We start from the raw sequence: 56,199 nt of genomic DNA, 5'->3' as shown, positions 1-56,199 counted from the left end.
TTCTTCGGGGTTGGTGACCATGGGCAACATGATCGAGAGTTGGTGGTTCCGACCAGCACGCAGCATGGCGCGCAGCTGCAGGGCAAAAATATCGGGAAAGGCGAGCAGTGCTCTGAGGCCGCGCCGCCCGAGGGCGGGGTTGGCTTCGTCACCCAGGGGCATAAATCCTAGAGGTTTGTCGGCACCGGCATCGAGCGCCCGGACAATGATGGGTCGGCCCTGCATGGGAGCCATAATCTGGCTCAAGGCCCGGGTCTGATTTTCTTCATCGGGCAGGGTTTGTTGATCGAGAAAAAAGAATTCCGTGCGGAGCAGGCCGATACCCGTGGCTCCGAGGCGTCTGGCGGTATCGGCTTCGGCGGCGCTGGCAACATTGGCCCAGAGTTCCAGACGACTGCCATCGCTAAGACTGATCTGACCATAATTTCCCTGTTCCGGCAACGCGAATCTAGTGGCATCGTGTTCAAGCAGCTTTTTCAGCGTCACAGGGTCAGGGTCCAGCCAGAACTCTCCGGTGCTGCCGTCCATGGCCACCGAGCGGGCGCTGGACAGGGCGGGATTGTCGGCGTTGATGATATAGGGAATCCCCGCGCCCCGAAGGAGGATGGCCGCGTGGGAATGTGCGCTGCCATGACGATCAATGACGCCAAGCACTTGCCGGGGATCGAGGTGGAGTGCGACGGAAGGCAGTAGTTCGTCTACCAGCAAAATGGCCGGGGCACCAGGAGAAATTGTACTTTCCACAGCGATGCCCAGGGCCTGGAGGACACGCTGCCCCAGGTCGCGCAAATCTGCAGCACGGGCGCGAACGATCGGATCGCTGAGAGTGTCCATGCGTGCTGCTGCCTCGGTGATGGCTTGTGCCCAGGCTGGAGCCGCCGCCAGATGATCTTCCTGGATGCGTTTGCGGGTTTGTTCCAGCAGGACCGGATCCTGCAGGAGCAGTGCCTGGGCGGCCACTATGGGGTGGCTACTGAGTTGCTGCTGGACCTGTTCCAGCGCCGCCTGAAATTGCTGGAGAGATTTTGTGCTGTCGGGATCGTGGGTTTCGGGAACACGAGCCAGTAGGGCCTTCGGGATAAGGAGAGGCCCTTGGGCAAAACCGGCAACGGCACCCCCTGGACGCGACGGGACTCTTGGCACGACCTGGTCTGCCGGATTTTGTGCTGACGGTGTTGCCAGGATCTGTGCTGCGGCGTCGAAAAAGGCGGCGGCATCGGCACCTGAAGTCTCCATAATAAGCTCGTCCCCCTGACGCAGATCCAGGCCGAGCATGGCCGTGAGGCTGGTAGCAGAAACTGCCTGTTCGGGGTGCCGGGCGGCGCGGATGCGGCTGGGGGTGGTTCGGGCCAGGGCGAGCTTGGCCAATGCGGCAGCCGGACGCAAATGTAAACCCGCTGGATCGGACAAGCGCAAGCGACGCTGTTGTTCCGGGGTTACTGGGATTACCGGGGTTCCCGGAGGAGGAGGCTGTTCAGTGCTGGTGCGGTCAGAGGCGAGTTGCTGTTGCTTCATGCCCAGACCATTTTCGGCTTCCTGCCGCACGGCCGACAAAGGCGCCCCGCCGCTGGCGGCGAGAGCCGCAGCCATGGCTCCTTCCACAAAGGGGCCACTGCTCAGCTGCACCCGTTCTCTCAGGGAATCAGTCAGTAAGTTCAGGGCCATTTCCGTGCTCAGCAACGCACTCCCCATATCCATCAGGATCAAGGTTCCGGCGGGGCTGTCCAGCGCCTCAATGGCGGCCTGTATCGCCAGGACATCGGTGCCCAGTTCAGCGCCCTCCTCACCACTGCCCGCCGCAAGTGCCAGACGCAGATCAGCGCCGGTAACCTGACGGATGAGTGCTGCGGTGGCCTCCGCCAGGGCCCGGCTATGGGAGACCAAGAGGATGGCTACGCCAGGCATGCGCTCGCCAGACAATCGAGAAGCAGACTGGCAGAGGTAGCACCTGGATCGGCGTGCCCTATGGCGCGTTCGCCCAGATAGCTGGCCCGACCTTTGCGGGCAATCAGGGGAATGGTCGCATCCCGGCCCTCCCGGGCTTTTTGCGTGGCCACGCCCATTTCGGCTTTGTTGGTCAAGGCGCGGATGGCGGGCTCCAAGGCATCGATCATGGTTTTGTCTCCCGCTTCAGCCTTGCCCAGCCGCTGGATGCCGGTCAGCCCCGCCTGCAGGCATCGGGCCAGGGTGGCGTCGTCCAGTTCTCTCTGCTCCCCGGCTATTTTACCGGCCTCCAGAAAAAAGCTGCCATACAGCGGTCCGGAAGCCCCACCCACCGTACTGATCAGGGTCATACCCACCAGTTTGAAGAGGCTGGCAGGTGTTTCCGGGGGATTGGCCTGGAGTTTTTCGCGGACCTTGGCAAAGCCCCGGGCCAGATTGCTGCCATGATCGCCATCGCCAATGGCTGCATCCAGAGCGTTCAGCTCAGCCAGATGGGATTGGAATTGTTCTTCGGCACAGGTTATCCACTGCATCAGAGTGGCCACAGCATAGCCCATAACACGGCTCCTGTTTTAGCAACCCCAGCGCAGAGCGGGGGTACAGACCGGGGCATCCCAGTAGGAACGCATGGATTCATCCAGGCGCAGGAGCGTGATGGAGACTCCCGCCATATCCAGACTGGTCATGTAGGCGCCGACCAGTCTTCTCGACACCTTGAGGCCATGCTGACTGGCCAGCCTTGCGGCGGCGCGGTAAACAATATTCAGCTCCAGCAGAGGAGTGGCGCCCAGTCCATTGACAAACAGCAGAACCTCGTCGCCTTTTTTGAAGGGCAGATCCTCGATAATGGGCAGCATCAACTTTTCCGTCAAGGTATCCGCCGGTTGCCAGGGAATGCGTTGCCGGCCCGGTTCGCCATGAATGCCAATACCATATTCGATTTCATTCTCCCCCAGGGTAAAGCTGGCTTGTCCGGTTTCCGGATTAGTACAGGGACTGAGTGCCAGCCCCATGGAGCGGGCAGAATCATTGATGGATGTACACAGTGCGGTGATCGCATTCAGGTTGGCTCCGGCATCGGCGGCGGCACCGCAAATTTTTTCGGCCAGAACGGTGGCGCCCACACCCCGTCTTCCCGCCGTGTACAAGGAGTCCTTGACGGCCATATCATCGTCGATGACCACGCTGTGGACTTCAATGCCGTCGTTCTGTAACAGCTCCGCAGCCATTTGAAAGTTGAGGACATCGCCGGTGTAATTTTTGACAATAAACAATATCCCCTGGCCACCATGCACGGCAGTCGAGGCTTCCTGAATCTGGTCCGGGGTCGGGCTGGTAAATATCGCACCGGGACAGGCGGCGTCCAGCATTCCCCGGCCCACAAAACCGGCATGCATGGGCTCATGTCCGGAGCCGCCGCCAGAAACCAGGGCCACTTTGCCAGTTTTGGGAGCATCGGTACGCAGCACATAATGGGGATTTTCGTGGAGGCGAATCAGGTCGGGATAGGCCATGGCCATGCCTTGCAGAGCCTCAGTCACTACTTGGTCGGGTTGGTTGATCAATGCTTTCATGATTTATCTCTCCTCGGAATTTTCGGCGGCATCAATCTGAGATTTGACTTCATCCAGCGCCTTTTGCAGTTTTTCCAGTTTGAAACCCAGGCCTTTCTGTTCCACCTGTGGCTGCCGTTCTTTTAACAGTTTAGCGCGGACACAGAGGGTTTTGCTGATGCACCAGTCGTAAAAAAATACGGCAATGCTGGCGCCGATAAGGGGGCCGACAATGGGTACCCACCAGTAACCATGAGGACCCGGAAAGGCATTGGGCCCCCATCCCTGTAACCAGCAGAACAGGCGGGGTCCAAAATCCCGGGCGGGATTAATGGCATAGCCCGTTCCTACCCCGAAAGAGAGGCCGATAGCCGCCACCGCAAAGCCGATCATCAGGGGAGCCAGATTGGAGCCTGGTCCGACGTTCATGTTGTCGATGATGGCAAATACAAAAAGCACCAGAAAAAAAGTGGCAATGACCTGGTCCATCAGCATGAGTCCCAGGTGGCTTCCATAGTAAGCGGCGGGAAAAGTCGCAAAAATACTGAAGGTGGTCATTCCACCCGGATCAGCCCGGGACAGCACATGGTTGGCCAGATTCCAGGCGTTGATGGCGCGGAAATAGTCGTAATAGACGATGGCCGCCCCGGCAAAGCAGCCTACCACTTGGGCAATCCAGTAGGGGATGACTTTGCGCCAGGGAAAATTGCCCTTGATGGCAAAAGCCAGGGTAACGGCCGGGTTGATGTGTGCCCCGGAAACCCCGCCTGCTACGTAAACTGCCATGGTTACCGCAAATGCCCATCCCCAGACGATGACCATCCAGCCCCCGGCCCCCTGAAAAATGACCATGGTGCGATGGGATTCCGTGAGCCCCACGACCGCGACCGCGACGCAACCGGCGCCAAAGGCCAGCAGGACAAAGCAACCGACAAATTCTGCCAGCATTTCTGACCAGACCGACTGGGCCCGCCAGCCTGTTTTCACCCCGAATTTTACTGCTGTGTTTTCAGCCATTTTATGGTCTCCTTATTATGTGCTCAGTCCACCCAGGCAAATGAGCGGGTGACGGCTTTTTTCCAGGACTGGTAATAATGATCCCGGTCGGCGTCAGCCATTTTCGGTTCCCAGGTTTTATCAATACCCCAGTTGGCGCGCAGGTCTTCAATATTGCGCCAGTAGCCAACGGCAAGACCGGCGGCATAAGCTGAACCCAGTGCCGTGGTTTCAATCATTTTGGGGCGCAACACCGGTACTTTCAGCATATCGGACTGGAACTGCATCAGCAGTTCATTGACCACCATGCCGCCATCGGTACGCAGGCTGCTGAGGGGAATGCCGCTGTCTATTTCCATGGCCTCGACCACATCGCGCACCTGATAGGCGGTGGATTCCAGGGCTGCCCGGGCAATATGGGCCTTGTTGGCAAAACGGGTCAGCCCGGCAATGACCCCTCGGGCATCATCTTTCCAATAGGGCGCGTACAAACCGGAAAAAGCCGGTACCACATACACATCGCCGTTATTCTCGACGCTACGGGCCAGGGGTTCGATTTGCCCTGCCACATCAAAAAAATGGAGATTATCCCGTAACCATTGCACCAGTGCCCCGGTGATGGCAATGGCCCCTTCCAGTGCGTAGCGGGGTTTTTCGTCACCAAATTGATAGGCCAGCGTGGTCAATAGCCCGGCCTTGGATTGTACCGGCTCGGTGCCCGTATTCATGAGCAGAAAAGAACCGGTACCATAGGTGTTTTTGGCTTCTCCCGGGGCGAAGCAGGTTTGTCCGACCAGGGCGGCCTGCTGATCGCCAAGCATTCCGGCAAGCTGCGTACCGCGGAGTGGCGCCGTGCTGATTTCTCCATAAGGAGAAGAGGAGGGTACGATTTTGGGCAGGCAAGCTTCCGGAATCTTGAATTGCTCCAGCATTTCCTTGTCCCAGGTACAGGTTTGCAGGTCCATGAGCATGGTGCGGCTGGCGTTACTGACATCGGTCACATGGACGCCGCCATCAGGACCGCCGGTCAGGTTCCAGGCCATCCAGGTGTTGATATTGCCAAAAAGGGCATCGCCCTTTTCCGCCAGGCGCCGGGCACCTTCCACATTTTCCAGGATCCACAGGAGTTTCAGCCCGGAAAAATAGGTGGCCAGGGGGAGGCCGGTTTTCTCGCGGAATCTCTCCTGCCCGCCATCTCGCGCAAAGCGCTGGACCAGCTGGTCGGTGCGGGTATCCATCCACACCAAGGCGTTGCAGAGCGGGCGGCCGCTGTGACGATCCCAGAGGACGGTGGTTTCCCGTTGATTGGTGATGCCGACGGCAGCGAGATCGTTGGCGCTGAGATTGGCCCTGGCAAGGGCGGCCCCGATGACTTCATTGCTGTTGGTCAGAATTTCCAGGGGGTTATGTTCTACCCAGCCGGGTTTGGGATAAATTTGTTCGTGTTCTTTTTGCGCTACGGAAACTATATGAGCTTGTTTGTCAAAGACAATAAAACGAGTACTGGTGGTACCTTGATCAATGGCCCCTACATATTTTGACATTGGAATATCCTCCTCAATAAAAAACTCCATCAAGACAAAGTGGTGGCACCTCCCTGCCGGATTTTCTCCGTGCCTTCCAGTGAGTGCAGATAGGTTTCCAGTTTTTGCACGGTATCCTCAGGAACATGCAAAGCCATTTTTGAACGTCGCCACAAAATATCCTCCGGCTGCCGCGCCCACTCCTGGGTGACCAGATAATCCACTTCGGCCTGGGTCAAGCCGCCACCAAAATCCTTACCCAAATCAATCATCTGCCGGGCATTGCCGAGGATTTTTCGGGTGCGGGTGCCATAGGCACGGGCCAACCGATAAGCCAGATGTTCCGGTAAGAAGGCGTACTCTTCCGAGAGGGTGCGTACAAATCCGGAAAAGTCGCCAGCGGGGATGTCTCCCCCGGGCAAGGGGGCGTTGGCCGTCCAGCTCTGGTCCTTGGGATGGCCCAGAGCCGGTTGCAACAGGGACAGCGCATGCTCGGCAAGGCGCCGGTAGGTAGTGATTTTGCCGCCAAATACCGAGAGCAGCGGAGGAGTCTCTCCGCCCCCTTCCATATCCAGCACATAATCCCGGGTGACCGCAGAGGCGTTGGCCGCATGATCATCATAGAGGGGGCGGACGCCGGCATAACTGCGGACGACGTCATCGGGTTCTACAGGCTTTTGGAAGTAACGGGACACGCTCTCGCACAGATAGGCGGTTTCCTCTGCTGTGATATGCACCTCGGCAGGGTCGCCATCATAGGGAATGTCCGTTGTTCCGATCAGGGTGTAGGCATATTCATAGGGGATGGTAAAAATGATGCGACGGTCGGGATTTTGCAGAATGAAGGCGTAATCCCCCTCGTAAAGACGGGGCACAATGATGTGGCTGCCTTTGACCTTGCGCACCGTTTTCTGGGTTTTGATGCCCAGCTCCTGGCTCAGGACGCTACCTACCCAGGGCCCTGCGGCATTGATCAGCGCCCGGGCATGAACGGTTTCCTGCTGTCCCGTGTTTTTATCCAGCAGCTGTGCAGCCCATAGCTGATTCTCCGGGTGGGCTGAGAGCAGTTGCGTCCGGGTCAAAATTTTTGCACCGCGTTCAGCAGCATCCAATGCATTGAGGGCGACCAGTCGGCTGTCTTCCACCCAGCAGTCGGCGTAGGTGAAGCCTTGGGTATAAGCAGGTTTGAGAACTTTGACGGCCGGGTGCGGTCCGAAATGCACGGCGCGGGATGCTGGTAAGTGACTGCGGGGAGCGAGGTGGTCATAAAGAAAGAGACCCGCCCGGATGCGCCAGGAGGAGCGACTGTCGGGACCTTGGGGTAATACAAACTCCAAAGGCCAGATGATATGGGGAGCGATACCCAGCAACCTTTCTCTTTCCATGAGGGCTTCACGCACCAGCCGAAATTCATAGTATTCCAGATAGCGCAACCCGCCATGGATGAGTTTGGTGCTGGCGGAAGAAGTATGGGCAGCCAGGTCATCCTGCTCTACCAGGAGTACCGAGAGCTTCCTGCCGCTGGCATCACGGGCAATGCCGACACCGTTGATTCCACCACCTATAATCAGTAAGTCAAAGGGTTCGGACATCGCTCCACCTCGCTATCTATGTGTTATGCATATGACGCAGTTTTGTTAATAGTCGTTGACCAACGCGAAAGCATCCATATAGAAATAGTGCATAATAGCCATTAAGACAAGGTAAAAAAGGCGAAGACCGTCTCTTTTGCCGTGTGAAATGAGGGTATTTAATTGAAAAAACTAAACTTGCTTTTTCCTGATGAAGCTCTGATCGCAGCAGAAAAAATGCCTGAGCCAGAATATTTTCGGGATCTGCATCTGGACCAGGTCATAAATAAAATAACAGAAGGCAGGGAAGATTATAAGCTGAGCCCATACTTTTATTGGCTTCCGCAAGATCTGGAATCAATCCGATTTCGTCAGGATATCATGCATGACCTGGAAAATACAGCCGTATATAACAATATATTACTATTTTCTAAAGATCTTTCTGGAATACGTAACTCCTTAGCGCATATAGAAAAACTATATTATCCGCTGCAACGGCAGCGTAACTATCTGGAAACAGCTATACGCTATCAGCAGTTGCTCAAAGGTCTGCTAAATCGTTTAAGCCAGATTACGATTGAATCATCAGGCCTTAAAGCATTCGTAATAAAAATGCAGGAAATAGTGGATACCGAATTTTTTATGGAGTTTGAAAATAAATCTGCCGCTCTGCTGGAGAAAATGAATAGTATTCGCTATGCCGTAATTGTCAAAGATAACCGGGTGACGGTACAGCGTTGTCTGGATGAAAATGATTATGCCTTGGACGTAGCACGACTTTGGTATTTGGATATGACCGGGACAAGCGCAGATGAAAGCAAACCAGGAGTGAATTCTGGTTATGATATGAATCACGTAGAAGCGCAGATACTGGAAGGCGTCGCCCGGTTGTTTCCTGAGCCCTTTCATGAACTGGCCAGCTACTCTCAGCAATATATGCTTCCCGGAGAATTACCTGACGCAAAATCGGACGCAGAGTGCCTGAAAGCTGGACGTTTTCCGTTCATGTCCGGAGATGTTCTGAACTGGGAGCGGGAACTCCAGTTTTATCTGGCCTATCTGGATTATATTGCCCCATTGAAACATCAGGGCTTGTCATTTTCCATTCCAGAGATGCTGGTGCAGAGCAAGTGCATTCAGGCGGAACAAACCTTTGATCTGGCTCTGGCTATCAGGCTACAGGAAGAAACGGGACAGCAGGTTGTCGTCAATGATCTGCGCTTATCTGAAGGAGAACAGATCTTCGTTGTCACCGGACCCAATCAGGGTGGTAAAACCACCTTCGCCAGAACGCTCGGGCAACTTCATCATCTGGCCGGATTAGGTTGCCCTGTACCCGGATTAAATACCCGCTTGTGCCTCTGTGATGGCATTTATACGCATTTTTCCTATCGTGAAGATATGGGCGCCGGACATGGAAAACTGGAAGAAGATCTCCTCCGTCTCCACAAGAATCTCGACAGGGCGACTGCCGCCAGTATTTTTGTGCTGAACGAATTATTCGACTCTACTACCTATGATGATGCGCTGTATTTAAGTGCACAGATTATGCCGCAATTACTGGAAAAGAAATCACTAACGGTTTGGGTGACTTTTATGGATGCACTGGCTTCTTTCGGCCCGCAAATTGTGAGTCTGATGAGTATGGTTGACCCCGATGATTTAAGTAAAAGAACCTTCAAGATTCGTCGGAAACCCGCTGATGGCTTGGCGTATGCTTTATCTCTCGCCAAAAAATATGGTCTGACCTATGAAACGCTTATGGAGACAATAGCATGATCAACATCAGCTTGCTTTATCCCGATGACCGGAAATACGACCTGGACCATGTTCCTGGCCATGCGGATCGCTTGGCGCTGGACCTGGAACTCCCGTTATTATTTAAGGCGATGGCCAGGGATGATAAAACAGTGGATACCGCTGTGCGGCAAATCATCCTGGGCCAGCGCAGTACAGAAATATCCGTCATTATATTTCGTCAGCAGATTCAAAAAGATTTTATACGCTACACGGAATTACTTGCCAAGCTCTATCAGCTCAGTATGGATACACTGGGTGCCTATCGGGAATCCCTGAGATTCTGGCTGTCGGCCAAGTCGGCGAGCAGACGTTTGCGCAGCAATCTGGATATTCTGGATATGTTGCTCACTCAATTAAGCAGTGTGCGTGATCTGGGCGAAAGTTATCCTGCGCTTGAATCCAGTGGACTAAAAAAATTTTTTCGGTTTTTGCAGAGGTATTATGACGATGAGACGTTGCACAGTTTGCGCGCGCAAATTACTACCCTGCGGATGGATAATGGTTTTTCGGTGAGTGCAAAACTGGATCATAATAATCGCAGTCAGGAATTTTTTCTGAACAGGGATCAGCCTTCGACACATTGGTTAAAAAACTGGTTCCCGTTGGTCGCTGCTGAGGAAGGTTACTCTTTTACCATTGCCCAGCGTGACGAAAGCGGTTTGACGGCACTGGCCGAGTTTCGTGATGCCGCCCTGGAACCCGTAGCCGGGTTAATGGACAGCGCCGTTCATCAACTCCTCGATTTTTTTACCCGGTTGCGCGATGAAGCGGCCTTTTATCGGGGTGCTCTGAATCTGCGCGCGGCACTGGAGGCGCGGGAGTATCCCCTGTGTTGGCCCGTTCCGCTGAGCAGTCAGCCAGCGAGCTGTGTAGCCAGCCGAATTTATGATCCTTGTCTGGCGCTTGCTCAGGAGAAGCAGGTCATCACCAATGATTTGCAGGCCAGCAACAAGTCACTACTGATCATTACCGGTGCCAATAGTGGCGGCAAAAGTACCTTTTTGCGCGCCTTGGGTGTAAATCAATTGTTGATGCAATGCGGTTTAGCGACGACCGCCCAGGAGTTTTCGGCGAGTATTTGTGATGAAGTGTATACTCACTTCAAGCTGGAAGAAGATGCCAGCATGCATAGCGGAAAGTTCGAGGAAGAATTGTTGCGCATGGCGGATTTGGTTCCCCAACTGAAAGCTACCGCTATGCTCTTGTTTAATGAATCATTTGCCGCCACCAATGAACGCGAAGGCGCGGAAATTGCCTGGCAGATTTGTACAGCCCTGCTTGAAAAAGGCATAAAAATAATTTTTGTGACACATTTATATACCTTTGCGCAGCGCTGTTATGCACAGCAAAGCGGCAATATTTTAGCCTTGCGCGCACCTTCAGATGAAAATTTATCCATGAAATACAAGCTGTCAGAAGCAGAACCGCTGAACACCAGCTTCGCAAAGGATGTGTATAACAGGATATTTGAATATAAAAATAAGTAATGATCATATCTTTATCAGTATCGGGCCATAAGCTGGCTATAAAAGTTCCCGATAAAATTATAATTTATCAATTTCATTAATGAATCGAATTGCCTTGCGCTTCCTGATATCCGTGACTATAACTAGTAAATCACAACAAGCATTCTCAAATATAAGCCCGTAATATGGTTTCGGGTGAGGGGGTAGGAATGTACCTGAGTTTTGCCAGAATCTTTCCTGAGTATGACTGCTGGTCACATAGGAATGGATGCCACGGGGTCCGGACACTTCCGCGATGATCGTGATGGGAAGTAGCAATATGGATATTGTGCTGCGTGTACCACGCGCACCCCAGGCCGGAGAAACGGTGCTTGGTTCTGCCTATGCCCTGCATCCCGGAGGTAAAGGAGCCAATCAAGCGGTGGCGGCACAAAGGGCGGGAGCTTCCGTTCGCTATATTTCTTCTTTGGGGAAAGATGCATACGGTGATCTTCTGCACGAAAAACTCTCTCGGGAAAATATCGACTTAACAGCACTAAGCCGTTCTGATACGCCCACTGGCCTCGCTTTCATTTTAGTCGAGGAGGGGGGGCAAAATCGTATTGTCATTATCCCTGGTGCCAATGAAGATCTGCAGCCAGAGCTGCTCTCATCCATCATCTTCGCGGACGACATCCTTTTGTTGCAACTGGAGATACCTCTCGAAACGGTCAAGGCCGCCGCTTTGAAGGTCCACGCAATGGGTGGGAGAGTCATTCTCAATGCTTCGCCGGTCCGGGAGGATCTGACAGAGATTCTTGCCCTCACGGATATGCTGCTGGTCAATGAAATAGAAGCCATGCAGTTACTTGGCTTGTCCCATCCGCTTTGTCCTCAGGACGGCGTCGCTGTTGCTGAACAGCTGGCTTCAGGGCGGCAGGCGGCAGTCATCACCTTGGGTAAAAGCGGCGCCGCATGGGCGACCGGGCAAGGAAAATCAGGCTTGTTACCGGGGTTTCCCGTTGCAGTTGTGGATACTACGGGTTGCGGTGATGCCTTTGCTGGTGCTTTCAGCGCTAGCATCGCCGCCGCTGATCCCATGGAATATGCCATCACTTATGCCAATGCCGCTGGTGCATTGGCTGCCATGCACGAAGGTGCACAAGCTGCGCTGCCCCTGCGCCCGGCGATTGAAAGTTTTATGGCGCAGCACATTCCCGCTGATTCTATCAAAATGTTGAGGGCCAAATCATGAAACGCAAAGCACTTTCCATTTGTATGACTGTCATGTCGCTATCGTGGGGTTTTTCGGGGGTGGCCATTGCCCAAGATGCGGCACACCACTATACCTTTGGCTTGATGTTATCGGCCATGACGCCCTATTTTGCCACTATCAAAAGCGGTGCAGAGGCAGAAGCCAAAAAGCTCGGCGTACAGCTACTGGTTGAGGATGGCAACAATAATTCCATCACTCAAAGCAATCAAATAGATACCTTGATCGCCCGGAAGGTGAACTTATTACTCATTAATCCTACAGATGCCAAAGCCTTGGTTCCGGCCGTTGAAAAAGCCAATGCCGCACATATTCCAGTCATATATATTGACCGCAAGGCCGATGGCGGGCATGCCATTGCCTATTTTGCCTCGGATAACAAACAGGCCGGTGCACAAGCCTGCCAATATCTTGCCCAGAAACTGCATGGTCACGGTAATTTGTTCATGCTGCTGGGTATTTCCGGCGCCTCTGCAACTAATGAGAGAACCGCCGGTTGCGAGTCGGTACTGAAAAGTTACCCCCATATCAAGGTGGTGGCGAGGCAGTCGGGCGGGTTCAGTCGTGAAGGCGGTCTCACCGTCATGCGTGACGTACTGATTGCCAATCCTCATTTAAATGCCGTGTATTCAGAAAATGGGGAAATGGCCATTGGGGCCATGCGCGCAGCGGAAGCAGCTGGTCGCTTGAAGGGGCTGACTATGGCCATGATCGGTAGTGGCAGCGTGGGCGAAACACAGTTGGTGAAGGAAGGCAAAATTGCCTTGAGTGTTGCCCAGCAGCCGGCCGTCATGGGAGCGTTGGGTGTGCAGGCCGGATATAGTTATCTGTCTACGGGCACGGTGTTTGTGCCGGTACCCCTGCATATGGATCTGGCGCCGGGTCATTGATGAACATTGCAGCAGAAAGCGCTTCTGAAAGAAAGGATCAGCCGCCTTTGTTGCGTTTGCGCGGTATCGGCAAACGTTTCGGTGCCGTACAGGCATTGCGCGATATTGATCTGGATGTCTGGCCAGGAGAAGTGCTGGCCCTGCTGGGCGATAATGGCGCCGGTAAATCTACCCTGGTGAAAATCATCGCCGGCGCCCAGGCCCCGACTTCGGGGAGCATGCAATTCCATGACCAGACGCTGCGGCAGTTTGATCCGCGCGTGGCCCGGGATCTGGGTATAGAAACCCTGTATCAGGACCTGGCGGTGGCTGAAAACCTTGACGTGTCCGCCAATATTTTTCTGGGCCGCGAGCGCAAAAAACGCTTGTTAGGTATTTTGCCTTTCCTGGCGCGACGGGAAATGCGGAAAGAGTCCGTTCTGGCGCTGCAGAAACTCGCCATTCAACTACCGCTGCGGCAACCCGTCGGTGAGCTCTCCGGTGGACAAAGGCAGGCCGTAGCCATTGCCCGGGCCGCTTATTGGCAGGCAAAGCTGGTGATCATGGATGAGCCGACGGCGGCCATCGGAGTAGGTGAGCATGCGGCTATTCTTCATCTGATCCAAACCTTGGCCGCATCAGGGGTGGCGGTGATTTTGATTACCCATACCATGCCGGACGTTTGGCAGGTGGCGTCACGCATTACGGTCCTGACACGGGGTGAAAAAGCCCTGGATGGCAGGCCGGATGATCTCGACGAAGATCTGGTCGTCAAGGCGATGTTGGTGGGCAAGGGAGTAGCCGCTTGAACGCCACGGTGTTAAAGGGGCACTCCCTGCGCCAGTTTCTGATGGATCAGGGGGTACTATTCGCGTTTATCGCCTTACTGATTTTTCTGGCATTTGTGGCCCCCCATTTTGTTTCGGTCAACAATTTCTTCAGTGTCCTCACCGATGCCGCTCCTCTGGTATTGCTGGCTCTGAGTGAGCTGGTGGTGATGCTGGTCGCAGGTATTGATCTGTCTGTGGGGGCGGTGGCCGGACTGACGGGTGCCCTTGCCGCTACCATGATGCTGTCGGGCTTTCCCTGGCCGCTAGCCCTGTTTCTGGCACTTTTGGCTGCCACCCTGGCAGGGTTGCTCCAAGGGGTAGTGATTAACTATCTCCATATCACGGATTTTATTGCCACGCTGGCCGGACTTTCGATTTTTTCGAGCTTGACCCTGATTGTCACTAACGGCGAACCCCTGAACATCAATGACAATGGCTTTAATGCCATTGGTGAAAGTCACATTCTGGGGATTCCTGATCAGGTCTGGATAGCCGGGCTCATGGTCATTCTGCTCGCGATTTTTCTCAGTCTCACGGCTTCCGGATTGTATTTGTACGCTATTGGCGGAAATCGCGTCGCCGCCTATCGAGCAGGCATCCGGGTACGGCGTCTGCGCAGTCTGGCTTACGCCTTTTCGGGATTCTCGGCGGGTCTAGCCGGCGTTATTTTCGCGGCACAACTGGCTACGGCAGATCCCAATGCCGGACGTGGCGACGAGTTACCCGCCATTGCGGCGGTAGTCATTGGCGGGGTTTATCTGTTCGGAGGGCGCGGAACCGTCTGGGGCGCGCTGATTGGCGCCCTGCTGCTGAGTACGATTCTGGATGGTTTGGTTTTACTCAATATTTCACCCTTCTATACCGAGCTGGTGGAAGGCGTCGTTATTTTACTGGCGGTCATGCTCGGTTATTTGAAGAAACGCGGTACGGTTTGATGATGCCCGAATGATCGGGGAGGAAAAAGGAGTTGCTCACGTAAATACCCTGCATAAGGGCGCTGATAAATACTGAAAATAAGGAGAGTGCCATGACCAACAACTACAAAAATCGTAAATCCGGGCCTGGAAAGAGCTTGTCCAGGCATCTATTGACCGGCAGTCTGGCAATGGCCTGTACCATTGCTCTCGGTGCCCCGGGATTATCCCTGGCCGCTACCCCTGCCAATTCGTTGATTCCGTCCAATACCATTCTCGACAAGGCCATTGCCAATACCAAAATATCGGCGATGCTCGGGCTGATTAACTTCAGTTATCTGAATCATGCCCACAGCCGCCAGGATACCCATTCCCTGGCCCTGGGTGGACATTTGTATGTGCACAGTCCGCAACTGGCAGGTTTCAGTCTGGGGGTCGGCGGAGATTTTGCCACCTGGACCGGCTTTTATCAGCACGAAGATCCGGAATTGACCGGACCCTATCCCAGTCATGGGATTGCCATCGTGCGCCAGGCCTATCTGCAATATCACTATGGACCGTTTGTGATTCGCGGCGGGCGGCAGTTTATCAACACGCCTTACGCCAACTGGGATTATTATACCTATAATCCCCGGTCTTTTACCGGGGTAAGCGCCGTGGTGGACATCATCGGCCATCCTAAGGCGGGGCAGTGGTCCGGCAATAGCCCGCTGGCTCTGGGAGGTTCTCCAGCGACCCTGAGTTTCATGGCCGCGCGCATGTACAGTTATGCCAGCCGTTACAGTGCGACCTTTACTACCGGTAATCGTTATACCAGTGACCATACCAATGGTTTTTATGTCATTGGTGCCCGTTACCAAACCCCGTTTTTGGGCAGCCACATCGATCTCCAAGCCTGGTATTACGACTTTTATGGTTTTGCCAACATGTTTTACGGCCAAGCCGGAATCAGTCATCCACTGACCAACAATGTGGCCTTATTTGGCAATTTTCAGGTGGTTTCTGAAGGCAATTCCGGGGCTGGCACCAGCTATCTGCATGCCCTCAACGCGAATTCTGTGGATGCCCAGGTGTATGGCGGACGTATTGGTGTGAAATTTGGCACCCATCATGAGGATAATGTAGCTCTGGTGGCGAACTACAGTCCGATCAATTATGACTCCTTTCGTCATGGCGGCATGATTCATCCGTACAATGATCTCAGTGGCACCAGCTACACCACAACCATGCAAACCGGTATTTCCGATTATGGTCCCGGATATGCGTATGGCATTGCCTCGAACTTTGGCTTTCTGGCCAATCAACTCCGGCTGAATGCCAGTTTCATTCGTTATCTGGTCCGCTATGGTTTTGGTGGCAGTGCTTACTCTTATAGTGGTGCTTATGGTTTTCCAAGCGACGAGGCCATTCCCAACCAGAAGCTCTGGTCCATGGATGTGGGCTTGTCCTATAACTTGTCGAGCATTCTCAAGGGCTTGTATGTCGCCGACTATACGGATATTTCCATGGCGCAAAACGAGGCGGGTTACCCACATTATCAGAACCCGTATTTCAGCAACCGCTTTTATTTCAAGTATCGCTTCTGAAAAAGTCGCATTCGACAGCTTCAGCACTTGATGATGAGGAGAATAAAATGAAATCCATGCATAAAAAAATGCTTGCAGTGTGTATTGGTGTAGCTATTGGCAGTGGTTTTTCCGTAACGGCAATGGCCGATTCTGCTCCCAGTTTGAGTGTCATCAACTGGTGGACGGCCGGGTCGGAGGCCAAGGCCATGCATGTTCTGGTACAAATGATGAAAGCCAAGGGCGTGAATATCCAGAATGATGCGATTGCCGGCGGTGGTGGTGCCCAGGCGCGCACGATTCTGAAAACCCGACTCATGGAGGGGCAGATACCCGGTGCAGCACAAATAAAAGGCGTAGAGATTCAACAGTGGGGACACACCGGACTGCTTGCGAATATTGATGCCGCTGCCCAGGCCGGTAACTGGGATAAAAATGTTCCGGCTGTAGTGAATGATTACATGAAATACAAGGGCAATTATGTGGCTGCGCCCATGGACCTGCATCGCCTGAACTGGCTCTGGTACAATCGTGCCATTCTGAAAAAATCTGGAATCAGTGCGGCGCCGCAGAGCTGGCCCGAACTCATGGCCGATCTTGCCAAGGTCAAGAAGGCGGGATACATCCCCATGGCAGGCGGGGGCAATGGCTGGATGATTGCCACCGAATTTGATCCCATTGCTCTGGAGACCGGCGGGCCGACCTGGTACAAGGACGTGTTTGTCAAACTGGACCCCAAAGCCATAGATAGTCCGACCATGGTCAAGGCCCTGGAAAGGCTGCGCGCCATCGAGGCCTACACGCCCAAGTCTCTGGCAGGGCGTACCTGGAATTTCGACACGGCGCTGGTGGCCCATGGAAAAGCGGCTTTTCAGATCATGGGGGACTGGGCCAATGGTCAGTTTGAGTTCCTGCATGTGACACCCGGTGGACCACAGGTGGGATGCGTGGCTTTTCCCGGAACGGCTAAAGAGTTTATTTATAACGTCGATAGCTTTATTTTCTTCCGCCAGAATACGCCGGCAAAACGGGCCGCTGAAATCAAACTGGCAGAAACCATGGTCAGCCCGAAATTCCAGTTACTCTTCAATAAGTACAAAGGTTCTATCCCGGATTTGATGAATGTGTCCCTGAATGGTTATAACGCCTGTCAGAAAAAATCCCGGGCGCAGTTTCTGGTGGCGCGCAAGGAGAATGGTCTGGTACCCAGTTTTTCCCAGAACATGTCCACCTACGGACCGCCCACTGGTGCCTTCATAGACTCCCTGGATAAATTTTATACCTCCAACGAAACGCCGCAGGCTGCTGCCGCAGCTATGGCCAAGCGGGTTGAGGTGGCCAAGAGTCAGGATTGATGGCTGCATTCATGCCCGGCACTGCTCTTGGCAGGCCGGGCTTTTGCCTTTGAGACGTGCTGCAAAAGGATATTTCCATGCCATTCATGAATGCAGAATTCAGTGGACGCGATCGATGGATGGCCAAACTGGTGCTTTCACCGACCATTTTGGCCGCAACTTTTTTTATTTATGGATTCATTTTGTGGACAATTTGGTTGTCATTAACCCGCTCGACGATTTTGCCGAGTAATCATTTTGTCGGTCTTGCCAATTATTATGATCTTTTTGGAAGTTCACGCTGGTGGCGCTCATTAAGCAATCTCGGCATTTTCGGCGGGCTTTATGTGGTGATTTCCGTGGGACTTGGTTTGGGGCTGGCCATTTTGTTGGATCAGCGAGTCAAAGCGGAAAGGTTGTATCAGGTGGTTTTTCTGTATCCCATGGCGCTCTCGGCGGTTGTCACCGGGGTAGCCTGGCGCTGGCTGCTGGATCCCGGTTTTGGTATTCAGGCGATTGTCCGTTCTATGGGCTTTCCCCATTTTGCCTTTGCCTGGATTGATGACCCGGACATGGCGATTTACACCGTCGTGATTGCAGCCGTATGGCAGACCACGGGTTTCATGATGGCCATTTTTCTGGCGGGACTGCGGGGTGTCAGCCCGGAAATCGTCAAGGCGGCCCAGATTGATGGCGCCAGTACCGGACGGATTTATTTGCGAGTGATTCTGCCCAGTCTTGCCCCCACTTTTTTTGTGGCACTGGTTTTATCGGTGGGGCTCGCCATCAAAAGCTTCGGATTGATTATTGCTCTGACCGGTGGCGGACCGGGATACAGCACCAATGTCCCCTCTATTTTTATGTATGTTTTTTCGTTTCAACGCGGTGAAATGGGAGTGGGTGCCGCCAGTGCCCTGATGATGCTGGTGATCATGATGATCTTTGTGTTGCCCTTTTTGTATCTGGACTCAAGGAGGCAAGCCTGATGCGTACTTCATCTGCTTTTGGCCCCCGAAGGTGGCTGATTTATGGGCTTTTGACCGTGGCGGCGGTGTTTTTTCTACTGCCTTTTTACGTCATGCTGGTCACCGCCTTCAAGACGATGCCGGAGATTTATTCAACCGGTATCCTGGCCTTGCCCGACAGTCTGAATTTTTCAGCCTGGATCCACGCCTGGAGTGCTGCCACCATTGGTGCCGCCAGTGAGGGCATTCACGGTTATTTTCTGAATTCTTTTATTCTGGTGATTCCTGCGGTGATTATTTCCACCGCTATCGGCGCTTTTAATGGCTATATTCTGACCCACTGGCGTTTTCGTGGCTCGAATATATTTTTCTATGCGCTGTTGCTCGGCACTATCATCCCCTTTCAGATTGTGTTGCTGCCCATGGCCTGGGTGGAAGGCCGTATCGGTATAGCCGGGACCCTGGTTCCCGGTTTGATGATGGTGCATGTGATTTACGGACTGGCCTTTACGACCCTGTTCTTTCGCAATTATTACGTCGGTATTCCCCATGATTTGATCAAGGCTGCGCGCGTGGACGGAGCCGGGTTTTTCAGTATTTTTTTTCGGGTCATGTTACCGGTGAGTACGCCCATCATCATGGTCACAGCAATCTGGCAATTCACCATGATCTGGAACAATTTTCTTTTCGGTGTGGTATTTACCCAGGGGGGACAGCAACCGGTTACAGTGGCCATCAATGATCTGGTGGATACGGTCACCAGCGTCCATATGTGGAATGTGGATATGGCCGCCGCTATTTTTGCCGCATTACCCACTTTGTTGGTGTATTTGATAGCGGGTAAATACTTTGTTCGTGGACTGACGGCTGGCGCCGTAAAGGGATAAGCATGGGACGTCTGATACTCAAGAATATTCATAAAACCTTTGGCAAGGACGAAGTGCTGCATGGAATCAATATAGAAACTGCAGAAAACCAGTTTCTGATCCTGGTGGGGCCCTCAGGCTGTGGAAAAACCACCCTGCTGAACATCATTGCCGGTCTGGAGAGGGAGAGTGCCGGTGATATTTTGATCAATGATCGGCGGGTGAACGATCTCAGTCCCAAAAACCGGGATATTGCCATGGTATTTCAGTCCTACGCCCTGTATCCCTCGATGTCGGTGCGCGACAATATCCTGTTCGGGTTGGTCAATCGCCATGTGCCCAAGCAGGAACGCGAACAGATCCTGCAAGATGTGGCGCACATGCTGCAGCTGGATCATCTGCTCGATCGCCGTCCCCGCCAGCTGTCCGGCGGGCAGCAGCAGCGCGTCGCCATTGGCCGGGCGATTGCCCGGCGCCCCGCACTGTTTCTCTTTGACGAGCCGCTGTCCAATCTGGATGCCAAGTTGCGTGTCGAAATGCGCACAGAAATCAAACGTCTGCATCAACAGTTGCAGACGACCATGGTGTATGTCACCCATGACCAGATTGAGGCCATGACCATGGGGGATCTCATTGCCGTGATGAATGATGGCATCATTCAGCAGTTGGGAACCCCTGATACCATCTATAATGACCCGGCCAATCGTTTTGTCGCCGGCTTCATGGGCTCTCCCTCGATGAATTTCATCCCGGTCACGGTTTGTCAGGGCGAGGGCACTGTCTGGCTGGAAGTCCGCGAAGAAGATCAGACCATGTCCCGTTTACCCCTGCCTCCCGTCCTCCAATCCCGGCTGAAAACGGTCGTGGATCGCAAGGTGATTCTGGGTATCCGACCGGAACAGATTACTGATCCGGGCAGTGCCCGGGAAGGGAGTGCCCTGCATACCATGGAGCTCAAGGTGGAAATGACAGAGCCCACGGGCGCGGATACACTGGTGTTTACCCGCCTCAACAAAACCCCCCTGGTCGCCCGCGCGCACCCATCCACCAAGCTGCTGCAAGGCAGTAACACGCCTCTTTCCTTTCACATGGAGCGTGCCGTATTCTTCGATCCGGACGATGGGCAACGTCTGGCATAATCGGTCATTTGGGGGGTGGCATGGTGCAACCCGAGGGGTCTGTAAAACACCGGGACCGGCGCTTTGTCCTGATTGCGGTCATTGCCGGTTTGGGCGGGCTACTGTTTGGTTATGGTACCGGGGTGGTTGCCGGAGTGTTGCTGTTTCTGGCGCATGACTTTCAACTGAATGGCAGCCTGCAGGGTTTGTTTGTGGCCGTAGCTCTGGCGGGTGCCGCTCTGGGCGCCGCCATCGCCGGGATGCTCGCCGATGCCTGGGGACGGCGGCGGGTATTATTGGCAACTGCGGCTTTATTTGTCCTGGGCAGCCTGCTGGCCGCGCTGGCGAATACGGTATTGTTGCTCTTTTTGGGCCGCGTTCTGGTGGGACTCGCCATCGGCCTGGCATCGACCGTGACCCCCCTCTATCTGGCTGAAATCACTACCCCCGCAAGACGCGGGGCTATTGTGACCATCAATCAGTTATACATCAGTATCGGGATATTCGTTGCCTACGGAGTAAACCTGCTTTTTGCCGATCTTGCCAGCGGCTGGCGCTGGATGCTGGGGCTGGGTGCCTTACCCGCCCTCCTGCTTTTTGTGGGAATGTGGGTTTTACCCGAAAGTCCACGCTGGCTCATCAAGCAAGGGCTTACCGCCCGGGCTGAAGCGGCGCTGCAATATTTGCGGAGCACGACGCAGGTGACAGAAGAGCTGACCTCCCTACGGCAGGGGGGCGCAGAAATTGCTGCCCGGAGCACCAGTTTGCCGACCCTGTTCCGCAATCCGAAGTTGCTCAGAATGATGATTATTGGCCTGGGACTCGCTGTTTTTCAGCAAGTCACCGGAATCAATGTGGTATTGTATTTTGCCCCGAAAATTTTTCAGGAGACCGGCTTGTCTTCCCCTTTCATGGCCATCCTGGCCACGGGAGGGATTGGTCTGGTCAATGTTCTGGCGACGATCCTGGCCATGCGTTTTCTGGACAGCCTGGGCCGCCGCAAGCTTTTGTTGTGGGGGCTTTGGGGTATGTTGATCAGTCTGTTACTTCTCTCTGCGGCTTTTGTGCTGCCCTTACAGAGTGTGGCTGGTGCTATCCTCATCGTTCTGATCTCGGCAGTTTTCGTGGCCTTTTTTGCCATGAGTATCGGGCCGGTATTCTGGTTGCTGATTTCCGAAATTTTCCCCCAGGCGGTTCGTGGGCGTGGCATGAGTCTCGCCACGGTCGTTAACTGGCTCGCCAACATGCTGGTGGCCGGTGTTTTTCTGGACCTCGTCGGCGCCATCGGTCGGAGCGGCACTTTTCTGATTTATGCGGCAATGACGCTGCTGGCCATTGTTTTTACCCTGAAAATGGTACCGGAAACCAAGGGTCTGAGCTTGGAACAAATAGAGCAGCAATTCATCAGTAATCCTGAATAAACGAATATCCTATATTGGTGCTGTTCCTTTACGCACAAGTCCTTGTGCTATTCCGCGCGCCGGAGTGGAATTTTTCCGAGAAATACAAAGGATTTTTTGTGGTATGGAAATTGCTCAGATTCTTCAGAGCAGGAAGCAGCACGTAAAAATTAAATATACAGCCAGAACATCGCGAGGTCATAGAATATGAACAAAGGTCATCCATTTTCCAGAAATGCACTCATCATTGCTGCAGCTATGATCGGAGTGGCGCCTCTCGCCCATGCTGCCAACTGGTTTGAGCTACAGGGAACCTCCCCAGCCAAGGCACCCATATTCGGTGTTTCTGGATTTATTGAGCCCAGTTTATATGCCCAATCTGGTAATGAAGACGGTTTTGAAAAAAATCAGATTCCGCATATTGATCTTATTGCCCCAGGCTTTTCCCAAAGCACTACCGCCAACATTTTGCGCGCCCGTATCATGTTTCGGGGAAATCTGAACAAACATATTTCCTATTTTTTTGGCGGGGAATTCGGAGATAATGGTTTTACCCATGTGCGGGGTGGGTATCAACCGGGTCTGATTGATGGGCATTTTACTTTCAGCTATATACCGGGAGCGCGCATTGAAGCGGGATTGATTCGTGCGCCCAGCGCCGAAGGCGCCATGCAGGGCTTCATGAGTTATAACTTTGTCTTGTCCTCGACTATGATTGGGCAGTTGCTGCAGCAGCCCATGTATAATTCCAGCAATCCATACAAAATCAATCCCAAGCTAAATGCCTACCTGATTAATGGTCAACAGTCGCTGGGTGTCAATGGTTTCCGCTATCCCGGCATCATGGCCTTCGACTGGTTCCGTAACGGCCACTGGGAGTTCACCTATGGTGCCATGATCGGCATGTTCGGTACCGTTGCGGCGGGTAATCAATCCAGCAGTCCCCTTTATGCGGCACGCCTCCAGGAAGCTTATATATTCGGCGGCAAGGGGCCTTTCCGCAGTGATATTCAGGCAGGAGTCTGGTATCAGCATGCCAGTCCGGAATTGAATGGTACCAGTTACAGCATGAATCGTTATGGAGTGGATCTGCAATATCTCCAGGGATATATGCACCAATGGGGACGACAATTCCGCTTCCAGTATATCAGAGGCTCAGGCTGGATATCGGCTCCGGCAGCTTTCAGTAGTGCTCCGGGTCTGGCAGCGCCCCTGACCAATACCCAGCTTTATCCCGGCAGTCAGAACAAGGCCAATGGGTACATGCTGGAAGGTGGTCTGTTTTTGACCAAGCATATTGAAGCGAATTTGCGCTATGACTACTACGATCGCCTCCCCAATGATCCGGCACAGCAACGTATTTTCAAAACCTGGGCCATCGGTTTGCAATACCATTTCACACCGCTGACCAAAATCATGGCGGGTTATTATTTCCGGACTCTGGATGTCCCGCATCAGCCTAATCCGGCAGCAACAGCATTTCTGACGCTGTGGATAACGAATTTGCCATGCAGGCGATGATCGCCTTTTGATGCTTACAGCGAGGAGAAAGTGATGTCTATGAAGAATTTTATGAAAGCGACGGTTTTCGCCAGCATGATGCCCGTCATGGGATTGCTGGGTATGACAGCGGCCTCAGCCAATGTCGATTCCGCCAATGTTTCCATGCTCCACGATTTTCATTTTAATCATCCCGCCTTTATTCATAATCTGCCTTTTGCCGAGCACCATGTGGTCATTCAGGTCAGTCAGGATAATCCTGCACGCTGGACGTTGACTTTGAATAATGCCCAGAACCTGCTCAATTATTTTGGTCAGGAGAAAGTGCAGGTGGTGATCGTCGCTTTTGGTCCGGGCATCAAGATGTACCTGCCCAACAGCCCGGTAGCGAGTCGGATTGCGGCGATTAATGCCGAGGGCGTGGAATTTGATGTCTGTCACAACAGCATGGAAGCCTTCAAGAAAAAAACCGGCCATCTACCCAAGCTCGACCCGTCGGTGGTAATCGTTCCCGCCGGTATCGTGCGGATCATGCAGCTGGAGCATGCTGGTTTTGCCTATGTAAAACCCTGACCCATCATTTAGATCGTTCTTCCGTCCTTGGGATGCAAAAGGTAGCAAGCTGCCCATGCATCCTTTTTTATGGGGCGAGGATAAGGCGCGGATCAACCGATCTAGTCACTGCTCCTCTGTTTTGCTTATAATGAGCGGTTTGCATAAGCCGCTGTGCACAAGCTGATCCGACAACGGGTTATTGTCGCTGAACAATTTTGGAGTAAGACGATCAACGTAGAAACATTAAAAAAAGAGCAGCAACTCGATGAGTTGTCGCGCCGCTATCCCTGGCCTGTGGTGGAATATGAGGAAGGATTGACCGCATCACAGGGTATCCTGCGCAAGCTCGATGTGGACACCCTCAGAACGGAATTATGGTTGCCCGTGGTCTGGACAGCCGAACAGGCTGAAGTCATCGTCTGTGATCCCGAAGATGCCGATTTGCAGGCCCACATCCGCAAGACCCTCGGGGTTGAAAAACTGACCTTTCGGGTCGCGACCCGCCCCGACCTGATTCGCCTCATCGAAAACAGTGCCGACCTCAATGATCATTTCCCCGTTAATGGCGGGCGCACACCCCTGGCTAAAATACGCACCTATCTGGCCGGACAGCGCACCCGCTATTCGGCGCAGCGGACCCGCTTTGCCCGCAGTCGCACCGGTTTGGCTCTGGCCCGGACCGGGGTGGCCTTGACCAGTATCGGTGTCGCTTTTTTGCGGCTGTTCGGCGGTGGAACCTGGCTGTTTTTTGAAATTCCGCTGCTGGTTTTCGGGATTCTTGCCATGATCGACGGTCTGCTCTGGTATCTTCCGGCGCGAAAAGAGTCGAATGCCATCAAAACCTATCGGCCCTATGCGGTCCCCGCTGAGTATTCGGCACTGGATGTACAGGATCCGGGCGGGCAGATGCTATTCCAGCGGAGTCCGGTGGTCGCGGGGGCTGCCGCCCTGCGCGAAGCCTGGGATGCTTTGTCTCCCGTCGAAAGACGTCGGTTTCTGGCCAATGACCGGACCGATCTGGCCGAAGAGCGGACGATTCTGGCCTATTTGCGAACCATGATGGCCAAGGCCCGTACCGGGCTGGCCTTTGCCCGTACCGGGGTGGCCTTTGCCGCCATTGGTATTGGCTTCATTCGCAAGTTTCCTCCCGGGCCCTGGTCGATTTTCGACTGGAGCCTGATTGCTATTGGTATATTCATGCTGGTGGAAGGATTTCTCTGGTATCACCCGGGGCGCGATGCAGCTAATCGGGCGCTGGAAGCCGTGGGTAACGCCCATGGCAAACGCGGCCCCTGGGATGTGATTTTTCCATCTTTATGCCTTTATACCCGCAAACTCGACCCGGTGGCCGAGGCCAGCGGCGAGCAGGCCCGCCCCGGGGTTTTTGCGACGACGGGTCTGGCTCTGGAACGTACGGTGCTGGCCGATAAACGCAATGGCATGTCGCGCCTGCGCACGGTCATGGCCCGGGCCCGTACCGGTATGGCTTTCATCCGCACCGGTTTCAGCATCATGACTGTTGGCGCCGGCCTCTATATTTATTTCGGATTTACCGGCCATGTCGATATTCTCTGGACGGTTTTTGATACGTTCCTGGTGATTATGGGGCTCTATCTAATTGCCGATGGCCTGCGCTGGTATCTGCCCGCCGAAAAAGTCAAACGTCGCTCGCCCTTTATTGACAATCATTTTGAAATTGCCGACGCCGATTACAGCCTCCCGAAAAGCGCCTGGAAGCGCACCCACTATCCCCATGAGCACTGAAATGTCCCCCTATCATCTCCTGGTCGAAGCCGATCTTCTTAGTGCAGCGCAGCTGCAGGAGGCCATCGCCAGTGCCTCCCGGCGTGGTATTGATGCCGAGCGTATTTTACTGAAGGAATGTGGCATATCGCGCTGTGCTCTGCTGGATGCCCTGGCCCGGCATTATGATTGTGCTTTCACCCAGTATGATGAGCGCCTGCCGGTGCCTTCAGAGCTGTTTGCAGGTCTGGATAGCCAGGTGCTGCGGATCGGGGAGTGGTTCCCGATCCGCCAGTTGGGAGATACGGTCGTCATCGCCGCTGCTGATCCCCATAGCGAGCAGATGCGGGCGCAGGTACAACAGTGGATTCCAGCAAAAAGCTACGAATTTCGGGTGGCGCTCAAGGAGGATCTGCGCTGGTATATGCAAGATTATCTCCACGCCGAAGCCCCCTTGCTCATCGGCATTGAGCGCACCGGCCTCGCCTGGTGGCGCAACACCATGGCGCTGTGGCGCACCAAGCTCGCCGCCCACCGCACCGCCCATGCCCGCGCCCGGACGTCCATGAAGCTGCTGCGCTGGGGGCTGGCCATGGTTGCTCTTTCCAATGTGTTGACCCGGGTGACCGATAATTTGCTGGCCTCCTATCATCTGTGGATTTTGCTGGTGGGCATCGGTCTGGCCCTCATCGGCCTGCTGGACTACCTGAAAGTCCGTGGTGCCAGCATGGATCTACCCTGTCAGCGCGCCTTGATTGATATCACCACCGAAAATGTACGCTTCACCGACCGCTATCATCTGCCCGAGGCACCCATCCACGCCGAGGATGACAGTGCCCTGGCCCGTCTGGCTGCGGCCATTCCCCACTATTGTTCCATCCTGCGCCCGGTTCCGGCCAGCAAGGAACGGACTCATCTGGCGCGGGAGCGCAACATGCTCGCCGCCCAGCGCACCATCGCCGCCAGCCATCGGACGTCCTACGCCCGGGCGCGCACCGGGCTTTCCCTGATTCGCACGGGGGTGGCCTTTATCGGTTTGGGGCTGGCCATTCACAAAATACTTGGAGCCACTCCCTATGGTTTCAGCGACTATGTGCTGATCGGGGCGGGGGCCCTGATGCTGTTGGATGGACTGCGCTGGTATCTGCCGGTACGGCGACTCAAATACGGAATCGGGCGCGATCTCAAACCCTGATCAGGAGGTGCTGACATGCACCAGGCCGGGGAACAGCGCCGCCAGGCCGTTGGCGATAAAGGTGACGGCAATGGCCGCGAGGACCAGTCCAAATATCCGGGTAGAGATGTTGATGCCGGTCACCCCCAGCCGGCGCGACAGGGGGCGCGCCAGGCGCAGGGCCGCATAAGCGACCCCGGCAATGATCAAAATATCCAGAACCAGCAAGCCGCTGGCAAACCAGGAGGCGTTTTTGTGGTGGGCAATAATCACCGTAATCATGGTACCCGGACCCGCCATCAAGGGAATGGCCAGGGGTACCACCGCTACCGCTTCCTTGCTCATGCCTTCGGCGGTTTCTTCCGGGGTATGGCGATAGCGACTGGATTTTGCCTGTAACATGTTGAAAGCCAGCAGCATCAGGACCATGCCGCCGGCCACCTGAAAGGCGGCGATGCTGATGCCGAAAAACTGCAGGATGTACTCCCCCAGAAAGGCGGCAATAAGCAGCACGATGGCGACTGATCGAGAAGCCAGTTTGATGGTTGCCAGTTGTTGGGCCGGATCTTCGTCGGCTGTCAGGGCAATAAAAATGGGAATGGCCCCGATGGGGTTGAGAATGGCGAGCAGAGCAATCAGGGTTTGCAGGGCGTTATGCAATTCAGGCGCGATGGACATGACTTATTTACCTAACAAACTGTGCGGCGCACAGAACGCTTGAAAAATGGTGCCTGAAGACGTATTTAATAGGCATATTCAGTTACAACCTAATACGGAGTCGATACGATGCCAACTTATGAGTATGTATGCAAGGACTGTGGACATCACCTGAGCGCGGAACAGCGCATGAGTGATGCGCGGCTGACGGATTGTCCTGCCTGTGGCAAACCGGGTCTGGAGCGCCAGCTCAGTGCCGGGGCTTTTGCATTGAAGGGATCGGGCTGGTACGAGACGGATTTCAAGGGCAGCAAGAGCAACGCCACCAAAAGTGAAGCCCCCAGCGCCGCACCCGCCTGTCCCGGCGGCAGTTGCGCCTGTCATTGACGCCGCGCCTGCAGCGGGGCTAGATTGTGCGCGGGCCGCCGGTCAGGCGGCCTTTTGTTGTTTGATGAGGCATTTTTGACTGACTACACGGGACGCAGCATGCGGACACATTATTGTAATGACATTAACGAAAATCTGATCGGGCAGACCGTCCACTTGTGTGGTTGGGCGCAGCGTCGACGCGATCATGGCGGGGTGATTTTTATCGATCTCCGGGATCGGGAGGGACTGGTGCAGGTGGTAGCGGACCCCGATCAGGCGGAAGCCTTTGCTGCGGCCAACGAATGCCGCAGCGAATTCGTGTTGAGTGTCGAGGGGGTCCTGCGGGCGCGGCCAGCAGGCACAGAAAATCCCCAGATGCCCAGCGGCAAGGTAGAACTCATGGCGGCGCGTATTGACATCCTCAATCGCTCCGAGCCGGTTCCTTTTCCGCTGGATGAAGAGGACATCGCCGAAAACCTGCGCCTCAAATACCGCTATCTGGATTTGCGTCGCCCGGAAATGCAGGCCCGCCTGCGCCTGCGTCATCAGATTACCCGTTATGTGCGGCGCTATTTGGATGACGCCGGTTTCATGGACATTGAAACCCCGGTCCTGACCCGCTCCACCCCCGAAGGCGCGCGGGATTATCTGGTGCCCTCCCGGACCCAGCCCGGCCATTTTTTCGCCCTGCCCCAAAGTCCGCAGCTTTTCAAGCAGTTGCTGATGGTGGCAGGCATGGATCGTTATTATCAGATTACCAAATGTTTCCGGGATGAAGACCTGCGCGCAGACCGGCAACCGGAATTCACCCAGATCGACATGGAAGCGTCTTTTGTGGATGAAGAAGCGGTGATGGGTATTGCCGAGCCAATGATTCGTGGCCTCTTTGCGGACGTGCTCGGCGTGGAATTGCCCAAGCCCTTTCCGCGCATGACCTATGCCGATGCCATGCACCGCTATGGGGTGGACCGTCCCGATTTGCGCAACCCGCTGGAGCTGACCGAGCTCAGCGACCTGATGCGCGGTGTGGAATTCAAGGTCTTCCGGGAAGCGGCAGAGCGGCCACGGGGCCGGGTGGCCTGCCTGCGGGTTCCCGGCGGTGCCCAGCTCAGTCGTACCCAGATCGATCAGTACACCCAGTTTGCGGCGATTTATGGCGCCAAGGGCCTGGCCTGGATCAAGGTCAACGCCCTCGATCAGGGTGCAGAGGGATTACAATCGCCCATCGTCAAGTTTCTGCCCCCCGCGGTGCTCCAGGAGATTCTTCAGCGCAGTGGCGCCGCTGTGGGCGACATGCTCTTTTTCGGCGCCGACAGCGCCAAGGTGGTCAACGAAGCGCTGGGTAATCTGCGCAATCGTCTGGCCGCTGATCTGAACCTGCTGGAAGGCGACTGGCGGCCGGTCTGGATCACGGATTTTCCCATGTTTGACTATGACGAGAAGGAAGATCGCTGGACCTCCACCCATCATCCTTTTACCGCACCCCAAAGCGCCCACCTGGAAAGTCTGACAGAAAATCCGGGTGCGGCCCTGGCCCGCGCCTATGATCTGGTGCTGAACGGCAATGAAATCGGTGGCGGCAGCATTCGTATTCACCAGGAAAAAGTCCAGGAAAAAGTGTTTGCGGCGCTGGGCATTGGCGAAGCAGAAGCGCGGGATAAATTTGGCTTCCTTCTCGATGCCCTGCATTATGGCGCCCCCCCTCATGGTGGCCTGGCTTTCGGCCTGGATCGTCTGGTCATGCTCATGTCCGGCGCGGAAACCATTCGCGATGTCATTGCTTTCCCAAAAACCCAGAAGGCCGGCTGTCTGTTGACCGAGGCCCCGGGAGTGGTGGCTGACAAGCAGTTGCAGGAGCTGGGAATCCGCCTACGGCCCGGGGTGGGGGGCGATGTTCAAAATCCCTGAGTCGGTGCTGGTCATGGTATACTCCGGCGAGCAGGTTCTGCTCCTGGAGCGTGCCCGGCCCGAGGGATTCTGGCAGTCGGTTACCGGCAGCCTCGAGCCGGGAGAATCGTGGCGGGATGCGGCCATCCGCGAACTGCATGAGGAAACCGGATTCAGCGCAGAAAATATGCTGGACACCGGGGTGCGCAACCGTTTTCCTATTGTTCCTCCCTGGCGGGAACGCTACGCACCGGAGGTGGAGTACAATGAAGAGCGTATATTCACCCTCGCTCTGCCTGCCCCGGAGCCGCCGCAACTGCAGCCACATGAACATCTAAGATTCGCCTGGTTGCCAGCAGCCGAGGCGGCCCGGCGTACCGGATCCTGGACTAATCGCGATGCGATTTATCGTCAGTTTGGAGCTTGTCTTGACGCAGGGCAGGCGGCTTCGTAACGTTGCAGAATAATTTGCACGCGCAACAGCGCCTGAGAGGGTGGTTATGGGTGTAGAAACAGTGATGGTGCAGGGCTTGCGGCGCAGTGCCGGCGCCGATTTGGATGCGCGCATCCGGCGGGCGAAAGCCGCCCTGGGTAAGCGCGCCGTCATTCTCGGCCATCATTATCAGCGTGAAGAAGTGTATCGCCATGCCGATTTTCATGGGGATTCTCTGCAGTTATCCCGGGCAGCAGCCGAGCAGGAAGCCGAGTTCATTGTTTTTTGCGGGGTGCACTTCATGGCGGAAGTGGCCGATATACTCAGCCGCCCAGACCAGGCCAGCATTTTGCCCGACCTGAATGCCGGTTGTTCCATGGCGGATATGGCGGATATGCCCCAGGTGCAGCGCGCCTGGGAAGAACTCGCCACGGTGCTGGATGTGGAGCAGGAAATCACGCCGGTTACTTATGTGAACTCCTCCGCCGCCCTTAAGGCCTTTTGCGGCGCCCACGGTGGTACCGTCTGCACCTCCTCCAATGCCCGCAAGGTGCTGGAATGGTCCTTTCAGCAACGGCCCAAAGCCCTGTTTTTCCCGGATCAGCATCTGGGCCGCTGGACTGGCCACCAGTTGGGTATTCCCCTGCGGGATATGCCGGTCTGGGATCCGGCTCTGCCCCTGGGAGGCCTGACTCCCGAGGAAATTCGCCGCGCCCGGATTCTGCTCTGGAAAGGTCATTGTTCGGTACATCAGATGTTCCAGCCTGCCCATATCGAGCGCTGGCGGCGGGAGCATCCCCAAGGCCAGGTGATTGCCCACCCGGAATCCGCCTTTGAAGTCTGTCAGATGTCCGATGCGGTGGGCTCTACGGATTTCATCCTGCGCACGGTCAAGGCGGCACCAGCCGGGAGTGAGTGGCTGGTAGGCACCGAAATCAACCTGGTGACCCGTCTGGCCGATGAAGTGCGAGCAGAGGGAAAAACTGTGGAATTCATGTCGCCCATGGTCTGCATGTGTTCGACCATGTTCCGTATTGATCCCGAGCAGCTGGCCATATCCCTGGAAAATCTCCTGGACGGACAGGTGCGCAACCGGATTCAGGTAGAGCCGGAAACCGCCGCGCAGGCGCGCCTCGCCCTGGAACGCATGCTGGCGGTATCCTGACGCTCGCCATGCCGCGCGCCGCTGCGTCGCCGGCCGATAGCCTCGGCCAATGGTCCCTGACCCAGCGCAGCCTGCATGGGCTCCTTTCTGCCTATGTCCGTTTTTATCAGGGTGCCCGCTGGGAGCCCAGTACCATCCCGAGCGAAGGGGCAGCCATTCTCGCCTGTAATCATCTGTCCGTCCTGGACCCGCTGCTGCTGGTGGCCAGTAACACGCGGGTCGTTTCCTTTCTGGTCGCCCAGGAATACTACGATAATCCCTGGATGCGCAGACTGCTGGAACAAACCTACAGCATCCCGGTGCGTCGTGATGGTCGCGATGTACGGGCGCTCCTGCAGGCGCGGCGGATACTGGAAGATGGCCGGGTGCTCGGTATTTTCCCGGAGGGGGGCATCAATCGTTCGGAAATCCAGAAAGGTGTGGCCTGGCTGGTCCGCGAAAGCGGCGCTCCGGTGGTGCCCGCCCATGTCGGCAGCGTCAGCCAGGCATCCTCCGATCTGCAGACCTGGTTGCGCCGTCAGCACCCCATGCTGCGCTATGGGGTTCCCCTGCATTTCCATCGCGATGCCGACGCCGCCGAAGTCCTGGGCGCGACCATGAGCGCCATCGCCACCCTGGCGTGACGCTGTTGTTTATTGGGCTGGGCGATTGCGGATGGTAATTTCGTGGCGCTCCAGATCGAGGTCTTTCACCCGCAGCCGCAGACACTCCCTCATACGCATTCCAGTGTCGTATAGCAACCTTTTCATCAGCGTCTGAGTACCCGACAACTAGTCCAGCAGGCGACCCATTTTTTCCGGCGTCAGGACTGCCGGTAAACGCTGTGGTCGTTTGGCGCGCACAATTTTATCCAGCCAGGGCAAATCCACACCAAGGACAACCGTGGTTGGCGAATCGGGGTGTTTGTAATGCCCACTGTAGGCATGTATGCACTCTCATGTTAGTCTGCAGTTAATCATGTTACACAGCACTATGATGCAGTACAATTTACGTTAGTCATTTCATAGTCTATGACTCCCGCTGAAACTTTGATGCCGACCGTCAACCCGCTACGCGGGCCAGCATCGCTGATTTCGGGCGTTGGGCGACACAGATGGCCACGTTGTCCTGGCTGTGACAGAGGTGTTACCATGGTAACACTGCACAGGAGAGGGCTTGGCCATGTCCACGACATCATTGAAAATCCCTGAGGATGTAAAGCAACTTGTTGTTGCTGCCGCCAAGCAGCAAGACGTTACCCCGCACGCATTCATGGTTGATGCCATTCGAGCCGCAGCCACAAATGCCGAAAAGAGGGCGCGGTTCGTTGCTGCCGCAATCGCTTCGAGAGAAGAAGCGATAAAATCTGGCCAGGGATACCCGGCCGAGGATGTTCATGCTTATCTGCGAGCCCGCGCGCAAGGCAAGCCCGTCTCCAAGCCAAAGGCCAAGTCTTGGCGCGCGTAATCTACGCAGCACCAGCCCTGGCTGATCTTGACCGGCTCAATGATTTTCTCGTTCAGACTGACTCCACCGCTACTTTGGAAACGGTCGGACTTATCACCGAAGCCATGCAGGTCCTTGAAAACCATCCTCTGATCGGACGCCCTGCAGAGCAGGGTCTGAGAGAACTCGTCATTTCCCGTGGCAAGTCTGGTTACCTTGCGTTATACAGCTATGAGCTGGATCAGGACGCCGTTCTTGTCCTTGCCATCCGGCATCAGCGCGAAGCTGGCTATGTGCCGGAGTAGATAGCGAGTCGTCCAACCTAGCTGTTAGCCGCCACAAAAAAACACCTTCGCGTCGTGGAGGTTGTCATAGTCCCAAAACGGGACTATGATTCGATCATGCGCGTCATCGCCCTGTCAACGCTGAGAAAATTCTGGGAAAGCTCGCCTTCCTATGCGGATTCCATCGATCCAGGAATGGCCTGGTATCGAGAGGCTCTGAAGGCTGACTGGTCTACTCCCAACGAGGTAAAAGCTGAATTTTCCAGTGCCAGTATTCTGCGCGATGGTCGCGTCGTTTTTAATATCGCCGGAAACAAGTATCGGCTGGTGGTATGGATCAACTACGCTTACCGCGTCGTGTACATCCGGTTCATCGGGACACACAAGCAGTATGACGATATTGATGCTCAAACAATTTGAGGTGGTCTATGGACATTCGTCCCATCAAAACAGAAGCTGACTACGAGGCAACCCTCAAGGAAATTGAGAGCCTCATGGCCGTTGCGGCTGGATCCCCCGAAGGGGATAGGCTGGATGTGCTCGTAACGCTCGTAGAGGCCTACGAACGGGATCACTATCCAATGGATTTCCCCGATCCGGTCGAAGCCATCAAGTTCCGAATGGAGCAGCAGGGCCTTACCGTTGAAGACCTTGTTCCGGTCATTGGTCGCAAGAGTCGGGTCTATGAAATCTTGGCTCGGAAACGGCCACTGACACTCCGTATGATTGAAGGGCTGCACGAGACATTCGCGATCCCAGCAGAAAGCCTGTTGAAGCACAGTACTCACCGTGGCGGTCACGCGGCGTAGTGCTGGGGAGTTGGCGGCCAAGCTCGCGCTCAACCCATCATTCCACCATGGACCTTGTGCATAAAGCCGCGCAAGGCCGGTGAATTCAAAGGTTGGGCATTCGCGGAGCCACCTGCTAAACTTGCCATATGGCACCTACCATTTTCCGTCAAGGCGCATTTCGATTCTTCTTCTTTTCACGCGAAGAATTACGTATGCACGTTCATGTCACTCACCCGGATGGCGAAGCCAAGCTCTGGCTGGAGCCGAATATCGAATTAGCATTGAATCAAGGGCTTTCTCATTAGCAGATCAATGAGGTATTGGCTTTGGTACAGATTCATCAAGAGGAGATCATCAATGCTTGGTATAGCCACTTCGGAAACTGAAGTTTCGTTGATATCAAACAAGGGCTTTTGGCTGCTCTTGGACAATGACGAGCTTTTTGTTTCATATGCTGAGTTCCCGTGGTTCAAACAAGCCACAATTGAGCAAATCACCACAATTGAGCGGCAATCCTCTGCTCATCTTTATTGGCCCTTGCTTGATGTTGACCTCGCAGTTGAATCTATCCGCTGTCCAGCGTCGTTCCCCTTAGTCGCCAAGCCCAACCCATCATTCCAGCGGACGCGCTAAAGCGCCCTATGCGATCCTTTGCCCATGAAAGTCAAAGACCTCATCGCGCTGATTGAAGCCGACGGACGGCAGCAGTTCTTGAACTCATTCAAGAGGCTATTGAGTTTCACCTTGAGGGACTCAAGGAAGAGGGGCTACCACTCCGCTGACAGATAAAGCAGGCATGACGTCCTCCTCACCTTTGCGCTATCATGACGGTTATTTTACCAGAATAAGTCAGTTACAGAAGCAAGGAGTGGGTTATGTCCGGACACAGTAAATGGTCCACCATCAAATTCAAGAAGGCGCTCAAAGATGCCAAACGCGGCAAAATATTCACCCGTCTGATTCGCGAAATTACCGTGGCCGCTCGCGCCGGTGGCGGCGATCCGGGCAGTAATTCCCGGCTGCGCCTGGCGCTGGATAAGGCCTACGGCGCGAACATGACCAAAGATACCATTGAGCGCGCGGTCAAGCGGGGCACCGGTGAACTGGAAGGGGTGGATTACGAGGAAGTGACCTATGAAGGTTATGGTCCCGGCGGCGTCGCCATTCTCATTGAGACCATGACCGACAACAAGGTGCGTACGGTCGCCGAAATCCGCCATATTTTCTCCAAGCGGGGTGGTAACATGGGAACCGCAGGTTCCGTTGCCTACCAGTTCAAAAAGCTGGGCCTGATCGTTTTTCCTGCCGATGCCGATGAGGACAAGATTCTCGAAGCGGCTCTTGAAGCGGGTGCCGAGGATGTGGTCAATGAAGGCGAGCGCATGGTCGTCTATACTGCCGCCACTGACCTGCACAGTGTGGTGCTGGCGCTGGAAGCCGCCGGTTTGCAGCCGGAAGAAAGCGAATTGACCATGATTCCGGAAAACACCATTGAAGTGAGCGGAGAAGAGGCGGAAAAACTGTTGCGTCTCATTGATTTCCTGGAAGAAAACGATGATGTGCAAAATGTGTACGCCAATTATGAAATCAGCGAGGCAGAAATGGCCCGCCTGGAAGCGGCATCCTGAGGCGCGTGGTCATGCGCGCGGATAATCTGCTGGATGCGCTCCCGCCCCTGCTCCCGCTTAGCCCGGTTGGCCATACTCTTGCGCATTATCGGCATTGATCCGGGGTCTTTGCGCACCGGCTACGGCATTATCGATTCCGATGCGCGGGGAGAGTTGCAGCATGTGGCGCATGGCTGCCTGAATGTGGCCGGGCGCCCCTTCCTGGAGCGTATCGGCGCCATCTATCGGGAGCTCAGCCAGGTGTTGGCCGAATACCGACCGGATACAGCGGCCATCGAGCAGGTGTTCATGGCTCGCAATGCCGATTCTGCACTGAAACTCGGACAGGCTCGGGGGGCGGCGCTGGTGGCATTGCTGGAAGCGGCCCTGCCGGTGGAAGAATATACCGCTTTGCAGATCAAAAAAGCCTCGGTGGGCGCCGGGCATGCCGACAAGGAACAAGTCCAGAGCATGGTGCGCTGGCTCCTCCATCTCGACAAAAATCCCCAGGCTGATGCCGCAGATGCCCTGGCCTGCGCCATTTGTCATGCCCATCATGCCCGCACCCGCCAGCGCTGGCAGGTCGCCGGTCATGCCTGATGTCTTGTTGCTGCGCAGAGGGCGGCCATGATCACCTCATTACGCGGAATCATTCTCCAGAAACGCCCCCCCTGGCTGTGGTTGGAGGTTCAGGGCGTTGGCTATGAACTGGAAATGCCCCTGTCGAGTTTCTATCAGATGGCGAATGCGGGGGAAACGGTCCTGATACACACCCATCTGACTATCCGCGAAGATGCCCACCTGCTCTATGGGTTCATGACCGAGGCCGAGCGCGACGCTTTTCGTCTGTTGATTCGCGTCAACGGTATTGGTGGCAAGGTGGCACTGGCTTGTCTCTCGGGATTGCCCGCTGAAAAACTCGGTCAGGCGGTGGCAGAAGGGAATATCGCCCAACTCACCGCCATTCCCGGCATCGGCCCGAAAACGGCGGAAAGACTGGTGGTGGAGCTGCGCGATAAAATGGGTGGAAGCAGCGTCTTGCCCATGGGTAAAGCGGTGCCGGGGGATCCCCGACAGGAAGCCGTTGCCGCACTGCTGACTTTGGGTTATAAGCCTGCACAGGCCAGTCAGGCGATTGCCGGTCTGGGCGAAGGATTGGGCCTTGAGGATCTGATTCGTCAGGCCTTGCAACAGCTTTCACGCCATTGATTTTTATGGAACCCGCCAGCATTCCGATGGTCACACCCCCATGATGGACAGAGGCCCGCTCAACCCCGAGGAAATCCATACCGATGCAGTGGATCGCGCTTTGCGTCCACGGCTGCTGACGGAATACATCGGCCAGGCACGTCTGCGGGAATCCCTGAGCCTGTATATGGATGCCGCCAAGGGCCGTCATGAAGCCCTAGATCACGTCCTGCTCTTCGGCCCGCCGGGGCTGGGCAAAACCACTCTGGCCCATATTATTGCCCAGGAAATGGGGGCGGGTCTGAAAGTCACCTCCGGGCCGGTGCTCGACAAGCCGGGTGATCTGGCCGCCATTTTGACCAATCTGCAGCCCCATGATGTGTTGTTTGTGGATGAAATCCACCGCCTCAGTCCGGTGGTCGAAGAAATTCTCTATCCAGCCCTGGAAGATTATGAGCTGGACATTCTGATTGGCGAGGGGCCGGCGGCCCGATCCATCAAAATCAGTCTGCCACCTTTCACCCTGATTGGCGCCACCACCCGCGCCGGTTTGCTGACCTCGCCTTTGCGTGACCGCTTTGGCATCAGTTTTCATCTGGAATTTTACAGTGATGTCGAATTGACCCAGATTGTGACCCGCTCCGCCAGCATTCTCGGCACGCAGCAGGACTTGCGAGGTGCCCAGGAAATTGCCCGACGTGCCCGGGGGACTCCGCGCATTGCCAATCGCCTGCTGCGCCGGGTACGGGATTTTGCCCAGGTGCGGGGCAACGGAGAAATTGACCAAAGCACCGCAGAAGCCGCCCTGACCCTGATGGAAGTGGATCAGCACGGTTTTGACGGCCAGGATCGCAAGCTCCTGCAAGCCGTCATCGGCCGTTTCGCGGGGGGGCCGGTGGGGGTCGAGAGCCTGGCCGCCGCCATTGGCGAAGAGCGCGGGACCATTGAGGATGTGCTGGAACCCTTCCTGATTCAGCGCGGATATCTGATTCGTACCCCCCGTGGCCGCTGCGCCACCGAACTCAGCTATCTGGCTTTGGGTTTGCCGGTACCCAAGGATGGCGGGAGTCTTTTTGATGGTGCGTGATGCCTGCGACAGCCTCTTTCAGGTGCGCGTATATTATGAAGATACGGACCACGGCGGGGTGGTGTATCATGCCAACTATTTACGCTTCATGGAGCGCGCCCGCACCGAAATGCTGCGCGAAAAGGGCTATGAACTGGATGTGTTGGAGCAGGACCCCGGAATCCTTTTTGTGGTGCGCCGCGCGCAACTGGATTTTCGCGCCCCGGCTCGTTTTAATGATTTGCTTCAGATAAAATCAGCCATCACTCGCAAGACCCCTGTGCGCATGAGTTTTCAACAGCATATTTCGACAAAACAACAGCTCTTGTGCAGCGGCACTGTAGAAGTCGTCTGTCTCGAAGCCAAGACCTTTCGTCCCCATGTCATTCCTGCAGCGCTTTTGCAGGCTTTCCCCCTTTGTGTTCACCCGTGAGATTTTATGGATCCTCAAAACGTTACCCACCCCGCAGCTTCTCTTTCCGTAGCCCATCTGGTGCTCAACGCCAGTCCCGTCGTGCAGATCATTCTGGTGCTGCTGGTCATCGCCTCCATCGCTTCCTGGACCATCATTTTTGAAAAGTGGGCCGTATTTGCCGGCGCTTTCAAGGCGCTGACCCGCTTTGAAAAGCGCTTCTGGAGTGGTGGAGAAATGAGCCAGATTTACCAACACGTATCGGGTAACAGTAATCTGGAAACCGGGGCGGGCAGTATTTTCTGCGCAGGGTATGAAGAATTTCAGCGCCAGCGCGGCAAGATTCGTCCCAGTGATGCCCTGGACGCAGCGCGTCGGGCCATGCGGGTGGCACAAATGCGTGAGGTGGGACGTCTGGAGAACCGTCTGGCTTTTCTGGCTTCCGTATCTTCTGTCAGTCCTTTCGTGGGCTTGCTGGGGACGGTCTGGGGCATCATGACCGCGTTCATGCACATTGGTGCGGCCGGCCAGGCGACGCTAGCGACAGTGGCCCCGCCGGTGGCCGAAGCCCTCATCGCCACGGCGGCCGGTCTTTTTGCCGCCATTCCGGCCACCGCTGCGTATAACCGCTATATTCACAAGCTGGACAAGCTCGATGCCCAGTTTGAGGTATTCATGGATGAATTTACCAACATCCTGCATCGTCAGGTACCCGAGACCAAGCCATGAAAAGACGGCGTTTGATGGCGGAAATGAATGTCGTCCCCTATATCGACGTGACTTTGGTACTGCTGGTGATTTTCATGCTCTCGGCGCCCTTGTTGACCCAGGGGGTGAACGTCAATCTCCCCAAGGGGGTGACCAAGCCGGTATCGGACAAAGTACCTCCGGTGCTGATTTCCGTGACTCGGCAAGGAAGCATTTCTGTACAGTTCAAGGATAAGCATGGTTCTGTGGCGCTGGACGATCTGGCTGCGGATGTGCGGCGTATATCCAGCTCTACCCATGGTCAGGTGCAGGTACTGGTGGGTGGCGATGCCCATGTGGATTACGGCAAAGTGATGGCAGTAATGGCACGGCTGCAGCAGGCCGGTATTTCTCATGTCGGCCTGCTGACCCGCCCGGAGGGCCATTGAAAGAACGTCGCTCCCTATGGCCTTTGGCGCTGGCGATCATCCTCAATGCCGCCATACTTTTTGCTCTGTTCTGGACTTTTCATGTGCAGTTGCCGCCGAGTAGCGGCAATCATCCCATGCAGGCCCAGTTGAGTAGTGGAATGCCTCCGGCGGCTATGCCCGCGCCGGTACCTGCGCCCGTCCCGCAACCTGCTCCTAAGCCTGCGCCGAAACCGGTTCCTAAACCCATTCCCCAGCCGACCCCGAAACCGGTTCCCAAGCCGACTCCGAAACCGGTTACGCCACCGCCACCCAGCGCTGCTCAGGTTGCGGCTGAAAAAGCCGCTGCCGCCAAAGCGGCCGAGGCCAAAGCAGCGCAAATTGCCGCAGCCCGTGAGGCCCAGGAAAAGCACGCGGAAGAGCTGGCGGCCCGGCAAAAAGCCGAACGGGAGGCTAAGGTCCAGGCAGCAGCTGCGAAGGCTGCCCAAGAAAAAGCCGCACAAAAGGCCGCCGCCAAAGCCGCTGCGGAAAAGGCGGCAGCAGAAAAGGCGGTACAGGAAAAACGCGCCGCCGAACAGGCGGCAGCAGCCCGGGCGGCAGAGCTCAAAAAGCAGCTGGCAGCGCAAGCCGCCCAGGCTGCTGCGGCAGCGCGCGCCAAAGCCCAACAACAGCGCATGGCGGAAGCAAAAGCCCAACTGCAGGCCGAAGCCAACATGGCTGCCGCCCGCGCTCAGCAGGCTTCGGAAAATCAGCGGTTGATTGCGCTATTTGGGCAAAAAATCCGTACCCAAGTTTTCAATGCTTGGAATACTAATTTTGCCGCAGCACTTACCTGTGTGGTAGAAATGCACCTGAGCCCTGAAGGACAAATTATTGGCCAACCACAAATTGTACATTCCAGTGGTAATCCACAATTTGATCGCGCAGTCATCCAGGCTGTAGAGCAGGCCGCACCTTTTTCACCGCCTATCGGACTTTCCTATTCCCTGTATAAAGATGTAGATCTTAAATTTAAAGCGGAGGATCTCAATCATGGCTAAACGCTTCTGGGCTTTGGCCCTGTTCCTGCTGGCTTCGGTTTATGTGTTACCTGCCCAGGCGGCGCTCACTGTGGAAATTACCAAAAGCGTGGCCTCGGCCCTGCCCATTGCCATTCCTTCTTTTGGACCGGGGGTGCCAGGTCAGCCTTCCGTAGCCGATGTCATCCGCAATGATTTGCGCCACAGTGGTCTGTTCCGGGTGATTGAGCCTGCTGGTTACCCCAGCGATCCGCGTGCGCCGGGGGATGTGAAAGCGGCCCAATGGACGGCAGTCGGTGCTACCGGTCTGGCCGTTGGTTCGGTGCAGCCCCTCAACGGCGGCTACGCGGTTACGGTTTATGTTTACAATGTTAGTACCGGACAGGAATTGACGGCGCGACGTTTTACCTGTTCTGCTGCCGAACTGCATATGACCGCCCATCATGTGGCGGATGTCATTTATCAGGCTTTTACCGGAAAACCCGGTCCCTTTGCCAGCCGCATTGCCTATGTGCGGCAGACGGGCAATACCTATGAATTGCTGGTGGCCGAATCCGATGGCTGGAATCCTCACCCCATTGTCCGGGGCATCATGCCGGTGTTCTCGCCAGTCTGGTCACCCAATAATCATCGTCTGGCCTATGTCACCTACGCCAACGCCAGAGCCATTATTTACGTGCAAAATCTGGCGACGGGGCAGCGGCAAGCCATTGCTCCCGGCGGTGAGATTGTTAGTGCGCCGGCTTTTTCTCCCAACGGTCAGGAAATCGCCTACGCCCGTTCATCAGGGGGCCGCACCGAGCTCTATGTGGCCAATTTGCAGACGGGTCAGCGCCGCCAGTTGACCAATGATGATGCCATCAACACCTCGCCCACCTGGGCGCCCAATGGCAGCCAGATTGTGTTTGTCTCGGACCGTGCCGGCGGACCCCAGATTTATGCCATGAACGCCAATGGCGGCGATATTCATCGCCTGTCTTACAGTGGCGGCTATAATGCCGGACCTGAGTATTCGCCCACGGGCAATGCCATTGCCTTTATCCATCGCACCGATGGCGTTTATGCCCTGGCGGTGATGAATCCCGATGGAAGCGGCATACGTGTCCTGGATGCCCAGGGCAATTGCGACCATCCGAGCTTTGCCGGAAATGGTCAGATGATCCTCTACGGTACCCATCGCGGTGGCCGCAAGGTGCTGGCAGAAGTCAGCCTGGACGGCAAAACCATGGCCATACTCCATAGTGATGCCGGCCAGGACAGCCAGCCTGCCTGGTCGCGGTAACTATCTGAAGTGGCGCCTATCCCTGGGTTTTTACTGCGGGGATGGTGCGCCGCTTGTCCGAGCAACTGGCAATCATTCACAAGCCCGAGCAGGCCGCCTGAACCTATTGATAAGGCGTAGGATCCACGATTCCGGCCTCCAGGAAGCCGGCGTGGCGCAGGCGGCAGCTGTCGCAGCGGCCGCAGGAGCGTCCCTGGTCATCGAGCTGATAGCAGGAGCGGGTCAGGCTGTAATCCACCCCTAGGCGGGTGCCCAGCTGGATGATTTCGCTTTTGTTGAGATGCTGGAGGGGGGCATGAATGCGCGGTCCGCGCGCATCGTCCCCGAGACGGGTGGCCACCGCTGCGAGCTTTTCAAAGGCGCTGATGAATTCCGGGCGGCAGTCAGGATAACCGCTGTAATCCTGACTGTTGACGCCGATGAATATGTCCTGGGCACCCAATACTTCTGCCAAAGCCAGGGCAAAGGACAAAAAGATGGTATTCCGTGCCGGTACATAGGTGATGGGAATACCCGGAGCCACGCCAGTTTCCGGAACCGCAAGCTGGGTGTCGGTCAACGCCGAACCACCAAATGCCCCCAGATCAATATGGACGGTACGTTGGCTGGCCACCCCCATGGCCTGGGCTATCAGACCGGCATAGTGCAATTCCTGCTTGTGGCGCTGGCCATAATCAAAGGACATGGCGTGAATGGCGTATCCATCCCGACGCATCAGGGCCATGACCGTGGCGGAATCCAGTCCTCCGGAAAGTAGGACAATAGCGGGTTTTGCGATGGTTTCTTCTGACATGGCTCAGCGTCCCGGGACATCGCCCCAAATGAGTTTATGGAGTTGAATCTGGAGCCGCACCGGGAGCTTGTCGGCCAGTATCCAGTCAGCCAGATCGCGCAGGGGCATTTCTCCCTGGGCCGGGGAGAATAGCACTTCACAGATCTGATTCAGATTTTCGCGCTGCACTACCTCTTTGGCCCAGTCATAATCCCGGCGGCTGCAGATGACCAGTTTGATCTGGTCCCGGGCATTCAGGTGGGGCAGATTTTCCCAGAGATTGCGCCCAGACTCGCCGGAGTCGGGTGTTTTCAGGTCGAGGACTTTGACGACCCGGGAGTCAACGGCTGCGACAGGCAAGGCGCCGCTGGTTTCCAGAAACACCTCGTAGCCGTCATCACAGAGTCGGGTCAGCAGGGGCAATACCTCTGTCTGAGCGAGGGGTTCGCCACCGGTCACCACCACCAGAGCATTGCCGCCCGCCTGGACGCTTGCCATGATGGCATCCAGGGTCTGCCATTCGCCGCCATGAAAAGCATACGCCGTATCACAATAGTGGCAGCGCAGCGGGCAACCGGTCAGACGCACGAAAGTCGCAGGACGTCCGACACTGCGGGTTTCCCCTTGCAGACTGTGAAATATTTCGGTGATGCGGAGGCGCCCGTCCATCTTTACTGTGACGGCAGTGCCTGCAATTGGGCCTCAGCTTTTTGTGCAGTTGGCGTGCTGGGATATTGCCGGAGGATCTTGTTCAGGACCACAACGGCCTGCTTCTTTTTGCCGATGGCCTGATAAATTTCAGCCATACGCAACATGGCTTCGGGCGCCTTGCTGCTCTGGCTGAAGCGGGTCGGCACCACATACAGACTTTTCAGCGCCGCGTCATTCTGGCCGAGCACATACTGGGCTTGTCCCAGCCAGTAATAGGCATCGGGAACAAGGCTGCTCTGAGGGTATTTCTGGATGAAGCCCTGCAGGCCGGTAACGGCATCCCCGTATTTTCCCTGCCGCAGGAAATTGAAGGCATGCTGATAGTCGGCTTGTCCCAGACTCTGGATGGTAGATGATGATGCATTACTGGCCGCGCTGGCCACTGCCGCTGCCGGGCTGCTGGGCACAGAACCGGGGGTAAGCAGACTGCTGAATGTCGAGCTGGTGCTAGCGGTGACTCCAGTAGCCGGGGTGGCTACCGCCAGCTGGGCGGCCAGGGCCTGCACCTTGCTGGCCGTGGCCTGTTGTGCCGTTTGCAGGTCGTGGGTTTTGGTATCCAGCTCACCCCGCAGATTGCGGACTTCCTGTTCCAGGCGCTGGGTACGTTGCAGCAGGCTGGCCAGGGCGCTTTGACTGCCCTTGTCCGCCTGCTGAACGGCCACGAGGCTGCTCAACTCGCCCTGCATGACCGCCATTTGCTGCTGAAGCTGGAGCACCCGGTCGCTCGTGGATTCTGCCTGGGCAAAGGGACTCAGACACAATAACGGCAGAACAGGCAGTAATTGCCAGCGTTTCATCAACATTTTCTCCTTGGCTGTTTAGCCGTTGTAGCCACCACTATACACAAAATCAACGCGGCGGTTTTTTGCCCAGCACTCGGCATCGTTGCTGGTGCAGAGGGGATTGTCCTTGCCGAAGCTGACGGTGCTGATACGCGCGGCATTGACACCCTGGGCTTCCAGGAACTGTTTGACCGTTTCGGCGCGACGTTCGCCCAGGGCGAGATTGTATTCCTGGGTACCCCGGTCATCGGTATTGCCTTCCAGGCGCACCTTGACATGGGGATGATTGACCATGAACTGGGCATTCTGGGTGGCAATCTGCTGGGCATGGGCATCCATACTTTCACTGTTGAAGCCGAAATGCACCCGCAATTGCTGGGGCAGCGCTGCCAGTTCAGCAGCGGTCAGTCCACTGTTGCCGCCGCCGATGGGGCCATTGGCATTGAGGTCCTGGCCGTTGACGCCTTCGCCATTGTATCCCGCCGTGGCGGCAGAATTCACCGGGGCTACCGCTCCGACGGTGCTGGGCTTGCCACTACCGACGTTATGGGCGCAGCCAGTAAGGGCGAGGGCACTAGTCATTGCTACGGCCATCCAGATTTGATAACGCATGTTTTCGAGCTCCTGTTAAATTTGCAGCGATTGTATCTTGTAGTTAAAGAGTATTTCAATGTTATTTGCGGCATCGGGCGAACTTCTTTATCCTTGACAGGGAAAGTTGCCCTGCTAAGGTAACGAACTCCTGTTTTTTTGTGTCGTTCCAGGGTGATTATCCCGCCATGATGCCGCAGATTCGAATTGGTACCCGCGCCAGCCCCCTCGCAGTCTGGCAGGCCGAGCATGTCCGTGATGCCCTCTATGCGGCGCATCCGGGTATTCAGGTAGAAATTATCCGGATGACCACCAGTGGAGATATCCTCCTCGATGCGCCTCTCCATTCGCTGGGAGGCAAGGGGCTTTTCGTCAAGGAAATTGAGGAAGCCTTGCTCTCAGAACACGTGGACGTGGCGGTGCATTCCATGAAAGACGTGCCCGCACTACAGCCCGAAGGTCTGGAGATTGCCGCCATCATGGCCCGGGAAGATGTCCGCGATGCTTTTGTCAGCAATAGCGTCGTACATCCTGAGCAACTCAAGCCGGGTGCTCGGGTGGGAAGCTCCAGCTTGCGGCGGCGTGCACAATTACTGCAAGTCTACCCCCATTTGCAGGTGGATGACCTGCGCGGCAACGTCGCCACCCGGCTGCGCAAGCTCGACGAGGGCCAATATGAGGGCATCATTCTCGCCGTGGCGGGCCTGAAACGTTTGCAGCTGGGGGAACGGATCAGTATGGCGCTGCCGGTGGAGCAGTCCTTGCCGGCGGTGGGGCAAGGCGCTGTGGGTATTGAAATTCGCTCGGAAGATACGCAAACCCGGGCACTATTACAGGCGCTCATAGACCCCGCGACCCAGCAGTGTGTGTTGGCGGAGCGCAGCATGAACCGCATACTGGGCGGAGATTGTCGTTTACCGGTGGCGGCACTGGCTGAATGGCAGGGGCAGGCCATGCATCTGCGCGGCCTGGTAGCCAGTCCTGACGGCGCGCATCTGCTGCGTGCAGAAGCCAGCGGCATTGATCCGATGGCTTTGGGGCAAGTGGTGGCTGAGCAGCTTCTGGCCCAGGGGGCCGCTGCAATTATCAAGGAAATTCAATCATAATGAGTAGCGCATTACTGCAGAATAAAGGCGTAGTCGTCACCCGGCCCAGGGAGCAGGCCGGAGATCTGGTAGGTGCCCTGAAAGCCGTCGGTGCGCGTCCGATTCTATTTCCGGCAGTGCAAATTGAAGCACCGGAAAACTGGCAATCATTGGACGACGCCCTGCATCGGCTGGAGACCTTCGACTGGGTGATTTTTACCAGCCGTAATGCCGTGGCTTTTGCTTTGAGCCGACTGCAAAGCCAGAATTTGCCCTGGCCCCAAGGCCCGCGTGTGGCGGCAGTAGGGCGGGAAACGGCTAAAGCCTTGCGCGAATTTGGTCTGCAGGTGGATCTGGTCCCTAAAAAGTTCAGTTCAGAAGGTTTGCTGGATAGTGCCGAGCTGAGCGACATGCAGCAGCGCCATGTGGCGCTTTTTGTCGGTGACCAGGGCCGGGAATTGCTGGAAAAGGTACTGGGGGAGCGCGGTGCTCAGGTTGATAAAGTGCTGTGCTATCGGCGCACTTTGCCCGGCGCCAATCCTACCCCGCTTTTACATGCCTGGGCGCGGGGTGAACTGGACGCGGTGATTCTCACCAGTCCCGAGATTTTCAAGAATTTCTACCAGATGGTGGGCGGTCTTGGGCAACGCTGGTTAAAAAACACTCCACTGATAGCCATCAGTCCGCTCACCGCAGAAGCCATTACTGCAGTGGGTTTGCCGGAACCCTGGGTGGCTCCCGAGGCCAGCACTGAAGGACTCATGACGGCCCTGGAAAGCTGGGCCAAAAGCCGGAGTAACACCGATGAATAGAAGTCCACTGTCCTTGCGGCATTCGCCCCGGCGGTTGCGCCGACATCCGGCCATGCGCGGGATGCTCCAGGAAAATCAGTTGATCCCTGCGGATTTCATTTTGCCGATTTTTCTGGTGGAAGGTGAGGGTATCCGCAACGAGATTGGGTCCATGCCCGGCGTTTTCCGCCATAGTGTGGATTCGGCTCTAAAACTATGCGGGGAAGCCGTAGCCAGAGGGGTTTCCGGGGTGCTGCTTTTCGGGGTCATTGCCGAGACTTGCAAGGATGCCTGCGGTTCGGCTTCCTGGGATAAGGACGGGCTGGTGCAAAAAGCCATCCGCGCCATTCGCGCGGCCTATCCGGATTTGCTGGTCATTGCTGATGCCTGTTTTTGCGAATACACCGATCATGGGCATTGTGGCATCCTCAGCGCGGACGGTGACCGGGATGATAACGCGACTCTGGAAAATCTCCAGCGTCAGGCCCTTTCCTATGCCGAAGCCGGGGTCCATGTAGTGGCTCCTTCCGGCATGGTGGATGGCATGGTCAGCGCCATTCGCGAGGCACTGGATGCGGGCTGTCATGGGGAAGTCAGTATTTTGTCCTATGCCGTCAAATACGCCAGCGCCTTTTACGGTCCGTTCCGGGACGCCGCTGACAGTGCCCCCCAGTTCGGGGATCGTCGTGCCTATCAGATGGACCCGGCCAACCGCCGTGAGGCGTTTCGCGAGCTGGATCTGGATATTGCCGAAGGGTGTGACATGGTGATGGTCAAACCGGCCATGCCCTACCTGGATCTGGTCCGGGATTTGCGTGAACGCTGCGATCTGCCGGTGCTGACCTATCAGGTTTCGGGAGAATACAGCATGCTGCAGGCTGCGGCGCGGGCTGGATGGCTGGATTTGCAGCGCAGTGTGCTGGAGTCGCTGCTGGGTATGAAACGGGCCGGGGCTGATGCCATCATTACTTACTATGCCCTGGATGCGGCGGAATGGTTGGGGTAAAAGCGTCAAAGGCCTCTCATCAAGCCCGTGCTGTGGGTCAGGTTGCCGCCGATAACTTTATTCTGGATATCTTGTTTCGGCTGCGCTGGTATAGTGCTGTAATTATTACGGCAGTCCGCCGGATATTCCGCCTGCGCGCGCAAGACATGGACCAGCTCTTTCCCTGGCTGCTGTTTTCCTTGTTTATCAACGTTCTGATCTGGTTGTATTTATTGCTGGGGCTGGCGGGCCCTTTGGCCAAAAAAAATCCCGTCAACTCGTTGGTGGAAATTTCCCTGACCCCCACTTTTCATCGGCCGCAGATCAGCGCCCCGGTGAACCCCCGCCTGACCCATCCCCAGGCCGAGGTGACCGCCGCCACACGGAAAGCGGCGCCGGCGGTTTCTTCCGCAGAGCGACAGGCCGCCTATAACATTTATCTGAAAAACTGGGAGGGGCGCATCATGGCCCTGGCACAGAAAAAACTGTTTGCAGCGGGGCATGGTCCCTTGCCTCAGGGGCGCGTAGTGGTGGCCGTGACCATTGCCCCGGATGGACATCTGCTGGAAATAGCCATGTTGCAAGGTGCGCGCAATCTAGCGCTGGTGGATGCAGTGGAAACCCTCATTCGCGCTGCCGCACCTTTCCCGCCCTTGCCGGCCTTGTGGCAATCTCCTCCGACTTCTCTGCGCATCGTTCGTACCTGGAGTTTTGAGTAAATTCAGCTTTTGGCGGGCAGATTTTCCAGTTCTTCGAGGCTTTTCATGCGGGATTCCACGCCATAAGCCAGGGTGACGAGCAAGCCGAGCAGGGCGAAGACCGACATGCAGACCAACACCAGAGGAATCCCCCAGCTTTTCTCCACAATCGGGAAGAGTATGGCGGACAGAAAAGCCCCCAGGCGGGACAGAGCGGTGGCCAAGCCCGCAGCACTGGCGCGCAATTCGGTGGGAAATATTTCCACGGCCAGGGCAAATACGGTCACGCCGGGACCAATCCCCATCCCAAAAGCATAGAGGGCTGCGGCTAGATATACCCCGATGACCCAGTGCTGCCAGGAACAGAGGGCAAATACCGCCAAGCCCAGAGACATGAGGCCAAAACCGGCGCTTTGCAGTGGAATTCGCCCCCAGCGGTCCAGTCGGGAAACAATGAAGAGAATCCCCAAGGCGGAAACGATGAGCACCGCCGCGTTGATGGCAGCGGCTGCCGCATTACTGCTGGCCAGACCATTATCGCGCAGCACGGTGGGGAAATAGAGGCCGATGCCCAGGCCAACGACATCTAGGCAGAACCAGGGAAAAATGCTGAGAAAAAGGCGACGCAACCAGGCTTTGTGGAGCAAAATCCGCCAGGATTGGGGTGGAACCCGGAACTGCTCTAGTTGCGCATGAATCTGTGTTGCTGAGAGGGTCGGTTGGAGTTGCGCCAGGGCTTCCTCGGCCCGTGAATGCTGGCCTTTGCGGACCAGCCAACGCGGAGATTCGGGCAAGCCCCGGCGTAACCAAAGCAGGGCCAGGGCCGGTACGATGGCGCTGCCGAGCATCCAGCGCCAGGAGTCCGGACCGGTAAGGAGCAGGCTCCAACCCACTATGGTGGACAGCAGGGCGCCCAGGTACCAGGCGAGATTGACCCGGGCAAAGCGGTTACCACGTTGGGCGGGCTGGTTGTATTCCGCAACAATGGTGGCGACCAGAGGATAATCCAGACCAATGGCCAGGCCGGTGATAAAACGCCCGGCAAACAGGGCTGCGGTATCCGGACTCAAGGCGCTGATCAGGGCTCCCAGCACATAGAGAAAAATGTTGGGGAAGAGCAGCTTACGGCGACCCCAGCGATCCGTCAGAAACCCACCGAATAAACCGCCAATGAGAGAGCCCAAAAGGGCCATGGCCATGAGTACACCGGTTTCCGTTGCCTGCAGGTGCCAGGCACTGCTCAAAGGCAAGAGCACGACCGCCATGATGCTGAGATCATAACCGTCCAGCAGCATGCCCAGCATGGCTGCTCCTAGCGCGTGACCGCGTTGCTCAGCCATCGGCTACCGGCGCCGGATGGGCATGGTTCTGAGGAAAGGCTGTGCTTCAGCGGACATGATGGGGATCTGATCGGCGTACCGCACCCAGATGCCGGGCATGAAAAGCCAGATGATCGCTGACGAAGCTGCTGATAAAAAAGTAGCTGTGGTCGTAGAGATCGTGCCAACGCAAAGTCAGCCGGGGATCGTTGAGAGCCTCCAGATATCCGGTTTTCAGTTCGACTTCCAGAAAGGGATCTGCATGCCCCTGATCGATGAGGATAGGTGGATGGCTTTGTCCCGCTTTTTCCTGCAGAAGTGCCAGGCTGTCATAAGCCTGCCATTGCCCGGTGTCCGCCCCGAGATAGCGGCTGAAGGCTTTTTGTCCCCAGGGGGTCTGGCTGGGTGCGGAAACGGGGGCGAAGGCCGAAATGGATTGATATTGTCCGGATTTTCTGAGGCCGCAGACCAAAGCACCATGCCCCCCCATGGAATGTCCGCAGATACCCTGGGCTGTGCCCTGCACTGGAAAATGCCGGGCAATCAGCGCCGGGAGTTCGTCAGTCACATAGGAAAACATCCGGTAATGGGCATCCCATGGGGCTGCGGTGGCGTCCAGATAAAAACCTGCACCAGTGCCGAAATCCCAATCGTCCTCTTCTCCCGCAATCCCGGTATTGCGGGGGCTGGTGTCCGGAGCCACCAGGATAAGCCCGAGTTCGGCAGCATAGCGCTGGGCTCCGGCCTTGATCATGAAGGTTTCTTCGTTGCAGGTCAGGCCTGCAAGAAAAGTGAGCACCGGCAGGGTTTCGTCAGCACCATGCGCCGGGATGAAAATGGAAAAACGCATAGGACCCCGACATTGCCGGGAATGATGTTGGTAACGCTCCATGCGTCCGGCAAAACAGGCATGGGATTCCAGCAGTTCCAGTTCCTGACTTGGCATGGTATTCCTCAGAAGGTGAGTACGGTGCGAATGGATTTTCCCTCATGCATCAGATCAAAAGCCGTATTGATGGATTCCAGCGGCAGGGTATGGGTGATCATTTCATCAATCTGGATTTTGCCTTCCATATACCAGTCGACAATTTTGGGTACGTCGGTGCGTCCCTTGGCGCCACCAAAAGCCGAGCCGCGCCAGTTGCGGCCGGTGACCAGCTGAAAGGGACGGGTGCTGATTTCCTGTCCGGAGCCCGCGACCCCGATGATCACACTGGTCCCCCAGCCTTTGTGGCAGCATTCCAGAGCCTGGCGCATCAGGGTGGTATTTCCGACGCACTCAAAGCTATAGTCAGCGCCGCCCTTGGTCAGGCTGACCAGATAGGGAACCAGGTCCCCTTCGACCTCTTGGGGATTGACGAAATGGGTCATCCCGAAGGCTTCCGCCAGGGTTTTTTTGGAGGGATTGATGTCCACACCGATAATCATGTCAGCACCGGCTAGGCGGGCACCCTGCACGACGTTCAGCCCAATGCCTCCGAGGCCAAACACCACCACCTTGTCACCGGGCCGTACTTTGGCGGTATAAATCACCGCGCCGATACCTGTGGTAACGCCGCAGCCGATGTAACAGACCTTGTCAAAGGGTGCGTCTTCGCGGATTTTGGCCAGAGCAATTTCCGGAAGCACGGTATATTGGGCGAAGGTGCTGGTACCCATGTAGTGATAGAGGGGCTTCCCCTGACTGGAAAAACGACTGGTCCCATCGGGCATCAGGCCTTTCCCCTGGGTTTCACGAATAGCCTGACACAAATTGGTTTTGCCACTCAGACAATATTCACACTCCCGACACTCGGGGGTATAGAGCGGAATGACATGATCTCCCGGTTTCAGGGATCGTACCCCCTCTCCTACCTCAACCACTACGCCCGCGCCTTCATGGCCGAGAATGGTGGGGAACAGGCCTTCAGGATCCATGCCGGACAGTGTGTAAGCATCCGTATGGCAAACTCCGGTCGCCTTGATTTCTACCAGCACTTCTCCGGGACGTGGTCCGTCCAGTTGCACGGTTTCGATGACCAGGGGTTGATTGGCGCCATAGGCGACGGCAGCACGAACATCCATAGATTGCTCCTGAGTAAGGGGATGGGAAAAGCTTAACGATTATTGATCCAAAGAGGAAAGGGTAATGCCGGATTCTTCCCGAACACGCTCGGCATGGGCATATAGGGTCATCCGATCATCGCGGGTGTAGCCAATCAGAGTGATGCCGTGGCTTTGGGCAAGCTGGATCGCCATGCTGCTGACCCCGGAGATGGCGGCGATTACTGGAATACCAAAACCCAGGGCTTTGAGCACGATTTCAAAGCTCAACCGTGAGGAAATACCCAGGACCTGTACCTGACCCGGCCGCAACCCTTGTTGAATGGCGGCGCCAATACTTTTATCCACCGCGTTGTGGCGACCGATGTCTTCGCGAACCAGTGCTCCCTGATGGCTTTCGAGAATGGCGGCATGAGCAGTCCCGGTACTACGGTTGAGGCGCTGCTGTTCGCGCATCTGGCGCATGATCCGGTGAATGGCTTGAGGGGTGGTGGCATAATGGTTTTCCAGAGGCGCAACGGGAATCAGTCCGTCAAAAACGGGCGTGCCACACAAGCCGCAGGCGCTTCCCCCGATAATCTGACGACCCTTGTGACGGGCGCGCTCGGCAGCTTCTGCTGAAAGTTGCAGGTAGATGGCTGAAGTTTCAGTGTTCTGCACGACCAATTCCCAGGCGCTGATATCCTGCAGATGCTGAATGATGCCTTCGCTCCACAAAAAGCCATGAAAAAAATCTTCCAGATGTTCTGGCGTCACCATCATCACCGCATAGGGCTGCCCATTGATAACGATGGATACCGCCCGTTCTTCGAGAATGGCTTCTTCATGGGCGACGGGGGAGGCCTTGCCAGCAAGCAATGTGGCCGGCGACCAGCCGATGCCACTGTTTAATTGGCCATGGATGCGCATAAATCCTTCCCTTTTGCGGTGAGCATGATCATGGCTCGGCCCCTTTGTTCATTTTGGGTCAGATAGCCCAGTCCTCCCCAGGCTTCATTTTCACCTAGCAGTAATAGGAGCCTTTCCAGTTGGCTGCGCCGTAGTTGCATCTGTTTCCCGATTTTTGCCAAAGAAACCGCCTGCTCCTGACAGAGGATCTGCAGGAGCATGACAACCAGATCCTCGATGGCGGCAGCTTCGGATGGCGGGCTATTGGTCATGGGCCTCGGCCACCTGGAAGGTGACAGGAATGGACTTGGAAGTCGGAGTATTGGCCCGGTCTGCATGGCTGGACAGAGGTACCAGTACGTTCAGCTCAGGGTAGTAGCCCGCCACACAGGAACGGGGAATGTCATAAGGCAGTATCCGAAAATTGCGGGCCATGCGCTCACCGTCGGTCCAGTGAGATGTAATATCTACCGTACTGTTTTCCACAAAACCCAGTTCAGCCATGTCGTCCGGGTGCATGAAACAGATGTTTCGAGCTCCGGATACCCCGCGATAGCGATCTTCGTAGCCATAGATGGTGGTGTTGTACTGATCGTGGCTGCGAATCGTCATGAGATTAAAAACCCGGTCGCTGCTTTGGGGAACAAAACGATCCTCAGTAATGCTTTTGAGCGGCTGCGCAATGAACTGGGCCTTGCCGGAAGGCGTCGTCCAGCGCCGTGAGCGCGGGGGAAGATCCAGGTGAAAGCCTCGGGGGTGATGTACCCGGGCATTGAAATCCTCAAAGCCGGCGACAACCCGGGAAATCCTTTCGCGAATCCGGTCATAATCCTGCACCAGTTCACGCCAGGGCGTTTTGCTGTCGGGCAGCGTCGCTGCTGCCAGTTCGGCAATGATGGCACATTCGGATTTCAGATGGGGCGAAGCCGGAGCACGCATGCCTTCAGATATGTGCACCATGCTCATGGAGTCTTCGACGGTGATGCCTTGGGGCTTGCCATTCTGGATATCTATTTCTGTGCGCCCCAGACAGGGAAGAATCAGCGCGTTTTTTCCGTGCACGATATGGGAGCGGTTGAGCTTGGTGGTGACGTGTACGGTTAGCTCGCATTGGCTCAGGGCGGTATGCACACGCTGGGTATCTGGAGTGGCATTGGCAAAATTGCCACCCATACCGAAAAACACCTTCGCCTCCCCCTTTTCCAGGGCGGCGATGCTGCCAATCACGTCGTACCCCGGTTCGCGGGGCGGTTCAAAATCGAATTCTGTGGCCAGGCGATCCAGAAAATCAGTGGCCGGACGTTCCCAGATGCCCATGGTGCGATCCCCCTGCACATTACTATGCCCGCGAATCGGGCAGGCTCCTGCTCCCTCCTTGCCGATATTACCCTTCAACAGCAACACATTGACCAGCATCTGGATGGTGGCAACAGCATGTTTATGCTGGGTGATGCCCATACCCCAGGTAATGATACTGGCTTTGCCAGAATCATAGATTTGGCCGATTTCCATGAACTCGGCATGACTCAGACCGCTTTCGGTCTCAATATCCGCCCAGGGAGTTTCCAGGGCGATGCTTTGGAGCTGGGCGAAGCCTTGGGTATGGGTGTCAATGAAGTCCTGATCCAGTGTTCCCTGTTCCAGCAAATAACGAACGATACCGAGAGCAATGGCATAGTCGCCACCAATGCGCGGTTGATAGTAATGGGTGGCGATTTCTGTCCCATGGTTGGTGAGCATTTCGCCAGGATCCTGTGGATTAACAAAACGCTGCAACCCGCGCTCACGGAGAGGATTGAATACCAGAATACGACAACCCCGCTTGGCCGCATCGCGGAGAGTTCCCAGCATCCGGGGATGATTGGTCCCTGGGTTATGACCAAAAAGGAGCAAGGTGTCGGCATGGTCGAAATCTTCCAGGGTAACGGTGCCCTTGCCAATACCAATGGACTCCGGCATGCCGAGACTGGTAGGTTCGTGGCACATATTAGAGCAATCGGGCATGTTGTTGGTGCCAAATTCCCGGGCAAATAGCTGATAGAGAAAAGCGGCTTCGTTGGAGGTTCTGCCCGAGGTATAAAAAATGGCCTGGTCGGGAGAATCCAGTTTTTGCAACTGACTGGCAATGAGAGCAAACGCATTTTCCCAAGAGACCGGTTCATAATGATCACTGGCGGTGTTGTACAGCATGGGTTCCGTCAGGCGCCCAAATTCTTCCAGATCATAGTCACTTTGCTGAGCTAGCCAGGCTACGGAATGCTGCGCAAAAAAATCGGCAGTCACCTTTTTGCTGGTGGCTTCAGCGGCAACCGCTTTCACGCCGTTTTCGCAAAATTCAAAGGTGGAATGGGCATCGGGATCGGGCCAGGCGCAGCCCGGGCAATCAAAGCCCTCGGCCTGATTGGATTTAAGCAGCAAAGCAGTCCCTTCAGTCAGTATTCTCTGCTGGCGCAGGCTCTGCATGGAAGCGCGCAGGGCACCCCAACCCCCCGCCGGTTGGTGATAAGGATGAAATTTCAGTTCGGCCATTTTTCTCTCCTTGCAACAGTAACCCCGGCGAGGGGCTGATTTCAGACTAGCAGCAGCATCGTGCAGGCTCAAGGTGAAGCACGCTGGTAATGCGATGAATCTCCATCAGGATGACAGCCCTGCGTCCTGAGCCGCCAGTATGCCAATAGCTGACCAGTCGCGAGGGGTGCCGCCCTCAGCGGCAAGGCGAATGAAGCGATCGTGCAGCAGACTTGCCAGAGGCAGGGGGACGTTCAACTCTTCTGCAGCCGCCTGCACCAAACGCATATCCTTTTGCCCCAGAGGCGCGGCAAAGCCGGGCGGCGTGAATTTCCGGTCGGCGATCAGTCCCCCATAATTTTTATAGAGAGGCACATTGAAGAGGCTGGAGGTCAGCAGTTCCAGATAGGCATGACGATCCACGCCGCCTTTTTCCACCAGTGCCATAGCTTCACCCAGAGATTCAATGACAGCGGCAATCAGAAAGTTACCACTGAGTTTGACCAGATTGGCTTTTTCTGGCGCCTCGGCCACCACGAAACTGTGTTGGCCTATGTGCGTAAAAAGCGGCTGAAGACGCTCAATGGTTGTTGGTTTGCCGGCTACTGCCAAATAGAGTTTGCCCGCCGCTGCTGCATCGGGTCTGCCGAAAACCGGTGCTGCCACATATTCCTGTCCGGCACGGGTATGGGCCTCGGCCAGTTGCGCTGAAAGGGCGACACTGATGGTGCTGCAGGAAACATGCACGGCACCGGGCCGCATCTGTGCCAGCAAGCCGTCTTCTTCCATCACCAGCGCATTCACAGCGCGATCATCGGCAAGCATGGTGAAGATCACGTCGGCATCGGCAAAATCGCCTAGAGACTGGGCAGCCTTTGCTCCCAGGTCAATCAGGTCCTGCATTTTTTCCGGGGAACGGTTGAATACGGTGAGAGGCTGGCCGGAAGCCTGCAGCCGGGCCGCCATACCTGAACCCATCTGCCCTAATCCTATGAAGCCAATTTTCATGAACTACTCCTTGTCAGGGAACATTACATACCGGACGGTTGGTTCTAACCTTAGTCAGAAATCGGTTTTCCGTCAAGAAAGCCGGATTTGCTGCAAAATTGTCGTAGAAATACCTTGCATGTATAAAGAATAGTCCCTATGCTCAGCACTGGACACGTGGTCCGAATTTACGCAATAGGAAGTGCATCAAATGGCAACAGGTACAGTAAAGTGGTTCAACGATAGTAAAGGTTTCGGTTTCATCACTCCTGAAGACGGTAAGGAAGATGTATTCGTCCATCATTCCGCCATTCAGGGCAGCGGCTTCAAGACCCTGGCAGAAGGCGCACGTGTATCGTTCAACAGTGTTCGCGGCCCCAAAGGCATGCAGGCTGAGGACG

Annotated in this window: 59 protein-coding genes and 1 pseudogene (1 of these 60 only partly in view); 41 read left to right on the top strand and 19 right to left on the bottom strand. The window is 55.8% G+C overall.

Annotation, left to right across the window (positions count from 1 at the left end; genetic code table 11):
- The 6 genes in view from dhaM to glpD are tightly spaced (at most 29 nt apart) and all read right to left on the bottom strand, a layout consistent with a single transcriptional unit that may run on beyond the window.
- A protein-coding gene (gene dhaM, locus AC2VLR_RS11220) for a dihydroxyacetone kinase phosphoryl donor subunit DhaM (protein WP_486882190.1) crosses the window boundary here: on the bottom strand, window positions 1-1,905 show its 5' portion. 438 nt of this gene lie to the left of the window's left edge; only the first 1,905 of its 2,343 coding nucleotides appear in the window; it begins with the start codon at window positions 1,903-1,905; its stop codon lies beyond the left edge, outside the window.
- Entirely contained in the window at window positions 1,893-2,501 is a 609-nt protein-coding gene (gene dhaL, locus AC2VLR_RS11215) for a dihydroxyacetone kinase subunit DhaL (protein ID WP_486882189.1), read from the bottom strand. Before dhaL ends, dhaM begins: the two co-directional genes overlap by 13 nt.
- Before the next feature lie 15 nt (window positions 2,502-2,516).
- Window positions 2,517-3,518, bottom strand: a complete 1,002-nt coding sequence (dhaK, locus tag AC2VLR_RS11210; RefSeq protein ID WP_486882188.1) for a dihydroxyacetone kinase subunit DhaK — start codon at window positions 3,516-3,518, stop codon at window positions 2,517-2,519.
- A gap of 3 nt (window positions 3,519-3,521) precedes the next feature.
- Window positions 3,522-4,514 (bottom strand): MIP/aquaporin family protein, encoded by a 993-nt coding sequence (locus tag AC2VLR_RS11205; protein ID WP_486882187.1) that lies wholly within the window; start codon window positions 4,512-4,514, stop codon window positions 3,522-3,524.
- Between the two features lie 23 nt (window positions 4,515-4,537).
- On the bottom strand, window positions 4,538-6,037 hold the full coding sequence (gene glpK, locus AC2VLR_RS11200) for a glycerol kinase GlpK (protein ID WP_486882186.1): 1,500 nt from the start codon (window positions 6,035-6,037) through the stop codon (window positions 4,538-4,540).
- Between the two features lie 29 nt (window positions 6,038-6,066).
- Window positions 6,067-7,608, bottom strand: a complete 1,542-nt coding sequence (gene glpD, locus AC2VLR_RS11195; RefSeq protein WP_486882185.1) for a glycerol-3-phosphate dehydrogenase — start codon at window positions 7,606-7,608, stop codon at window positions 6,067-6,069.
- A gap of 162 nt (window positions 7,609-7,770) precedes the next feature.
- On the opposite strand from glpD, the gene AC2VLR_RS11190 reads away from it, so the two are divergent.
- From AC2VLR_RS11190 to AC2VLR_RS11115, 16 genes and pseudogenes are all read left to right on the top strand, one after another.
- Window positions 7,771-9,366, top strand: a complete 1,596-nt coding sequence (locus AC2VLR_RS11190; RefSeq protein ID WP_486882184.1) for a MutS-related protein — start codon at window positions 7,771-7,773, stop codon at window positions 9,364-9,366.
- Window positions 9,363-10,874 carry a MutS-related protein gene (locus AC2VLR_RS11185; RefSeq protein WP_486882183.1) on the top strand — a complete coding sequence of 504 codons (1,512 nt, stop codon included), beginning with the start codon at window positions 9,363-9,365 and terminating at the stop codon, window positions 10,872-10,874. Before AC2VLR_RS11190 ends, AC2VLR_RS11185 begins: the two co-directional genes overlap by 4 nt.
- A 247-nt stretch (window positions 10,875-11,121) precedes the next feature.
- Window positions 11,122-12,087, top strand: coding sequence for a ribokinase (locus AC2VLR_RS11180; RefSeq protein WP_486882182.1), 966 nt, complete (start codon window positions 11,122-11,124; stop codon window positions 12,085-12,087).
- On the top strand, window positions 12,084-12,995 hold the full coding sequence (locus tag AC2VLR_RS11175) for a substrate-binding domain-containing protein (RefSeq protein WP_486882181.1): 912 nt from the start codon (window positions 12,084-12,086) through the stop codon (window positions 12,993-12,995). Before AC2VLR_RS11180 ends, AC2VLR_RS11175 begins: the two co-directional genes overlap by 4 nt.
- Window positions 12,995-13,783: an ATP-binding cassette domain-containing protein gene (locus tag AC2VLR_RS11170; RefSeq protein ID WP_215843904.1), complete on the top strand. Its 789-nt coding sequence runs from the start codon at window positions 12,995-12,997 to the stop codon at window positions 13,781-13,783. The genes AC2VLR_RS11175 and AC2VLR_RS11170 overlap by 1 nt, the downstream gene beginning before the upstream one ends.
- Window positions 13,780-14,739: an ABC transporter permease gene (locus tag AC2VLR_RS11165; protein ID WP_486882180.1), complete on the top strand. Its 960-nt coding sequence runs from the start codon at window positions 13,780-13,782 to the stop codon at window positions 14,737-14,739. The genes AC2VLR_RS11170 and AC2VLR_RS11165 overlap by 4 nt, the downstream gene beginning before the upstream one ends.
- Window positions 14,740-14,831: 92 nt before the next feature.
- Window positions 14,832-16,304 carry a hypothetical protein gene (locus AC2VLR_RS11160; RefSeq protein WP_486882179.1) on the top strand — a complete coding sequence of 491 codons (1,473 nt, stop codon included), beginning with the start codon at window positions 14,832-14,834 and terminating at the stop codon, window positions 16,302-16,304.
- Window positions 16,305-16,351: 47 nt separating this feature from the next.
- Entirely contained in the window at window positions 16,352-17,638 is a 1,287-nt protein-coding gene (locus AC2VLR_RS11155) for an ABC transporter substrate-binding protein (RefSeq protein WP_486882178.1), read from the top strand.
- Between the two features lie 77 nt (window positions 17,639-17,715).
- Window positions 17,716-18,603, top strand: a complete 888-nt coding sequence (locus AC2VLR_RS11150; RefSeq protein WP_215842442.1) for a carbohydrate ABC transporter permease — start codon at window positions 17,716-17,718, stop codon at window positions 18,601-18,603.
- The gene (locus tag AC2VLR_RS11145) at window positions 18,603-19,469 is read left to right on the top strand and encodes a carbohydrate ABC transporter permease (RefSeq protein ID WP_486882177.1); all 867 of its coding nucleotides are present in this window, start codon (window positions 18,603-18,605) and stop codon (window positions 19,467-19,469) included. The genes AC2VLR_RS11150 and AC2VLR_RS11145 overlap by 1 nt, the downstream gene beginning before the upstream one ends.
- Window positions 19,470-19,471: 2 nt before the next feature.
- Window positions 19,472-20,587: an ABC transporter ATP-binding protein gene (locus AC2VLR_RS11140; protein ID WP_486882176.1), complete on the top strand. Its 1,116-nt coding sequence runs from the start codon at window positions 19,472-19,474 to the stop codon at window positions 20,585-20,587.
- Window positions 20,588-20,607: 20 nt separating this feature from the next.
- On the top strand, window positions 20,608-21,987 hold the full coding sequence (locus tag AC2VLR_RS11135; RefSeq protein WP_486882175.1) for a sugar porter family MFS transporter: 1,380 nt from the start codon (window positions 20,608-20,610) through the stop codon (window positions 21,985-21,987).
- Window positions 21,988-22,173: 186 nt separating this feature from the next.
- Window positions 22,174-23,498: pseudogene (locus AC2VLR_RS11130) on the top strand (porin).
- A 22-nt stretch (window positions 23,499-23,520) separates the two neighbouring features.
- Complete coding sequence (locus tag AC2VLR_RS11125) at window positions 23,521-24,039, top strand: DsrE family protein (RefSeq protein WP_486882174.1); 519 nt, start codon at window positions 23,521-23,523, stop codon at window positions 24,037-24,039.
- A gap of 153 nt (window positions 24,040-24,192) precedes the next feature.
- Complete coding sequence (locus AC2VLR_RS11120) at window positions 24,193-25,785, top strand: GspE/PulE/PilB domain-containing protein (protein ID WP_486882173.1); 1,593 nt, start codon at window positions 24,193-24,195, stop codon at window positions 25,783-25,785.
- Window position 25,786: 1 nt separating this feature from the next.
- Window positions 25,787-26,959 carry a GspE/PulE/PilB domain-containing protein gene (locus AC2VLR_RS11115; RefSeq protein WP_486882172.1) on the top strand — a complete coding sequence of 391 codons (1,173 nt, stop codon included), beginning with the start codon at window positions 25,787-25,789 and terminating at the stop codon, window positions 26,957-26,959.
- Here AC2VLR_RS11115 and AC2VLR_RS11110 read toward each other — a convergent pair whose 3' ends face one another.
- Window positions 26,960-27,616 (bottom strand): MarC family protein, encoded by a 657-nt coding sequence (locus tag AC2VLR_RS11110; protein ID WP_215842449.1) that lies wholly within the window; start codon window positions 27,614-27,616, stop codon window positions 26,960-26,962. It abuts the gene before it with no gap.
- Window positions 27,617-27,724: 108 nt separating this feature from the next.
- On the opposite strand from AC2VLR_RS11110, the gene AC2VLR_RS11105 reads away from it, so the two are divergent.
- The 5 genes from AC2VLR_RS11105 (at window position 27,725) to AC2VLR_RS11085 (ending at window position 32,072) form a co-directional block, all read left to right on the top strand.
- Window positions 27,725-27,982 (top strand): FmdB family zinc ribbon protein, encoded by a 258-nt coding sequence (locus tag AC2VLR_RS11105; protein WP_486882171.1) that lies wholly within the window; start codon window positions 27,725-27,727, stop codon window positions 27,980-27,982.
- A 99-nt stretch (window positions 27,983-28,081) separates the two neighbouring features.
- Window positions 28,082-29,872, top strand: a complete 1,791-nt coding sequence (gene aspS, locus AC2VLR_RS11100; protein ID WP_486882170.1) for an aspartate--tRNA ligase — start codon at window positions 28,082-28,084, stop codon at window positions 29,870-29,872.
- A complete protein-coding gene (gene nudB / locus AC2VLR_RS11095; RefSeq protein WP_486882169.1) occupies window positions 29,856-30,305 on the top strand; it encodes a dihydroneopterin triphosphate diphosphatase in 450 nt (149 codons plus the stop codon). Before aspS ends, nudB begins: the two co-directional genes overlap by 17 nt.
- A gap of 46 nt (window positions 30,306-30,351) precedes the next feature.
- Window positions 30,352-31,449 carry a quinolinate synthase NadA gene (nadA, locus tag AC2VLR_RS11090; protein WP_486882168.1) on the top strand — a complete coding sequence of 366 codons (1,098 nt, stop codon included), beginning with the start codon at window positions 30,352-30,354 and terminating at the stop codon, window positions 31,447-31,449.
- Window positions 31,450-31,457: 8 nt separating this feature from the next.
- Window positions 31,458-32,072, top strand: a complete 615-nt coding sequence (locus AC2VLR_RS11085) for a lysophospholipid acyltransferase family protein (RefSeq protein WP_486882167.1) — start codon at window positions 31,458-31,460, stop codon at window positions 32,070-32,072.
- A gap of 9 nt (window positions 32,073-32,081) precedes the next feature.
- Here AC2VLR_RS11085 and AC2VLR_RS11080 read toward each other — a convergent pair whose 3' ends face one another.
- Entirely contained in the window at window positions 32,082-32,198 is a 117-nt protein-coding gene (locus tag AC2VLR_RS11080; protein ID WP_486882166.1) for a tyrosine-type recombinase/integrase, read from the bottom strand.
- A gap of 412 nt (window positions 32,199-32,610) precedes the next feature.
- On the opposite strand from AC2VLR_RS11080, the gene AC2VLR_RS11075 reads away from it, so the two are divergent.
- The 15 genes from AC2VLR_RS11075 to tolB all read left to right on the top strand — a co-directional run bounded on the left by AC2VLR_RS11075 (window position 32,611) and on the right by tolB (window position 41,638).
- The gene (locus AC2VLR_RS11075) at window positions 32,611-32,895 is read left to right on the top strand and encodes a CopG family ribbon-helix-helix protein (protein WP_486882165.1); all 285 of its coding nucleotides are present in this window, start codon (window positions 32,611-32,613) and stop codon (window positions 32,893-32,895) included.
- Complete coding sequence (locus AC2VLR_RS11070) at window positions 32,883-33,179, top strand: type II toxin-antitoxin system RelE/ParE family toxin (protein WP_486882164.1); 297 nt, start codon at window positions 32,883-32,885, stop codon at window positions 33,177-33,179. The genes AC2VLR_RS11075 and AC2VLR_RS11070 overlap by 13 nt, the downstream gene beginning before the upstream one ends.
- A gap of 96 nt (window positions 33,180-33,275) precedes the next feature.
- Window positions 33,276-33,578, top strand: a complete 303-nt coding sequence (locus AC2VLR_RS11065) for a type II toxin-antitoxin system HigB family toxin (RefSeq protein WP_486882163.1) — start codon at window positions 33,276-33,278, stop codon at window positions 33,576-33,578.
- A gap of 8 nt (window positions 33,579-33,586) precedes the next feature.
- Window positions 33,587-33,967 (top strand): helix-turn-helix domain-containing protein, encoded by a 381-nt coding sequence (locus AC2VLR_RS11060; protein ID WP_486882162.1) that lies wholly within the window; start codon window positions 33,587-33,589, stop codon window positions 33,965-33,967.
- A 128-nt stretch (window positions 33,968-34,095) separates the two neighbouring features.
- Window positions 34,096-34,254 (top strand): DUF4160 domain-containing protein, encoded by a 159-nt coding sequence (locus tag AC2VLR_RS11055; RefSeq protein WP_486882161.1) that lies wholly within the window; start codon window positions 34,096-34,098, stop codon window positions 34,252-34,254.
- Between the two features lie 52 nt (window positions 34,255-34,306).
- The gene (locus AC2VLR_RS11050) at window positions 34,307-34,582 is read left to right on the top strand and encodes a DUF2442 domain-containing protein (protein ID WP_486882160.1); all 276 of its coding nucleotides are present in this window, start codon (window positions 34,307-34,309) and stop codon (window positions 34,580-34,582) included.
- A 242-nt stretch (window positions 34,583-34,824) separates the two neighbouring features.
- A complete protein-coding gene (locus AC2VLR_RS11045) occupies window positions 34,825-35,577 on the top strand; it encodes a YebC/PmpR family DNA-binding transcriptional regulator (protein ID WP_486882159.1) in 753 nt (250 codons plus the stop codon).
- A gap of 78 nt (window positions 35,578-35,655) precedes the next feature.
- Window positions 35,656-36,156, top strand: a complete 501-nt coding sequence (gene ruvC / locus AC2VLR_RS11040; protein WP_486882196.1) for a crossover junction endodeoxyribonuclease RuvC — start codon at window positions 35,656-35,658, stop codon at window positions 36,154-36,156.
- A gap of 27 nt (window positions 36,157-36,183) precedes the next feature.
- Window positions 36,184-36,765, top strand: coding sequence for a Holliday junction branch migration protein RuvA (gene ruvA / locus AC2VLR_RS11035; RefSeq protein ID WP_101536379.1), 582 nt, complete (start codon window positions 36,184-36,186; stop codon window positions 36,763-36,765).
- Window positions 36,766-36,805: 40 nt separating this feature from the next.
- Window positions 36,806-37,831 carry a Holliday junction branch migration DNA helicase RuvB gene (gene ruvB / locus AC2VLR_RS11030; protein ID WP_486882158.1) on the top strand — a complete coding sequence of 342 codons (1,026 nt, stop codon included), beginning with the start codon at window positions 36,806-36,808 and terminating at the stop codon, window positions 37,829-37,831.
- Entirely contained in the window at window positions 37,821-38,243 is a 423-nt protein-coding gene (gene ybgC, locus AC2VLR_RS11025; RefSeq protein ID WP_486882195.1) for a tol-pal system-associated acyl-CoA thioesterase, read from the top strand. The genes ruvB and ybgC overlap by 11 nt, the downstream gene beginning before the upstream one ends.
- Window positions 38,244-38,249: 6 nt before the next feature.
- Entirely contained in the window at window positions 38,250-38,951 is a 702-nt protein-coding gene (gene tolQ, locus AC2VLR_RS11020) for a protein TolQ (RefSeq protein ID WP_486882157.1), read from the top strand.
- The gene (gene tolR, locus AC2VLR_RS11015; RefSeq protein ID WP_215842461.1) at window positions 38,948-39,358 is read left to right on the top strand and encodes a protein TolR; all 411 of its coding nucleotides are present in this window, start codon (window positions 38,948-38,950) and stop codon (window positions 39,356-39,358) included. Before tolQ ends, tolR begins: the two co-directional genes overlap by 4 nt.
- Window positions 39,355-40,377 carry a cell envelope integrity protein TolA gene (tolA, locus tag AC2VLR_RS11010; protein ID WP_486882156.1) on the top strand — a complete coding sequence of 341 codons (1,023 nt, stop codon included), beginning with the start codon at window positions 39,355-39,357 and terminating at the stop codon, window positions 40,375-40,377. The genes tolR and tolA overlap by 4 nt, the downstream gene beginning before the upstream one ends.
- On the top strand, window positions 40,370-41,638 hold the full coding sequence (gene tolB, locus AC2VLR_RS11005) for a Tol-Pal system beta propeller repeat protein TolB (protein ID WP_486882155.1): 1,269 nt from the start codon (window positions 40,370-40,372) through the stop codon (window positions 41,636-41,638). The genes tolA and tolB overlap by 8 nt, the downstream gene beginning before the upstream one ends.
- A gap of 103 nt (window positions 41,639-41,741) precedes the next feature.
- On the opposite strand, the gene queC is transcribed toward tolB, so the two are convergent.
- From queC to pal, 4 genes are read right to left on the bottom strand one after another with little or no spacing between them, the layout of a single operon-like run.
- A complete protein-coding gene (gene queC / locus AC2VLR_RS11000; RefSeq protein ID WP_215842464.1) occupies window positions 41,742-42,431 on the bottom strand; it encodes a 7-cyano-7-deazaguanine synthase QueC in 690 nt (229 codons plus the stop codon).
- 3 nt (window positions 42,432-42,434) lie between these two features.
- Entirely contained in the window at window positions 42,435-43,079 is a 645-nt protein-coding gene (gene queE, locus AC2VLR_RS10995) for a 7-carboxy-7-deazaguanine synthase QueE (RefSeq protein WP_215842465.1), read from the bottom strand.
- Window positions 43,080-43,081: 2 nt separating this feature from the next.
- Window positions 43,082-43,918, bottom strand: a complete 837-nt coding sequence (gene ybgF, locus AC2VLR_RS10990) for a tol-pal system protein YbgF (protein ID WP_215842466.1) — start codon at window positions 43,916-43,918, stop codon at window positions 43,082-43,084.
- Window positions 43,919-43,939: 21 nt separating this feature from the next.
- Entirely contained in the window at window positions 43,940-44,515 is a 576-nt protein-coding gene (gene pal / locus AC2VLR_RS10985) for a peptidoglycan-associated lipoprotein Pal (protein ID WP_215842467.1), read from the bottom strand.
- Between the two features lie 167 nt (window positions 44,516-44,682).
- Here pal and hemC point away from each other — a divergent pair, with 167 nt between their 5' ends.
- The 4 genes from hemC to AC2VLR_RS10965 are packed head-to-tail and all read left to right on the top strand — an operon-like array spanning window position 44,683 to window position 48,074.
- Window positions 44,683-45,600, top strand: coding sequence for a hydroxymethylbilane synthase (gene hemC, locus AC2VLR_RS10980; protein ID WP_486882153.1), 918 nt, complete (start codon window positions 44,683-44,685; stop codon window positions 45,598-45,600).
- Window positions 45,600-46,391, top strand: a complete 792-nt coding sequence (locus AC2VLR_RS10975) for a uroporphyrinogen-III synthase (RefSeq protein WP_486882152.1) — start codon at window positions 45,600-45,602, stop codon at window positions 46,389-46,391. Before hemC ends, AC2VLR_RS10975 begins: the two co-directional genes overlap by 1 nt.
- A complete protein-coding gene (gene hemB, locus AC2VLR_RS10970; RefSeq protein ID WP_486882151.1) occupies window positions 46,384-47,376 on the top strand; it encodes a porphobilinogen synthase in 993 nt (330 codons plus the stop codon). The genes AC2VLR_RS10975 and hemB overlap by 8 nt, the downstream gene beginning before the upstream one ends.
- Entirely contained in the window at window positions 47,364-48,074 is a 711-nt protein-coding gene (locus AC2VLR_RS10965; RefSeq protein WP_486882150.1) for an energy transducer TonB, read from the top strand. Before hemB ends, AC2VLR_RS10965 begins: the two co-directional genes overlap by 13 nt.
- A 2-nt stretch (window positions 48,075-48,076) precedes the next feature.
- On the opposite strand, the gene AC2VLR_RS10960 is transcribed toward AC2VLR_RS10965, so the two are convergent.
- From AC2VLR_RS10960 to AC2VLR_RS10930, 7 genes are all read right to left on the bottom strand, one after another.
- Window positions 48,077-49,357, bottom strand: coding sequence for an MFS transporter (locus AC2VLR_RS10960; RefSeq protein ID WP_486882149.1), 1,281 nt, complete (start codon window positions 49,355-49,357; stop codon window positions 48,077-48,079).
- Window positions 49,358-49,439: 82 nt separating this feature from the next.
- Complete coding sequence (fghA, locus tag AC2VLR_RS10955; protein WP_486882148.1) at window positions 49,440-50,318, bottom strand: S-formylglutathione hydrolase; 879 nt, start codon at window positions 50,316-50,318, stop codon at window positions 49,440-49,442.
- An 8-nt stretch (window positions 50,319-50,326) separates the two neighbouring features.
- Window positions 50,327-51,436, bottom strand: coding sequence for an S-(hydroxymethyl)glutathione dehydrogenase/class III alcohol dehydrogenase (locus tag AC2VLR_RS10950; protein WP_486882147.1), 1,110 nt, complete (start codon window positions 51,434-51,436; stop codon window positions 50,327-50,329).
- 39 nt (window positions 51,437-51,475) lie between these two features.
- Window positions 51,476-52,324, bottom strand: a complete 849-nt coding sequence (fdhD, locus tag AC2VLR_RS10945) for a formate dehydrogenase accessory sulfurtransferase FdhD (RefSeq protein WP_486882146.1) — start codon at window positions 52,322-52,324, stop codon at window positions 51,476-51,478.
- A complete protein-coding gene (locus tag AC2VLR_RS10940) occupies window positions 52,303-52,575 on the bottom strand; it encodes a hypothetical protein (protein ID WP_486882145.1) in 273 nt (90 codons plus the stop codon). The genes fdhD and AC2VLR_RS10940 overlap by 22 nt, the downstream gene beginning before the upstream one ends.
- The gene (locus AC2VLR_RS10935; RefSeq protein ID WP_486882144.1) at window positions 52,565-54,832 is read right to left on the bottom strand and encodes an FdhF/YdeP family oxidoreductase; all 2,268 of its coding nucleotides are present in this window, start codon (window positions 54,830-54,832) and stop codon (window positions 52,565-52,567) included. Before AC2VLR_RS10935 ends, AC2VLR_RS10940 begins: the two co-directional genes overlap by 11 nt.
- A gap of 105 nt (window positions 54,833-54,937) precedes the next feature.
- Entirely contained in the window at window positions 54,938-55,819 is an 882-nt protein-coding gene (locus AC2VLR_RS10930) for an NAD(P)-dependent oxidoreductase (RefSeq protein ID WP_486882143.1), read from the bottom strand.
- A 190-nt stretch (window positions 55,820-56,009) separates the two neighbouring features.
- Here AC2VLR_RS10930 and AC2VLR_RS10925 point away from each other — a divergent pair.
- Window positions 56,010-56,199, top strand: a 190-nt coding sequence (locus AC2VLR_RS10925) for a cold-shock protein (RefSeq protein ID WP_486882142.1), incomplete at its 3' end; no start/stop codon positions are given.

The sequence above is a fragment of the Acidithiobacillus sp. TH-A117 genome (assembly GCF_057473465.1).
This window is presented reverse-complemented; position numbering and strand designations above follow the sequence as displayed.

Coding starts and splice junctions, on each gene's coding strand:
- ruvB (WP_486882158.1), top strand. CDS start 36,806: ATGATGGACAGAGGCCCGCTCAACCCCGAGGAAATCCATACCGATGCA.
- AC2VLR_RS11155 (WP_486882178.1), top strand. CDS start 16,352: ATGAAATCCATGCATAAAAAAATGCTTGCAGTGTGTATTGGTGTAGCT.
- aspS (WP_486882170.1), top strand. CDS start 28,082: ATGCGGACACATTATTGTAATGACATTAACGAAAATCTGATCGGGCAG.
- AC2VLR_RS11150 (WP_215842442.1), top strand. CDS start 17,716: ATGCCATTCATGAATGCAGAATTCAGTGGACGCGATCGATGGATGGCC.
- dhaL (WP_486882189.1), bottom strand. CDS start 2,501: ATGGGCTATGCTGTGGCCACTCTGATGCAGTGGATAACCTGTGCCGAA.
- AC2VLR_RS11140 (WP_486882176.1), top strand. CDS start 19,472: ATGGGACGTCTGATACTCAAGAATATTCATAAAACCTTTGGCAAGGAC.
- AC2VLR_RS10950 (WP_486882147.1), bottom strand. CDS start 51,436: ATGGATGTTCGTGCTGCCGTCGCCTATGGCGCCAATCAACCCCTGGTC.
- glpK (WP_486882186.1), bottom strand. CDS start 6,037: ATGTCAAAATATGTAGGGGCCATTGATCAAGGTACCACCAGTACTCGT.
- AC2VLR_RS11205 (WP_486882187.1), bottom strand. CDS start 4,514: ATGGCTGAAAACACAGCAGTAAAATTCGGGGTGAAAACAGGCTGGCGG.
- AC2VLR_RS11185 (WP_486882183.1), top strand. CDS start 9,363: ATGATCAACATCAGCTTGCTTTATCCCGATGACCGGAAATACGACCTG.
- AC2VLR_RS10930 (WP_486882143.1), bottom strand. CDS start 55,819: ATGAAAATTGGCTTCATAGGATTAGGGCAGATGGGTTCAGGTATGGCG.
- AC2VLR_RS11060 (WP_486882162.1), top strand. CDS start 33,587: ATGGACATTCGTCCCATCAAAACAGAAGCTGACTACGAGGCAACCCTC.
- AC2VLR_RS10935 (WP_486882144.1), bottom strand. CDS start 54,832: ATGGCCGAACTGAAATTTCATCCTTATCACCAACCGGCGGGGGGTTGG.
- ruvA (WP_101536379.1), top strand. CDS start 36,184: ATGATCACCTCATTACGCGGAATCATTCTCCAGAAACGCCCCCCCTGG.
- AC2VLR_RS11125 (WP_486882174.1), top strand. CDS start 23,521: ATGTCTATGAAGAATTTTATGAAAGCGACGGTTTTCGCCAGCATGATG.
- tolB (WP_486882155.1), top strand. CDS start 40,370: ATGGCTAAACGCTTCTGGGCTTTGGCCCTGTTCCTGCTGGCTTCGGTT.
- AC2VLR_RS11045 (WP_486882159.1), top strand. CDS start 34,825: ATGTCCGGACACAGTAAATGGTCCACCATCAAATTCAAGAAGGCGCTC.
- AC2VLR_RS11080 (WP_486882166.1), bottom strand. CDS start 32,198: ATGAAAAGGTTGCTATACGACACTGGAATGCGTATGAGGGAGTGTCTG.
- AC2VLR_RS11055 (WP_486882161.1), top strand. CDS start 34,096: ATGGCACCTACCATTTTCCGTCAAGGCGCATTTCGATTCTTCTTCTTT.
- ybgC (WP_486882195.1), top strand. CDS start 37,821: ATGGTGCGTGATGCCTGCGACAGCCTCTTTCAGGTGCGCGTATATTAT.
- AC2VLR_RS11110 (WP_215842449.1), bottom strand. CDS start 27,616: ATGTCCATCGCGCCTGAATTGCATAACGCCCTGCAAACCCTGATTGCT.
- glpD (WP_486882185.1), bottom strand. CDS start 7,608: ATGTCCGAACCCTTTGACTTACTGATTATAGGTGGTGGAATCAACGGT.
- AC2VLR_RS10960 (WP_486882149.1), bottom strand. CDS start 49,357: ATGCTGGGCATGCTGCTGGACGGTTATGATCTCAGCATCATGGCGGTC.
- AC2VLR_RS11180 (WP_486882182.1), top strand. CDS start 11,122: ATGCCACGGGGTCCGGACACTTCCGCGATGATCGTGATGGGAAGTAGC.
- hemB (WP_486882151.1), top strand. CDS start 46,384: ATGAATAGAAGTCCACTGTCCTTGCGGCATTCGCCCCGGCGGTTGCGC.
- AC2VLR_RS11160 (WP_486882179.1), top strand. CDS start 14,832: ATGACCAACAACTACAAAAATCGTAAATCCGGGCCTGGAAAGAGCTTG.
- AC2VLR_RS11085 (WP_486882167.1), top strand. CDS start 31,458: ATGCCGCGCGCCGCTGCGTCGCCGGCCGATAGCCTCGGCCAATGGTCC.
- AC2VLR_RS11145 (WP_486882177.1), top strand. CDS start 18,603: ATGCGTACTTCATCTGCTTTTGGCCCCCGAAGGTGGCTGATTTATGGG.
- dhaK (WP_486882188.1), bottom strand. CDS start 3,518: ATGAAAGCATTGATCAACCAACCCGACCAAGTAGTGACTGAGGCTCTG.
- fghA (WP_486882148.1), bottom strand. CDS start 50,318: ATGCCAAGTCAGGAACTGGAACTGCTGGAATCCCATGCCTGTTTTGCC.
- AC2VLR_RS10940 (WP_486882145.1), bottom strand. CDS start 52,575: ATGACCAATAGCCCGCCATCCGAAGCTGCCGCCATCGAGGATCTGGTT.
- queE (WP_215842465.1), bottom strand. CDS start 43,079: ATGGACGGGCGCCTCCGCATCACCGAAATATTTCACAGTCTGCAAGGG.
- fdhD (WP_486882146.1), bottom strand. CDS start 52,324: ATGCGCATCCATGGCCAATTAAACAGTGGCATCGGCTGGTCGCCGGCC.
- AC2VLR_RS11050 (WP_486882160.1), top strand. CDS start 34,307: ATGCTTGGTATAGCCACTTCGGAAACTGAAGTTTCGTTGATATCAAAC.
- nudB (WP_486882169.1), top strand. CDS start 29,856: ATGTTCAAAATCCCTGAGTCGGTGCTGGTCATGGTATACTCCGGCGAG.
- hemC (WP_486882153.1), top strand. CDS start 44,683: ATGATGCCGCAGATTCGAATTGGTACCCGCGCCAGCCCCCTCGCAGTC.
- AC2VLR_RS11105 (WP_486882171.1), top strand. CDS start 27,725: ATGCCAACTTATGAGTATGTATGCAAGGACTGTGGACATCACCTGAGC.
- tolQ (WP_486882157.1), top strand. CDS start 38,250: ATGGATCCTCAAAACGTTACCCACCCCGCAGCTTCTCTTTCCGTAGCC.
- queC (WP_215842464.1), bottom strand. CDS start 42,431: ATGTCAGAAGAAACCATCGCAAAACCCGCTATTGTCCTACTTTCCGGA.
- tolR (WP_215842461.1), top strand. CDS start 38,948: ATGAAAAGACGGCGTTTGATGGCGGAAATGAATGTCGTCCCCTATATC.
- AC2VLR_RS11065 (WP_486882163.1), top strand. CDS start 33,276: ATGCGCGTCATCGCCCTGTCAACGCTGAGAAAATTCTGGGAAAGCTCG.
- AC2VLR_RS11135 (WP_486882175.1), top strand. CDS start 20,608: ATGGTGCAACCCGAGGGGTCTGTAAAACACCGGGACCGGCGCTTTGTC.
- AC2VLR_RS11075 (WP_486882165.1), top strand. CDS start 32,611: ATGTCCACGACATCATTGAAAATCCCTGAGGATGTAAAGCAACTTGTT.
- AC2VLR_RS10965 (WP_486882150.1), top strand. CDS start 47,364: ATGGTTGGGGTAAAAGCGTCAAAGGCCTCTCATCAAGCCCGTGCTGTG.
- AC2VLR_RS10975 (WP_486882152.1), top strand. CDS start 45,600: ATGAGTAGCGCATTACTGCAGAATAAAGGCGTAGTCGTCACCCGGCCC.
- ybgF (WP_215842466.1), bottom strand. CDS start 43,918: ATGAAACGCTGGCAATTACTGCCTGTTCTGCCGTTATTGTGTCTGAGT.
- nadA (WP_486882168.1), top strand. CDS start 30,352: ATGGGTGTAGAAACAGTGATGGTGCAGGGCTTGCGGCGCAGTGCCGGC.
- AC2VLR_RS11115 (WP_486882172.1), top strand. CDS start 25,787: ATGTCCCCCTATCATCTCCTGGTCGAAGCCGATCTTCTTAGTGCAGCG.
- AC2VLR_RS11170 (WP_215843904.1), top strand. CDS start 12,995: ATGAACATTGCAGCAGAAAGCGCTTCTGAAAGAAAGGATCAGCCGCCT.
- AC2VLR_RS11175 (WP_486882181.1), top strand. CDS start 12,084: ATGAAACGCAAAGCACTTTCCATTTGTATGACTGTCATGTCGCTATCG.
- pal (WP_215842467.1), bottom strand. CDS start 44,515: ATGCGTTATCAAATCTGGATGGCCGTAGCAATGACTAGTGCCCTCGCC.